This is a genomic window from Nocardia sp. NPDC102475 (assembly GCF_055584605.1).
In genome coordinates this window covers 1-56,191 of record NZ_JBVJLS010000039.1, presented here as the reverse complement: position 1 = coordinate 56,191, position 56,191 = coordinate 1, and the positions used below count along the sequence as shown (strand labels likewise).

Genomic DNA, 56,191 nt, shown 5'->3' with positions numbered 1-56,191 from the left:
GCCCGGTCCACACGGACCGGGCTTTCGTCGTTTCGGTGGATCGTTCGGAACTACACGCAGATGCCGCCGAAGTTTAGTGCGGTGACGGTGGTGTACCCGGCTGCTGGTTGGTAGTCGGGCGGGCCGTCGTAGTAGACGGCGCTGACGATGTGCTGGCCGACGGTGTCCGGAATCCAGAGGATGCTCGCGATGCCGTTGGTGACCGGCACGGTCCCGACGATATTCCCGCCCAGGCCGGGCAGGCGGCTCGTGAATTCGACGACACCGCTTTGCACCGGAGTGCCATCGGGGCGCTGCACGGTTGCCTGCGCAGTCTGCCCACAGCCAACCGCCGCGACACTGTTCGCACCGAGTGCCGGGCCGACCATCGCCACTGACAGTGTCGGGGCGATCATCGCATTCGCTTGGGGTGCCAAGGTTGTCGGTACTGCCAGACACGCAGCCGCCAGCGCCACACCGGCCGCGCCGCGCGAGAGTCCGCCCATTATGCCCGCCTTTCGCTGTGCCGACCGAGCCGCTCATGACCCGGGCGTAGGTCGTCGCACGGTACCTGAGACGCGGATCACGTCGACGCAGGCCGCGCCGAGAACCTTCGGAAAGGTCGGAGCATCGCCCGGGCTGACGGGTTGCCCGGCATTCCCGCCCGAAGCCGTGGCGCACGGAGTTAGTGTTGCTCCGCGCTACATAGCCACGTTCCAGCAAACCTCGGACGGAGCGTTATGGGACACAGGACAGGCATCGCCGCGTGCGTTGCGGCCGGGCTGTTGATCGTCACGGGTTGCGGAACGTCGACGGACACCACCAGAACTTCCATGCAATCGACCGCGTCGGGCGCCGAGCCCGCATACGTCGCCGCTATCCGGCCGGTGATAACCACCCTGATGAAGGACAATGCCATTCCGGGCGCTGTGGTGGTCGTCAAATCGCCTGAGCAAGGCGATTGGGCCGCGGCATTCGGTACCCGAGCAATCGACACGAGCGAGCCGATCAAAGTCGACGACTACTTTCGCGTCGGCAGCAATACCAAGACGATGACGTCGACGGTCATCCTGCAGTTGGCGCAGGATGGCAAGCTCTCGCTCGACGACCCCATCGACAAGTATTGGCCCGGCGTGCCGAACGGTGATCGGATCACGATTGCTCAGCTGAACGAAATGCGAAGCGGGCTATACAGTTACACCCTCGACCCGCAGTTCAACGCCGCGCTCGACAACGAGCCGCAGAAGGTATATACGCCGGAGGAATTGCTGGCCATCGCGTTCGCGCACCCGGTGAACTTCCAACCCGGAGAAAAGTTCGAGTACAGCAATACCAACTTCATCCTGCTCGGCCTGGTCATCGAGAAGCTCACGAAAATGACTGCCGCCGAAAGCTTTCAGAAGCGCATCTTCGAACCGCTGGCCCTCGGGCACACCTCACTGCCTGCGCCCACGGACTCCTCGATTCCGGATCCGCATCCCCAGGGCTATGCCTTCGGCACCAACGTTTCCACCATCGACACGTACGCACTTCCTCCCGCGGAACAGGCCGCGGCCGTCGCGGGCACCCTGAAACCGAGCAACCAAACAAATATCAACGTGTCCTGGGCGTGGACCGCCGGTGGTGCGATCTCGACCGCCGCCGATATGGCGAAGTATGTGAAGGCGCTCGTCGGCGGTGGCCTGCTCGATGGGAAGATGCAGAAGACTCGGTTGGACAGCATTCAGCCTATCGATCCCGCCGATCCGGACCAAGCCGGATACGGCCTCGGCATCGTGCGATTCGGTACCCACCTCATCGGACACGACGGTCAGCTCCCGGGTTTCATGACCTTCATGGGCCATGACCCGGCATCGGACCTGACGATCGTGGTCGCCACGAACCTTGCGACGGTTCCGTCGGGTGAGGGGTCCGCCCTGGTGCTGGTCAAAGGCATGCTGCCGACCTTCTACGGTGCCGATGCCCTGCCGGGGAAGGATGTGGCGACCACCGGCGCGAGTCCGACCGGCACCACCGAGACAACTACGCCCGGTCGATGACATGAAGGTGATGTCGGATGGATGAGACCGACGTGACGCCGTGAGCTTCGATGTTCGGCTGTTCTCGTTGCTCGGCCGACGCCGTAGGCGAAGAACTTTTCTTTGGTGAGTGGGCCCAGACCTGCTGTAGCGGGCGCCGTCATCTCCTTGAATGTTTTGGTGGGCAGCAGCTTTCCGTCGGCGAGAGCGTGCACCCATAGCGCCACGTCGGGAACCGTGCTGTTCATCTTGCCGCTGTGCAGGAATGGGCCGAATGCGGCTGCGCTGAGGTCGAGTTCGGTCATTTTGCCGCGGACGATGTCCACGATTCGCGCGGCTTCGGGGCTGTCTGTTTGCGGCACAGCCGAGTCCTGTGCTCCGTGGTCGTGATCCGGTCCGCACGAGACGGCAGCGACGGCGATCGTGACGGTGGAAACCGCGTGAGCGGAATTTACGCGCGGCCGACCCGCCCGGAAGATAATGCGACGTAGCAGGCACACGAGGAGGAAGCCGTGCGGTACCGGGCCGGGCTGGAGGGCGAGGCGACATTGCGAGTCGCCGTCGAGTTCACCGATACCGCGCGCCGATCGCTCGGCATCACGTGGTCGGCCGCCAACGCATCGGCGGCCCGCAAGAAGTTCGAGTACGCCCGGATCTTCCTGGTGGCGCTCGACGGCGATCCGCAGCGGATGTACCTGGACCTCGTGGACCGACGGCCGTCGGCGTCGGTGCGGCTACCAGCTGATCTGGCCGAGGGCGAGTACGCCATCGAAGTCGACGCCTACGGCAGCGCGAGTTGGGGTGATGGCAGATTGGACGCCCGCGGACGCAGCGTCTCGTTCACGATCGGCCGGGGCGAGTCGGGCTAGAAGGCCGACGGGTTCAGTTTCCACCTCCATCGGCGTAGCCTCGGTGCTGTGCTGCGCCGCCAGCGAATGCACCAGATCGATCAGATTGCCTACGGTTACCAGACTGTGCACCTGATCGTTTCGCAGTGGGACGGCCAGTGAATCGCGGCGGAACTGCGGTAGGACTCGCTCGAGATGGGCCACCCCGCCTCGCTGACCACCACGCTCGGCGAGTTCGTCGTCCGGAATATCACCCGTGACAGCGCGGCGACATCGGCGCCGGAGATCTCCAGACCGGAGGCCCGGTGGATGCGAAACCACATATCCAACAGGTCGATCGACTCAGCGCCGAGTTGGTCGATCAGCGACGGCTCCCGGCTGATCCCGGGTTTCTTTCAGGCCGATCGAGTCCGCGACGGACGTGATGACCACGGCCGTAAGATCTTCGGCTCTCATGCGAAGACTCTGGCCCGTGCACCTGGGCGTGGACCTCGAGCAAACCTCGAGCCGATCCGAACGACCCGGCTGCCGGGCTCAGCAAGTCAGATTGGTTGTGAATCAATGCAATTCGTCAGATCGAACCGTTACCATGGGGAAATGACCGCGATGCGGGTTGGGAATGGGACGTGGTCGATGCTGCGGGTCGCCTGCGCGGGCGCTGGCATCAATGCTGAAGGGGCCCAACTACTTCGAGTGACCGACGAGATCGACTACCGGCTGCCCGGCGGTGTGGTGGCGCGGATCGGGGCACCCGGACAAGAGGGTGCCGCCAAGCGCGCGGTCGATGTCGCTCGATGGCTGGAGTCCGCCGGAATTCCGGTGGCACAGGTGGTTTCCGATCTCCCGCAGCCGGTCGTGGTGGACGGTCGCGCGGTGACCTTCTGGCACGAATTGCCGCAGCACCGCGCCGGCACACCCGGCGAAGTGGCCGCGGCGCTGACGAGATTGCATGGGCTGGCGCCGCCGACCGATATGGAAATCGGACAGGTGGCGCCTTTCGTCGGACTCGATGAACGCATCGAAGCCGCGCACACCATGAGCGCGGACGACAGATCCTGGCTGCGTAGGCATTTGGCGGAACTACGGGGTCGCTGGGCCGCGCTGCCGACCGGACGGCCGTGGTCGGTCATCCACGGCGCCGCGTGGAGCGGCAATGTGGTTGTCGCGGAGGACGACAGCGTGATCCTGCTCGATACCGGACTGGTGTCGATCGGCCCGCCGGAATGGGATCTGGTGCATGCGGCGATCGAATGCGCGTCATTCGGCTGGATCACCGATGCACAGTATGCCGAGTACTGCCAGGCCTACGGCTGTGACGTGATGCGCTGGGACGGCTTCTACCTGCTGCGCGATATCCGGGAGTTCCGGATGGCCACCATGGCCGCACAGGCGGCCGCGGCGAATCCGGAGTACCAGGAGCAGGCGGATCTCCGCCTGGCGTGTGTGCGCGGCGATATCGGCCCACGGGTGTGGGACGGATGGACGGCGCTGTCATAACGCGCTTCTGACGTCGAGCGGGCGGACGTCCGGAAGGACGTCCGCCCGCATCGGGTTCAGCCCTGCTGGGTCGGTACGACGATGAGCTCGGCCACATTGACGTGCGGTGGTGCGGCGACGGCGTAGGCGATCGCATCGGCGATATCGTCCGAACGCAGGATTTCGAGTTCGCTGCGCCACTGGGTGAGCCCGGCCCGCTGCTCTTCATCGCGCATTCCCGCACCGAGTTCGGTTTCGACGAATCCGGGTTCGATGTTCTTCACCCGGACACCGCGTGGGCCGAGTTCCGCGCGCAGATTGCGGGTGAGATGGGCAACCGCGGCCTTCGTCGCGGTGTAGACGCCGTAGTTGGGGAAGACGGTATGCCCGCCGATCGAGCCGACATGCACCAGATCCGCGTGGCGGCCCTCACGTGCCGCGGCGAGCAGGTCATCGATGAAAGCTCTTCCGGTGTAGAGCAATCCGTTGATATTGGTCCCCACCATCTGATCCCATTCGTCGGTGTCCGCGACTTCGAACGGCGCGGCGAGCATGACGCCCGCATTCGCGACCACCAGGTCGACCGGGCCGAATGCCGCGCGCACCGTCGCGGCGGCGTCGTGCATTGATTGCCGATCGGCCACATCGGCGACCACCGCGAGGGTCGGTCCGCCGATCTCGGCGGCGAGTTCTTCGAGCCGATCCTTGCGACGGCCGAGCAGGGCGACGCGGGCGCCGTTGTGTGCGAGCTGTCGGGCGGTCGCGGCGCCGATACCACTGGATGCTCCGGTTACTACCGCGGTGCGGCCTTCGAGGTTGTTTGTCATGAGCACCACGTTCGTATCCGAGATCGCTACCCGCCAGGCTGCGGACTTCCTGGTAGTAGCGGGGCTACCCAGGCCCGGCCCGGTTGTCCTACCCTCGGATACATGGACTCCGAGAACCGATTGGGCGTGTTCCTACGCGCCCGCCGCGAACTGGCGCGTCCGGAGGAGTTCGGTATTCCGGGTGGCGGCCAGCGGCGGGTGGCCGGACTGCGCCGCGAGGAAGTGGCCATGCTCGCGGGGGTGAGCGCGGACTACTACGTACGGCTGGAGCAGGGGCGGGATAAGCATCCGTCCGAGCAGGTCGTCGAGGCATTGGCCCGGGTATTCGCGTTGGACGAGGAAGGGGTCGCGCATCTGCGCGAGTTGGCGCGTCCGGCAGCTCGGCGCAAGCGGGCAACCCGACGGCCCGAGCGGGTCGCGCCCGGGCTGTTGCGCCTGATGGATTCCTGGCCGAATACGCCCGCATTGGTGCTCGGTCGGCATATGGATGTGCTCGCCGCGAATCCACTGGCCACCGCGGTCAACTCCTGTTCGGCCGAGGGCGTCAATATGGTGCGGGCGATCTTTCTGGACCCGCAGGCGCGTGCGTGTTATGTCGACTGGCCGAGCATTGCCGCCGATACCGTCGCCAGCCTGCGTGCCACCGCGGGCACCGACCTCGACGATCCGCGCCTGACCGAACTGGTCGGCGAATTGACACTGAAGAGCGAGGATTTCCGGCGGCTGTGGGCCCGTCATGACGTGCGCGCGAAAACCGCGGGCGTCAAACGTTTTCGCAATCCGTTGGTCGGCGACCTCACCCTGTCCTACGAAACGTTCACCGTCAACGGAGCTCCGGGCCAGATCCTCATCGCCTATCACGCCGAGCAGGATTCGGCCGATGAGCGCGCACTCGCGTTGCTCGGCATGATCGTTGCGGGTGAGGTACCCGAATCAGCTTCCGTACCAGTGGATTCGGATAGCTGACTCGTTCATGTCACCTGTGACAGCAGGAATTCGATTGCGGCAGTGGGTTGCAGGCCCGCTGTGCTCTCATAGGCAGTGCTGAAGGCTTCAGCACCGAGTGCTTCGCGGGCTCGGTCTGCCGGTGCGACGAGATTGTCGTACCCGCGCCGATCCTCGGTGCCGAGCATGGCGGCCGCAGCACCGAGTAAGTGGGCCGCGGCGGTTGCGTTGCCGTCGCGCATTGCCAATGCGGCATACAGGTGCGCGAACATTGCCAAATCGTCCGGTTGTGCCCCGCTCGCAGTCGTCATCGACCCGTTTCGACCGATGATCAGCCCCTTGGTCGCCGTATCGAGCATCCGCCGAGCACGCGCCGGATCGTCATCCAGAATCGCGATGAGCCCTCGAAAACCAGTACTACGAGCCCGAATTCGAGTACCGAAGGCGGTGTTCGCGAGACCCGTTTCGGCCCGCTCGAGCCGCTCGAGTTCACGCAGTGCCGCTTTCCGATCCCCGCGGTGCAGCAAATACTCCGCACGCGCAAGCCGCACATAAGTCGCGGCGCCTGGCTCTCCGGCCGCCTCGACGTGTTGTCCGGCCCGGGCCAGCGCAGCTTCGGCACGGTCGAGTTCGCCGAGTCGAGCCAGTGCGGTGGCCGATTCGGCCCAGACGGCCGCGGCATCACCCGCACTGCCGAGCTCTTCGAAGGCCGCGGCGGCACGGGTGAGCGAAGTGATCGCCTCGGACAGATCACCATGGCGCAGCTGGTCGTCCGCGATCGACTGCAGTGTCGTCGATAGACCGAAACGTTCGCCCACCGACTCGAATTCCTTTTTCGCACTGACCAATTGGTCGATGCTCGTACCACCGAGCAAGAGTGCGATACCCCGCTCCCATCCGACGAGCCCGGGCCATGAAGCCGAAAGGCCCTGCCCCTCGAGGAATGCGGGCGCTACCAGCAACACCGTACGAGCAGGTCCACTGGGCAAACCTGAGCTCCTTGCGATTTCGAGACCGGCCGCCACTGCCCGCCTACCGTCCTCGATCGCCCCGTCCTCATACCGCGACAACCCATCGAGCACACCGCGCAATGCCCGCAGCTCGTCCGCCACCTCGCCCCGAAGCTCCAGCACGGCCCGCATCCAATGCAGCCGTTCGCTGTGGATCCCGCGCAACGTCCAGTACCAGAACATTGCCGCGATCAGCCGAATGCCCAACTCGACAGCACCGGTGCCAACCGCGAAGCGCAATGCGGCGGCGATATTGTCGCGCTCGGCATCGAGCCGAGCAAGCGCATCGAGCTGCGCGGCGGACCGCAGTTCGGCCTCCGCCGATTCGGCGAGCCGCAGCAAGTACTGCGCCTGCCTGCCCCGAACCGCATCCTCCGCGCCGGACTCCGCCAGCCGTTCCAACGCATACGACCGGATCGTCTCGAGCATCCGATACCGCTCGCCGCCGCGTTCGACCAACGACTTGTCCACCAACCCGGTGAGCTGCTCGAGATCGTCGACGGCATCGAGGGTCGCACCGGCCGGAAAGACCGCCAGCCACATGACAAGTTCACGTTCGGACTCCGACAGCGGCGCCCAACTCCACTCGATGACCGCACGCAGTGTCCGATGTCTGGCCTGCGCTGTCCGACTGCCGCGACCGAGCAGCGTGAACCGATCATCGAGCTTCGCCGCGATCTGGCCGACCGAAAGCGCCCGCAGCCGCGCCGCCGCCAATTCGATCGCCAACGGCAAACCGTCCAGCCGTCGGCAGATCTCGACCACGGCGAGGGCGGTACCGGCATCGAGCGTGAAATCCGGACGGACCGCTCGCGCCCGTTCCACGAAAAGCCGCACCGCAGGCGAGCTTTCGGCCGCGGCCGCATCATCGGGCCAGGGCAGCGGGCGAATCTGGTGAATGTGTTCGCCATCGACCGCGAGTGATTCCCGGCTGGTAGCCAGCACCCGCAGCTCCGGACACGCACCGAGCAGCCGGTCGACGAGGTCGGCGACCGCATCGACGAGATGTTCGCAATTGTCCAAGATAAGCAGGACATGTTGTTGCGCAAGGAATTCCGCCAACCGATCGACGGGATCCCCCGCCGACGGCTCCAGCACCCCCACCTCCCGCACACCGATCGTGGTCAGCGCCGCGGACACAACCTGTTCCGGAACGCGCACCGCGGCGAGTTCGACCAGCCAGACGCCACCGGAAACCCGCTCGCCCACTTCGATGGCGAGTCGAGTCTTACCCGCACCACCCGGTCCGACAATGGTGATCAGCCGGGCGGCCGCGAGTCGCGCCGTCAGTTCGGCCACATCGTCTTCGCGCCCAACGAAACTCGTGACCTGCGCGCGCAGGTTGGTGCGTCGGCGTGGCGCCGCGGATTCCTGCCGCAGAATCGACAGGTGCAGTTCGCTCAGTTCGGGGGACGGGTCGATGCCGAGTTCGTCGCCGAGCCGGTCCCTGGTGCGTTCGAAAACGGCCAACGCATCTGCCTGCCGCCCCGCCGCATACAGCGCACGAATCAACAGACCCTGGATGCGCTCGGTCAGCGGATGCGCCTCGGCCAGCGCGCGCACCTCGTCGAGGACATCATTGCCCACGGCGATTTCCAGCCCGAGCCGATGTTCGGCCGCGCCGAGCCGCGATTCGTCCAGCCGCACCGCCGCATCGGCCGCGAACCGCAGCTCCAGCAGTTCGGTCAGCGCCGGACCCCGCCACAGGGACTCGGCCTCGCGCAATGCGGACAGATCATCCGATTCCCGCCCGGCCGCGGCCAGGCGTTCGAACCGCACGACATCTACATCGACCGGATCGATGACCAGCCGATAACCGGGCGCGAGTCCCTCGACCCGCGCCGTGCCGACCGCGCGCCGGACTCGAGACACCAAGGCCTGCAACGCATTCGCGCCGTTATCCGGCGGACGTCCGTCCCAGATCGCATCGGCGAGCGCATCGGCGGGCACGACCCGGCCGGGTTCCATGGCGAGCCGGGCCAGCAATGCGCGCACCTTGACCCCGGCGATCCGAAGCGGTCGGTCCTCGTCATCGCGGACCTCGAAGGGGCCGAGCAGCAGTACACGCACGGCAGTAACCCTGCCGTATCGGGCAGTGAAGTCGACGTTCTGGTAGGGATCGGCTAACGACTGTGCGGGAGGATGCCGAGCGTCACGGCCAGTCCGGCCGCGATGCATCCGGCGGCCGCCGCGCTGGTTGGGAAGGAACGGGTGATGGAGGCGATGCCGGCCACGAAAATCAGGCAGGTTGCCGAGGCCAGCAGCGCGGTTCCGCGATCGACACCGGCCGGGCGGTGAAATCGCTTGTGCGTCACTGTCATGCTCAGTAGGTACCCGATCCTCGAGTTATGAAACTGTTATCGACCGCGACAGGCCGAATCATTCCGTGATAACTGCCGTCTCCGGCGCATCGCGAGTGGTAGGACTGGCAGATGGGCAATGACGAGACGGACCCGGACCTGATCGAACTCGCCGCCAAGATCTTCGATCTCGCTCGGCACGGCGATGCCGAGCGGCTCACGGCGTACCTCGATGCCGGAGTCCCGGTGAACCTCACCAACGACAACGGCGACACGCTGCTCATGCTGGCCGCCTACCACGGTCATCAGGACGCCGTCCAGGTGCTGCTCGCGCGTGATGCCGACCCGAATCGAGCCAATGACAAGGGACAGACCCCGCTGGCCGGTGCGGTCTTCAAGGGCGAGACCGAGATCCTGCGGGCCCTGCTCGCCGCCGGTGCGGATCCGGATGCCGGGACACCGTCCGCGCGGGCCGCGGCCGCCATGTTCGGCAAGAACGATTTACTCGGCTTGTTCGGGGCGTCCTGAGCGTTGACCGATTGCTATGAGCAAGAACGCGGATTCGGATGCGTTCGTGCGGGTCGGTATAGTCGCCGCGGATGAGTAGTGTCACCACCCCAGATAGGTCGAAGCCCGTGAACCGACGATTCGGGCGCGCGGTGTGGCTGGTGCCGGTGCTGCTCGTCGCCTTCGCCACCTGGTGCCTGATGGCGCCGCTGTGGCCCTTCCACCGGATCACCGGTGGGTTCATCGACCTGCAGGTGTACCGGCTCGGCATCGAGGCGCTGCGCGACGGCGCGGATATGTACGGCCAGCTGCCGCAGACCACCATCGGCATCGGCCTGCCGTTCATATATCCGCCGTTCGCCGCATTGGTGCTGAGCCCGTTCGCGCTGCTGCCGTGGGATGCCGCGGCCTTCACCTTCTTCATCTCCTCGACGCTCGCGCTGGCCGTCACGCTGTATCTGGTCGCGCGGCGGCGCTGGCCCGAGCGTGGCGCGTTGCAACTCGCGTTGCTTGCCACCTCCTGCGCGACACCGCTGGCCATGCTGCTGGAGCCGGTCCGCTCCACGCTGGACTTCGGACAGGTGAACCTGCTGCTGATGGTGCTGGTCGCCGCGGACGCGCTCACCGCGAAGCCGAAATGGCGGCGCGGCATGCTGGTCGGCGTAGCCGCCGCGATCAAGCTGACACCGGCCGCATTCGTGCTCTACTTCCTGGTGCGCCGGGATTATCGCGCTGCCGTCACGGCCGCGATCACCGGCGCGGTCGCGACCGCGCTCAGCTTCGCGATCCTGCCCAAGGAATCGGTCAATTACTGGTTCGGCGGACTCGGCAATGTCTCCGGACTCAGCGGCTCCTCCTTCCATACCAACCAGTCGATCCAGGCCGTGCTCGCCCGATTCGGCGTGGAGAAGCCGCTGTTCACCGTGCTGTGGCTGGTGCTGAGTGCGGCGCTGCTCGCGCTGGTGGTCCCGGCCATGCGGCAGGCCGCCGAGGTACCCGCGCTCGCGCTGTCGATCAACGCCGTCTTCACACTGCTGGTATCGCCGATCTCCTGGTCGCATCACTGGGTGATGATCGCGCCCGCGCTGTTCGCGATGGTCTGTTACGCGACCACACTGCCGCGCGGTCGGGCGATCGGCTGGTATGTGGCGATCGTCCTCACCACGGCGGCTTTCGTGTACGGGCCGCAGAACTGGCTGCCGGGCGATAATCGCCGCGAATTGGCTTGGACGCCTTGGCAACACCTGTGGGGGAACACCTACGTGTGGTTGAGCGTGTTGCTGGTCGTTGCGTATCTCGTTGCCGGCAAGCGGGCGAAGTCGCAAGCGGGCGAACGCGATTCCGCGCCGAAGGATATCGATCTCGTCGATCTGGCAGGTCCTCGCCCGGCGGCCTGACCGTTTCTGGGATGCTGGGTTTTTGGACGGAGGGCGCCGCGTGGTCGCGATCGATATCGAACGGAATCCGAAGTCGGCGTGGCCGCTGACGCCCCTGCGCGCGGTGCATGCGCGCGGGCTCGGCGGGGTGCCGCCGACGGCATTGGTGCTGATCGGGATCGTCAGCGTGCAGGTCGGTGCGGCGCTGGCCAAACAGCTGTTCACCGCCACCGGGGCCGCGGGTGCGGTCACGCTGCGCCTGTTCTTCGCCGGGGTGGTGCTGCTGGTCGTCTGGCGGTCCGCGCTGCGGATCGAGCGGCGCGCGCTACCGGTGGTGCTCGGCTACGGCACCGTGCTCGCCTGCATGAATCTGTGCTTCTACCAGGCCATCGACCGGATCCCGCTCGGTATGGCGGTCACCCTCGAATTCTTGGGGCCGCTCAGTGTCGCGCTGGCCGGTTCGCGGCGCTGGACCGATCCGGTGTGGGCCGTACTCGCCGGTGGCGGCGTACTGCTGCTGACCAAGGCGGGCGGCGATGTCGGCTGGTCGGGTGTGCTGTTCGCGCTGGCCGCTGGAGCCCTGTGGGCGAGCTACATTCTGCTGAGTGCCGCACTCGGTGACCGGACCAGCGGCGGTGGCGGATTGGCCATTGCGATGGCCTTCGGCGGTGTGCTCATGATCCCGGTCGGCATCGCCGACGCGGGCGCCACACTGTTCCAGCCCTCTGTCCTCGCTGCCGGTTTCGCAGTCGCGATGCTGTCGTCGGTACTGCCGTATTCCGTGGAACTCGAAGCGCTGCGGCGCATTCCACCGCGCGTCTTCGGCGTGCTGATGAGCCTGGAACCGGCGGCCGCCGCACTCGCCGGACTGGTCGTCCTCGGCCAGATCATGCACGCGGCGCAATGGGTGGGCGTCATCTGCGTGGTGGCGGCCTCGATCGGAGCAACCCGGACAGCGCGGCGGAAATAGTCAGCAGTCCGCACTGCCCGGCGCGAAGATCGGGATTTCGCACCACCACGGCTTGATCACCGGCGGTGTCGCCGGTGCGCCCGCGACGATCCAATCGCCCTGTACCGATACCTCGCGGCGTGACAGCGGTTCATTTGCCGGACCGGTCGCCACGGATCCGTCGAGATTGAATTTGCTGCCGTGACAAGGACAGTTGATGGTGCCGCCCGCGATTTCGTTGAGGGCACAGCCCTGATGTGTGCAGATCACCGAGAAGCCCTGGTAATTACCGGGATTCGGTTGGGTCACCACGGTGTCGCCGAGGATGAGCCCGGAGCCGACCGGTACGTCGGAGGCGCGGGCGAGGGCATTCTCCGGTGCGCCCTCCTCGACCTGCGGTGCCGCTGCGGGTTGCTCTTGGACCTCTTGCCGGGCGGCGGGCAGCGGTGCGAATGCGCCCGCGACGATCCATTCGCCCTGGACCGAGATGGTGCGCGCGGCGAGCGGTTGGGTGGCCGGACCGGTGGCGACGGAGCCGTCGAGATTGAATCTGCTGCCGTGACAAGGGCAATTGATGGTGCCGCCACTGATCCTGTCGACGACACAGCCCGCATGCGTGCAGATCACCGAAAAAGCGTGGTAATTACCCGGACTCGGCTGAGTGACGACAGTATCGCCGAGTAGCACGCCGGAGCCGATCGGCACGTCGGAGGCGCGGGTGAGTGCGGTGCCGGGAGTGGGTTCCGGTCCGGCCGGCACCTCGGTCGGGGGCGGCGGCGGCTCGGCGGCAACGGAATTCGATGTCGTCGTCGGTACTGCGGTGGAGGTGGTGGAGGTGACCTGCGTCGACGAGCTTTCGCTCGTGGAACAGGCCGCGACAACTGCCGCGGCCCCCGCTCCGATGACGATTGTTCGACGGTTGACGTGTTCGACGCTCATCATGACCTCGGCGTTGTCGGCTCGTTGTTGTAGGAGTTACGAGATAGCCGCGGATTAGGTTCGAGGTCGTTTCGGATTCTTGCCGAAGTTGGCGCTGCCTACCGCCCGGGTGAGACTGGGACCGGACGGGGCAGCCACCGGCCATTGAACGGAACGGTTCTGAGACCAAGGGTGGGTGTTCGATGAGACTCTCCTGAGAAAACCTGGCGGCGCTACCCGTAAGCGCGCGGTCCGACCCGTAGGCTGGGACGATGCGGGCGATTGCGTTCTACGAATTCGGCGGTCCGGACGTACTGCAGATCGTCGACATCCCGATCCCGGAACCGGGCCCGGGGCAGGTCCGAGTCGCGGTCCGGACCACCGCGGTGAATCCGGCGGATTGGAAGATCCGTTCCGGCGCACTGTCTTTCGGCGAACCGGTGTTCCCGCAGTATCCGGGTGGTGAGATCGCGGGGGTGGTCGATGCGGTTGGCCCGGATGTCACCGATGTCGCGGTCGGCGACGAGGTACTGGGCTGGGCGGTCGCGGCGTACGCGGAATACACCCTCAGCAATGCCGTCGCGAAGAAACCCGAGGAATTGTCCTGGCCGGATGCCGCATCGCTCCCGGTCGCGGTGTCGGCGGCGGAGAAGTCATTGGCGGCACTGAAAATGCAACCGGGCGAAACGCTGCTGATCAACGGGGCGTCCGGTGCGGTGGGGTCGATGGCGCTGCAGCTGGCCGTGGCCGAGGGCGTCACCGTGATCGGCACCGCATCCGAGGCCAATCAGGACATTGTGCGCGAACTCGGCGCCACCCCGACCACCCACGGCGCCGGTCTGGTCGAGCGCGTCCGCGAACTCGCGCCGAACGGCATCGACGCGGTCTTCGACGCGGCCGGATACGGTGTGCTGCCCGCCGCCATCGCATTGCGCGGCGGCACCGACCGGATCGTGACGATCGCCGATCCGGCGGCCCGCGAACACGGCATAACCTTCCTCGCGGGCAGCGGTCCCGAGCGTCCTACCGAACTGCTCGAGCAGGTCGCCGAACGCGTCGCCAGCGGTGCGTTCCGGCTGCCGGGCGAGGCGCGGACCTTCCTGCTCGAGCGGGCAGCGGCCGCACAGGAGGAGAGCGAAATGGGGCGTGGCCCAGGCAAGGTCGTCCTCAACGTGAGCTGACCCCGGTCCGGAACGCCTTGTTGCGAACGACAACCGGCGTACCATCTTTTCTTGCCGTGTGCCGATAGGAGCCGCGGCAAGGAGGAGGACGGGCGCGATGGTCGGTGGCCCATCGACTGACGGAACGAGCCGCGGTGTGCTCGACGCCGGTTTCCAGATACTGGAGGCCATTTCGGCGGCACCGGAGGGCTGTGGACTGTCCCAACTGGCCCGCACCACCGGATTGGCGAAGGCCACCGCATATCGGTTGGCCGAACAGTTGGTGGCGCTCGGTGCCGTGCAGCGGGTGGAGCAGCGGTATTTCGTCGGCGAGCGGATGGCGGAGTTGGGGCGGCATTGGCAGGCCGCGCCGATCCTGCGCCGGGCCGCGCAACGGCCCGCCCGGGTATTGTCCGCCTTGACGAATTCGACTGTCGCGGTGTGCATTCTCGACGCGGGCGAGGTTCGGATGGTCTCCGGGATCAAAGGTGCCGAGTTCTTCCTCAGCACCACCGCGGATCCGGAGTTGGTTTATCGCACCGCGCTGGCGCAGGTGCTCTTCGCGGGACGGGCCGACAATACCGTCCCGCCGCCGACCTATTCGGCCGCTGAATGGCAGCGTGTCTGCTCGGGAATCGTCGATGCCGGAATGGTTTCCGTCGACCATCACAAGCTGATCGCCGGAATCTGTTGTGCCGCAGCGGCTATCCGTCAACCGGGGATGTGCGATGCGGCCGCGATCGGCTGTATCTCACTGTCCCAACAGTTTCCGCCGAATCTGCCCGGCCTGGTCGCACATACCGCCCGCGAAATCGAGAAGAATCTTCGCTGATCGGTTCGTTCAGTGGACCGGGCCGTTCTGCCTGCTCGGCGCGGGAATCAGGATAGATGGGCTGTCGAACGCTGCGAGTAAGGGCCGATCCACCGATGCAAGACTCAGATCTCTGGGGCCACCGCTACGTCTCCTCATCCGTCACCGAGAATGGCCGACCACGATTCCTGCTCGGCGGCACCCGGATCACCCTGTGGTTCGTCGACGAGACCCGCCGCCTGTCCGCACACGCGGGCGCCAATACCGTGATGTTCGAGGTGGATGCCGACAGCGGCGTTCTGAAAACCCGATCCCCGTTCGCCACCGTGCTGTCCTATCCGCCGGAATTCGCCGACCAGGACTCCTGGCTCACCGAATTCCTGCTCCTCGCGCCGACATGGACCACCACCGGCGACGGCACCCTCATCCTCAGCGACGACCGGATCAGGATCGAGTTGCAGCAGACCGCTGACTGCCCCTGATACCTAGGTCGCCGGGATGAGGAAGCTTTCGACAACTCGGCGGACCTTGGGCACCGCATCGACTTCGCCGAGGCGCAGTGCGGTATTGGCGGCACAGAGGACGGCGTCGATCTGGAAGGCGGCGAGATCGATATCCAGATCGGCGATTTCGCCCGCATCGACGGCATACCGGAGTTCGCGCGCGATGGTCGCCACCCACGCCCGCTGCTCGCGGACCAGCGCATCGCGCACCGGACCGGGACGGCTGTCGAACTCCGCCATATTCGCGACCCGCAAGCAGCCGCCCGCGAACAGCGGTGTCTGCGCGTAGACGATCCAACATTCGATCAGAGCGCGAAGTCGTTGCACCCCATGCGGTTGCGCGCGGGCGGGACGGATGACGGCATCGATGAACATATCGCGGCCGAAATCGAGCGCCGCGAGTTGCAGCGTCTCCTTGGTCTTGAACAGGGTCTGCACACCCGCTTTGCTGAGCCCGGTATCAGTCGCCAACTTGCCGAAGCTCAAACCGTCGAGACCGTCGAGGGATGCGGTGTCGACCGCTTGGCGCAGCACGAGCTGGCGACTCCGTGCACCGCGCAGTAGGCGCTTGTCCTCCGTTGTCATAATTGAAGAGTACGTCCGACCGTATGGTTAGACAATCGGCGGCACCATCGCCTGCAGCAGATCGCGCAGGGTCTGCTGCTGTGCGGCGGTGAGCGAGGTCAGTGGCGACTGCGCCCCGAGCAGGTCGAGCGCCTCGGCGCGCCGCCGCTCCCCGGCGGCTGTCAGCACGATCTGTTTGGCGCGGCGATCGGTCGGATGTGGTTGCCGCCGAACCAGATCCTGGTGTTCGAGGCGGTCCAGCACGAAGGTCGCGTTCGACGGCTCGCACGACATCCTGGTGGCCAATTCGCGCGCGGTAATCGGATCCGACAGTTCGCGCAGGGCGATCACCTGCGACGGCGTCATATCCAATGCCTCGGCGACGCGGCGAACGTGCACGTCGAGGCGGTGGGTGAACTGATGCACCAGCTTGCAGACATCGCGATCGATCCCGGTATCCACGGCGAGATTCGGTGGCGCCTGCTCCTTCATGCCGCCGAGTCTAGTGCCATGCTTCGAACTGTGATAGTTCTAGTTCAAATCATTTGAGTTGTAACTATCTGGAGTGGATGTATGCGCCCTGCTGTCTTTGCGCTCATGCTGGTGGTCTTCAGCCTGACCACCGGTGAATTCGTAATCGCCGGAATCCTGCCCGAGGTGGCGGCTGGGCTCGCGGTGTCGGTGCCCGCGGCGGGTCTGCTGGTGAGCGCCTATGCGCTCGGCATGATCGTCGGCGGGCCGGTGGTGACCGTGGTGACGGCGCGGCTGCCGCGCAAACCGCTCGTGGTCGGTTTGGTCGCGGTGGCGGTCGTCGCGAATCTGGGTTCGGCTCTCGCACCGAACTATTCGACCGTGCTGCTGGCCAGATTCGCCGCAGGACTCGTGGTAGCAACGTTTTTCGCCGTCGCGATCGCGACGGTCGTCTCGACGGCCGAACCCGGCCGCGAGGCATCCGCGGTGGCGCAGGTGGCACTCGGCATGAATCTGGGCATTGTCGGCGGCACTCCGGTCGGCGCGGCCGTCGGCCAAACTTTCGGCTGGCGTGCGACATTCGTGTCGGTCGCGGTGTGCGCGGCCGTCGCGCTGCTGCTCATGCTGCGTTTCCTGCCGACGATGTCCGCGCCGTCGAGCGGATCGGTGCGCGGGGAGCTGCGCGTATTCGCTGATCGCCGTGTGCAATTGGCGATCGGTCTCACCGCGCTCGGCAATGTCGGTGTGGTGATGGTCTTTACGTACTTCACCCCGCTGCTCACCGAGGTGAGCGGCTTCGCGGCAGGTGTGGTGCCCGCGCTACTGCTGGTGTACGGCGTGGGCGCGGTGCTCGGCAACTATCTCGGTGGACGGCTGGCCGATAGGGCGCTGATGCCATCGCTGATGGGTCTGCTCGTAGCCTTGGCGGGCACGCTGGCGCTGCTCGGGGGCATCGCCGAGATTCAATTGAGCACGGTGGCACTGATTTTCGTGCTGGGGGTGCTGGCGTTCGCGATCATTCCCGGTATGCAGACCCGGGTCGTGACCGCGGCGGGCGCGGCACCCACACTGGCGGTCGCGGTCAATGCCTCCGGATTCCAACTCGCCGCCGCATGCGCGGGCCGCATCGGTGGCTGGGCCATCGATGGCGGACCGGGACTGCGTTCGATTTGTCCGATAGCCGCTGTCCTCACGGTATCGGGTTCGGCGATGGCGCTGTACATGCTGCAGCGTGATCGCAGGCCCCTGCCGGAATCCAGCTGACCGGTATGTCGTTGAATCCGGTTGCTGCACAATCTGTCTCGAGTCGAGCCGCTATTATCTGGCTAGGCGCTTACCAGCGTCGCCGATATCAGCAGAGGGGTACGACTGTGAGCATGATTCTCGCCGCGGCACATGACACGTATGGAGCAGTCCTGGCCCAACTCGGCAACCCGACACCTGAGGCGCCGCCCCTCGCGGACAAGATCCTGCAGATGGTGCGCTATTTCACCTGGTTCATCCTGCTGGCAGGCATTACCGCCATCACCTACGCGGGCGGTCGGTTCGCCTGGGAGAAGTGGTCCGGCGGCGGCCTGCAATCGCCGAAGATGGTGGCGGGAGCCATGATCGGCGGTGTCGTCGCGACCAGCGCGGGCACCATCATGAATGCCGTGATCGGCACCTAGGAACGCCATTTGATGGAGCAGCCCATGCTCGGCCGATGCGGCTCGGGCACGGGGGCTCCGGTGCGAACCGCCTCGACCGCGGCGCGTAATTCGTTGCCGGTCACCGGTTTACCGTTGCCCGGGGTGGATTCGTCGAATGCGCCGCGGTAGGCGAGTTCGAGCCGTGCGTCGTAGAGGAAGAAGTCCGGCGTGCACGCGGCCCGGAAGGCTCGACCCACCTGCTGTGTTTCGTCGATCAGGTAGGGGAATTTCCAACCGGCGCGATCGGCTTGGACCCGCAGGTGCTCCGGTGCGTCATCCGGGTAGGCATCAGCGTCATTGGTGCAGATCGCCACCGTGGGGATGGTCAACGTGCCGAGCACCTCGCCGAGCTTCGACTCGAGGTGCCGCACATACGGGCAGTGGTTGCAGGCGAAGATGACCAGTAGCCCGGACCCGTCCGCATAGTCGGCGCGGGTATGCAGCTGACCGTCGAGGTCGGGCAGGCTGAAGTCCGGCGCGGGCGTTCCGATCGGGACCATCAGAGATTGAACCGACATGGCGTGCCTCCTCCGAGTCGATATCGAGCGTAGTGCGCCTTACCGCGCCAGATCCGCCGGATCGGTATTGGCCCCGCACAGAACGACGCAGACCCGCTCACCGGGCTCGGGCCGATACGCATTGGTGGTGAGCGCCGCGACCGCCGTTGCGGCGGCGTGTTCCACCGCGAGTCGGCGGTCCTGCCACAGCGCCAAGCGGGCCGCGATGATGTCGGCGTCGGAGACGAGCACCGAGGTCACGTCATAGTTCTGGGCCGCGTGCAGTGCCAATTCGGTGGCGCGGCGGGCGCCGAGGGAATCAGCGGCGACCGAATCGACCGTCGCGTCGACGATCCGTCCGGCCTGGATCGCATCGTGCAGCGCACGGCAGCGTTGCGGCTCCACCGCGATCGTCCGGACGCCGTAGTGATCCGCGGCCGTGGCGACCCCGGCGAACAGACCGCCGCCGCCGACCGCGACGACGATGGTGTCCAGCCGGGGAAGCAGGTGGTGGATCTCCACCATCAGGGTGCCCGCTCCGGCCGCGATATAGGGGTTGTCGTAGGCGTGTGAGGGCAAAGCGCCACTGGTATCGGCGAATTCGCGACAGGCGGCGAGTGCGTCGGCGTATTCGACGCCGACCAGGCGCACATCCGCGCCGTAGCCGCGCAACCGGTCGACCTTCACCAGCGGCGCGGTGGTCGGCAGGAATACCGTCGCCCGTACGTCCTGTTCGCGGGCCGCCCACGCGCACGCGAGTCCGGCGTTTCCGCCGGATGCGATGGTCACGCCCGCATCCGGCAATGTTGCGTCGTCCTGGTGCGCCTGGATGAAGTTTCGGGCACCACGGGCCTTGAACGAGCCGGTGTGCTGCATGAATTCCAATGCCAGCCACAATTCGCCGGTCGTCGCTATCGCGTCGCCGGGTGCGATGGCGACCGGCCGCACGTGTCCGGTGATCCGATCAGCGGCGGCCTTCACATCGCCGTAGCTCAGTTCCATTCGTACTCCTGTCCGCGGACCATCACTGATCATCTTGCCCTTGTCGTCACGGGCTGGGGAACGCCCGGTGCAGGAGGTCGAGCAGATCGGTGAGGTGGCGGTCGTAGGCCACCTGATCGAAGACCGGGGTATCGCGCATGGTGAAACCGTGGCGGGTATTCGGGTAGACCACTGAGGCATAGCGGACGTGCGCCGCGTCGAGGGCCTTTTCCAAACGGCTGATCTGGTCCGGGGGTATCGAATCATCTTGGCTCGCATGGGCGATCAACAATTCGGCGGTAATGCCCGCGGCGGTGTGATGCGGACTGTCGGGTTGTTCGTCGACCGCCAGGCGGCCGCCGTGGAAACTGGCGGCTGCCGCGATGCGATTCCCGAATGCGCCCGCCGCGCGCAAGGCGAGTCGGCCGCCCATGCAGTATCCGGTCACCGCCACCGGTCCCGGTGCCACGAACTCGGCCGCCGCCAGCCAATCGAGATAGGTTCGGGTGTCCTGCAACGCCTTTTCGGGAGTGAGCGCCGCGCGCGCCGGGCCAAGTGCGGCAAAGAATTTCGCATGCCCTGCCGGATCGGCGGAATCGGGCATCGGAAGCACCGGAGCGGGTCCGCTTCGGTGGAAAATATTGGGCGCCAACACGGTATAGCCGTCGGCCGCGATGGCTTCCATCATTTCGCGCAGCCAGGGCCGCAGGCCGTAGGCGTCCACATCGAACAGCACACCGGGATGAGCCACGCCGTCATCGGGTCGGGCCAGGTATGCGTCGGCATTGCCGTCGGCGGTGCGGACATCGAGGGTGCTGAATGCGACGGGCATCGTCATGGCATATGACGCTATCGGAGATTTTCGATATCCGCCGAGTCCTCTTATTTGCGAACAAATTGCCGATTCTCGCGCCATGTAGTCTGCGTCCATCTGGAAGTTGTAGTCATGCTCTGTCGAAGAGAGGTTGACCTGTGAAACTGATCTGGATGACGGCGACGGCGGCACTTGCCGTTGCCGTGGCGGGATGCACCGATGACAAGTCCACGACGGCCGCGTCGAGTTCGCCCGCACCATCGGAAACGAGTTCGGTGGGTGCGACGCCGATCGAAAACGAGGAGCCGGGCGGCGGCGTGCGGATTCCGCTGGGGGAGACCAAGAAAGTACCGATTCCCGCGGATGCCGTGCTGGATATCAAGGTGCCCGTCGACTGGGGCGCGGCGAGCGGGAGCCTACGCTGCACGGTAACCGACAGCACCGGCCGCAACGAAGACCTCCGTTCCACCAATACGAAAAAACAGGAAACAATCGGCGGAAAAGAATGGATGACGCTGTGGACTTTTTCCTCACCCGCCGGCGCCGAGGTCACCGTCGGATGTAAGGATCCGGATTCGAAAATCGCCGCGGGCGACGATCACCTGATCCGGGTCGTCCCGCGCGGCATCACCCCGCACTGAATCGCTGTGACGCGGGCGCCCACCCCGTATCCCGAGCCTGCGGTACGCCACCGCGATTGTCGACCGTGTAGATGATTTCCACCGACCCGCCGGGCAGCGCACGCGAACTGTCGAGGGTGAGGCCGGTATCGATATCCATGGCTTCGGTCAGCCGCATCCCGCCGCCGACGAAGAAGGGCAGCACGACCAATTCGAGCTTGTCCAATGCGCCGAGTGCGCGGAAGGTTTCGATGGTGCGCGGGCCGCCGATCAGGTGGACATCACCACCGCGATCGGCCGCGCGCAGCTGCTCGAGCAAGCGTGCCGGATCGCTGTCGACAGTGACGTGATCGGGCGTGCCCGCGGGACGCTGCGATGCGAGCACGAAGACCCGCAGTGCCGGCCACGGCCAGCGGTCATTGGTCAGCGCGGGCGCGAAGGTGGTGTGCCCCATGAGCGCGGCCGAGCAGGTCGCGACGAATTCCGGAATGCCGTGGCTTTCGCCGGGCACATACGCCGGGTCGACGACCTGTGGCGGCCACCCGTTGGGCGTGGTGATGTAGCCATCGGCGCTCATGCACAAGCGGGAACGAATCTGCATACGAGGTGCCTCCTCGGCGGTGTCGTCCGGTCTGTTCGATACGACGACGCGGCCGCCGGGAATTCATCGGTGACCGAGCACCAAACCCAGTAGGCGCATGGCGAGTTCGGTATCCAACTCACGGCTGCTGACCTTCCTCGACCGAGGCGCGAGGCAGCGCGAGTAGCCTCGGACCCGTGGCAGAGGTAGTGCCGGGATATCGAGAGCGGCCGTCGCGGCTCCCGGGCGCCGTGGTGTGGACGAATACCAATGTCACCGGGGCCGCGGGCTTACCGGTGTTGCCGGACGGATGTATGGATCTGCTGTGGAGCAAGGGCAGGTTGCTGGTGGCCGGACCGGACACCCGGGCGTATATGGCCGATGGTGCGACGGGCACTCGATGGGTCGGGATTCGATTCGCACCGGGCAGCGCGCCCGCACTGCTCGGGGTACCCGCGCACGAATTGCGCGATAAACGGGTGGAGTTGGCGGATCTGTGGCCCGCGGCGGCGGCTCGGCGACTCGCGGAACAGGTCGGGGCGGCAGTGGATCAGACCGCCGCATTGGAGGCGATCGCAATGCGGCGGGCCTACGACACCGAACCGCCCGACCCGGTATTGCGGCGGATCGTCGATGCGCTGGACGCCGGATGGTCGGTCGCGGCGACGGCCGACGCCGCGGGGCTCGGTGCGCGGGTGTTGCATCGACGCTCGCTCGCGGCCTTCGGCTACGGGCCCAAGACACTGGCGCGAATCCTGCGGCTGCAGCGGGCGCTCGCGGTGGCCCGCAGCGGAGTACCGCTTGCGGACACCGCATTTCGTACCGGTTTCGCCGATCAAGCCCATCTCGCGCGCGATGTGCGCGAACTGGCCGGCATGCCGTTGAGCGAGTTGCTCACCCGCTCCTAGCGGCGGCTCAATCCGACAGCGGGGCGTACAGATCGATGCTGTTGCCGTCCGGGTCCAGGATCGTTGCGTAGCGCTGGCCCCAGAAGGCGTCCCATGGCTTCAGTTCGCCGCGGTATCCGGCATCGATGAGTTCGCTGTAGACCGCATCGACCTCGGCGGGGTGCGCGCACTGGAAGGCCAGGCCGAGTCGCCCCGCGGACGTCGGCGGCTGCCAGCCGGAGTGGAACGACTTGATCACGGCCTCGGTATCCAGCGTCAGACGCATACCGCCGGGCAACGGTGCCTCCATATGCCCGTCATCCGTCTCCGGGAACTCGAGACCCAGGCGTCGGTAGAAGGCGAGCGAGGCAGCCATATCGCTGACGACAATGCCGATGACATTGAATTGTGGAGTCATATCCGCAGCGTATGCGGCACTTCGTCAGGCGTCTTGAACAAATCGGACTCAGCAGGCTGTGGCCGGGATCAGTTCCGCGATCAGGTTTTCCACCAGGATGCGGATCCGGTCGCGGATCGAGCGCACGATGACGATGTCCTCGCCGGTCGCATCGGACAGCATCCAGTCGCGGTAGCTGATACCGGGGAAGAACGGGCACGCATCACCGCAGCCCATGGTGACGACCACATCGGACATTGCCACCGCGTCCACGGTCAGCAGCTTCGGCGCGTGCGTCGAGATATCGATACCGAGTTCGGCCATGACCGCCACGGCGGCCGGATTGATGACGTCGGCGGGCGCGCTCCCGGCGGAGTGCACATCGATGCGCTCGCCGGCGAGCGCATCGAGGAAACCGGCGGCCATTTGCGACCGGCCCGCATTGTGGACACAGACGAACAGCACGCTGGGCTTGTGAGCCATGTGCGGGAGTACCTTTCAGGCTGGTGAATCGGAGCTGTGCCGTGGTTCTGGGCGCAATGTCGGGATTGTCGGGGCTGCACCGGGTCTGCGTCGTAGGGTGCGTGATACGTATACCAGGACGGGTGGAATATGTTTCGCGACGAGGGGGGCGACTTTGTCCGCCAAGGCATCTCGAGGCTTATCGCTCGAGAGTCGTTGCCGCACGCGGGATATCGACCGAGAAGAAACCGGTCGGTCAGGAAGTCGGCATTTTGCCTGGATACGACGCGGCCCGCGGTGCCGGAGCGGCAACCGCGGGCCGTGGCCGCGCGCGAGGCGTCACATGGGACGCAGATTGATGACCTTGCGCAGACGCGCGCGATCGCGCTCGAGCCGCCGCGCCTCGTACGCGATCGGGAAGTAGCGCACCCGCTCCGGCAGCAGCGGCACCGTGCGGGCGATGAACCAGCCCAACGCCTTCAGCTTGCGTTCATCGGACTCCGACCACGTCAGGCCGAGCTTGCGCCGGGCCGCCTCCGGGGTGGTGCCGACGGTGACGAAATACTGCAGCCGACCAACCGGTGCGACCATGCGCTTCCAGGCCGGGCGCATCGCGCGCGGCAATTGCCTGGGCGCCGCGATCGACTGGATCACCCGCAGGTAGTCGTGCGCGGTACCGGTCTCCTGCAGGTGGTTCTCCACAATATCGGTGAAAAACTTCTCGAATTCGGCGTAGTTCGCCGGAATCTCCTTGGGTGCCACCATGAAATTGCGCATGAGCTGCACCGTTTCCTGGTAGTACGCGTCCTTCTCGGCCGGGGTCAGCGGGCGGCGGGCGAAGTATTCGGCGTTCTCGGTGAAGGCGAAGGTGCCGGTGTGCAGCACCCAGGCCCACGGACCGGAGGCCAGCGCCTTGTGCCGGACACCATCGGCGGTGGTGGTGTTGAGCGAGGCGTGCATCTTGCGCAGGCGATCCGCTTCGGCGATCGCCTCGTCGCCGCCGTAGATCCACATCATCACCGAACCGATGCTGCGCACCGCGCGTCCGAGCGGATCGGTGCGGAAGGTGGAGTGTTCGTCGACCACGGCGGCGATGGTCGGTTCCATGGTCTGCAGCAGAAATGCCGAGCCGGCGGTGAGGGAGAAAGTGATCAGGCCGGTTTCGTCCCACATTCGAGTACCCGGTGCGAATGGGCGGCGCTCCGGTGCGGTCCGCGAATCGGCATCGAATGCGGCGGCGGTCATTGCGATCTCCTTTGATCAACCATCCAAGAGCTTGAGAGACTTAGTGTAACAATCTCTCATGACCTTGGCATGTCGATCGCGTGCCCTGGGCACCGATAACGCTGCCCCCTAGGCTGAATCGATGTGACGAGCGACTGGCGCAAACGGGACGGGCGGATCGGCGTGCTCACCGGCGCGGGCATCTCCACCGATTCCGGTATTCCCGACTTCCGCGGCCCCCGTGGCGTATGGACGAAAGACCCCATCGCCGAACTGTTGTCGACCTACGACGCCTACCTCGCCGATCCGGAGCTGCGCAAACGCTCCTGGCTGGCCCGCCGCGACAATCCGGCCTGGCAGGCCCAACCCAATGCCGCGCACGCCGCACTGGCCGACCTGGAGCGCGCCGGACGCACCATCACGATCATCACCCAGAACATCGACCGGCTGCACCAGCGCGCCGGATCCTCACCCGGCCGGGTGATCGAAATCCACGGCAATATGTTCGAAGTCGTCTGTATCGGTTGCGAATACCAGACGAGCATGGCGGCCACCCTGGCACGGGTGGCGGCGGGCGAGGCGGATCCGCCGTGTCCGGCCTGCGGCGGCATCCTGAAATCCGCGACCATCATGTTCGGTCAGCAGATGGATCGCCGCACCATGACCAAGGCCGCGCTGACCGCCGAGGCCAGCGATATCTTCCTCGCCATCGGATCCTCGCTGCAGGTGGAGCCCGCCGCATCGATGTGCGCGATCGCCGTCGACAGCGGCGCGGATCTGGTCATCGTCAATGCCGAACCGACGCCCTACGACAGCATCGCCACCGAGGTCATCCGCGAACCCATCGGCACGGCCTTACCGCGCCTGGTCGCCGAGATACTCGCAAGCTGAACCATGCGACTCGGCCACCACGGAGCGAGTCTTACGAGCGAACACACCGCGCCGCAGGCGCGGCAAATTAGACACAGCCGAGTACCCGCTCGACGTATGCGTTGGCGAAGCGGCCCTTGGGATCGAAGCGGCGGCGCACTTCGGTGAAGTGATCCCAGTCCGGGTAACGCGCCCGCAGTGTTTCGGCGGTCTGGAAGTGTCGCTTGCCCCAGTGCGGGCGGCCGTCGTACTTGTCGAAAACCGATTCGCAGGCGCGGAAATACGGCTCGAAGTCCATGCCGCGATACTGGTGCACGGCGATGTAGCAGGTGTCGCGGCCACCGGCGGGGGAGAGGAACGCGTCATCGGGGGCTACCCAGCGCACCTCGATCGGCATCGGCGTATCGAACCGCGTCGCGAGGTCCTTGATCTCGCGGATGGCGGCGGTGGAATGTTCGCGCGGGATCGCGTATTCCATCTCGGTGAAGCGAATCAGCCGGGGCGAGGCGAAGACTCGGTAGGAGCGGTCGACCTGGCGGCGGTAACTACCCGCATACGCCGCGCCGCGATGGATCCACGGCACCAGCCGCGGCCGGCGCTTGCCGAGTCGGCACAGCGCGTCGAATGCGTAGTTGGACATCAGGATGTCGGCGAACCAGTCGGCGGCCCGGCCGCGTGGCTGTTCCGGCAGGTCGACGGGGTTATTGCGCTTGGTCATCGCCAGCGGGCTGTGGCCGAACATGTAGAACTCGAAATGCTGGTTGCCATCGACATAGGCGTCCAGATCCGCGAGGACCTCCTCGACCGGCACCGGCCGCTCGATTCCCTCGAGCACGAACGACGGCACCAACTGCAGGGTGACCGCACTGACCACGCCGAGCGCCCCGACGCTGACCCGCGCCGCGCGCCAGCCGTCCGGATCGGAATCCTTGTTCAACTCGACTCGGCTGCCATCGGCGAGCACCAGTTCGATGGATTGCAGAGCGGCCGAGAGGTTTTGCAGCGTCGCACCGGTGCCGTGGGTGGCGGTGGCGGTCGCGCCCGCGATGGTTTGCGCGTCGATATCGCCGAGATTGGGGAAGGCCAAGCCGAGCGGATGCAGTGCATTGCTCGCGGCATTGAGGGTGATACCCGCCTCGACTCGAACGCGGCCGGTCTCCCGGTCCACATTGAGGATGCGGTTCAGTTTCGCGAGGTCGAGCAGGATGCCGTCGGTGAGTACGGCATCGGTGAACGAATGACCCGAACCGGCGACGCGTACTGTCTGTCCGGTGGTGGCGGCGCGGCCGATGATCTCGGCCAATTCCTCGGTATTTCGCGGGGCGGCGACGGCGGCTGGCGTGCACTGCTGATCCCCGGCCCAGTTCCCCCACGAGTTGGTCATATGTCCAACTGTAAGGGCTGGCTCAGTTGAGCGCTAGATAAGTTCGGGTTTTGCGCTAGCGCTTGCGGCCTGCGCAGGCGAACGACTTGGCCTGTTCGACTTCCTCGTCCGTCAAGGGGGGTGCCGGTAGTGGCCGGCGCGGCGCGTCATCGCTGCGTACGCCGTTGAGGGCGATGGCCATATAACGCTGCCAGGTGTTCGGATTCACCGGCTTGGAGAACTCGGCGAGCGCGTCGACCATGTGGATCAGTGCGAAGAAGTCCGAGGGCTCGATATCGGGCTGAAGTGCGCCGGCCTCGCGCGCGCGATCGATGACCGCGGCGATGGTCGGCTTGATCCGGTCGCGCAACTGGGCAAAGCGCTCCAGATCCTCCTCGAGTTCGAGCATCACCTCGCTGAAGCCGCGATTGGTAGCCAGATGGGTGCAGGCGTACTCGAAGAACTGGACCAGTCCCAGCCAGGGATCGGGATGCTTGGCCGCGGTCTCGGCGGCGACCGCGAATTCGCCGACGTTCTGTTCGAAGACCTCGGCGATCAATTCCTTCTTGTTGGCGAAGCGTCGGTAGACGGTGCCGACGCCGACCCCGGCGCGTTCGGCCACGTCGTCGAGGGTGATCTCCAGACCGTGATCGGCGAAGAGCTGACGGGCTGCCTCGACGATGCGCTGCTGATTGCGGGCGGCGTCGGCGCGTAGGCGTCGAGGTGGCGGCACGGTAGTGGCGGGATTCACAGGCACATCCTAGCAATAAGCGGGATTAAGTGGAGGAGTTGTCTCCGTTATTGTGTTAGCTTATCTCGGTAAGCGGAGGAACCTCCTCCGGATCAAGGTCCGAGCAAAGGGGACACATGACTACCACGTTGGACCGTGGGGCACCCGCCCCCGAGAAAACTGACTCGGGCCGCCGCGGCTCGCACGCCCTGCGCTGGTGGGTGCTCGCCGTACTCGGCGTGGCTCAGCTCATGGTTGTGCTCGACGCGACCGTCGTGAATATCGCGCTGCCCGCAGCGCAACAGGACCTCGGTTTCAGCGATGGCGATCGGCAGTGGGTCGTCACCGGTTACGCGCTGGCCTTCGGCAGCCTGTTGCTGCTCGGTGGCCGACTCAGTGACCTGTTCGGCCGACGTAACACCTTCATTATCGGCCTGATCGGATTCGCCGTCGCCTCCGCCGTCGGCGGCGCGGCCACCAGCTTCGAAATGCTGATCGCGGCCCGCGTCGGACAGGGCGTCTTCGGTGCGCTGCTCGCGCCCGCCGCACTGTCGTTGCTCACGGTGACCTTCACCGAACCGGGTGAACGCGCCAAGGCCTTCGGCATCTTCGGGGCGGTCGCCGGCGCCGGTGGCGCCATCGGTCTGCTGCTCGGCGGCATGCTCACCGAATGGGCCTCGTGGCGCTGGGTGATGTTCGTGAACCTCGGCTTCGCGGCGGTCGCGCTGGTCGGCGCGGTGCTGTTGCTGGCCAAGCATGTGGTCGCCGAGCGGCCCAAGCTCGACATCCCGGGCACCGTTGTGGTGACCGCCGCACTCTTCGGCATCGTCTACGGGTTCTCGCACGCCGAGTCGACCAGCTGGGGCAACCCGGTCACCCTCGGTTTCCTGATCGGTGGCGCTGCCCTGCTCGCGGTGTTCGTGTGGATCGAGACCCGGGTCGCGAATCCGCTGCTGCCGCTGCGCATCGTGCTGGACCGCACTCGCGGTGGTTCGTTCCTGACCGTGTTCGTCATGGGCATCGGAATGTTCGCGATCTTCTTGTTCCTGACCTACTACATGCAGCTGAGCATGGGCTACTCGCCGATCAAGACCGGTCTGGCGTTCCTGCCGATGGTGGCGGGCATGGTCGTCTCCTCGACCACGGTGCCCTCGCTGCTGCTGCCGAAGGTCGGTCCGAAAATGGTGGTCGCCGGTGGCTTCCTGGTCGCCGCGGTCGGCATGGCTTGGCTGACCCAGATCAGCTTGGACAGCAGCTACGTCACGAATATCCTGCCCGCCCTGATCCTGATGGGTCTCGGTCTCGGTGGTGCGATGTCGACCGCCTTCCAGGGTGCGACGGCCGGGGTGCACCACGAGGACGCCGGTGTCGCCTCGGCGATGATCAACACCAGCCAGCAGGTCGGCGGTTCGATCGGCACGGCGCTGCTGAGCACCATCGCCGCCTCGGCCGCGACGGACTACCTGTCGTCGCATACGCCGGGTCCGCTGGCCGTGGCACAGGCCCAGATCGAGAGCTACACGACCAGCTTCTGGTGGGCCACCGCGATTTTCGTGGCGGGTGCGGTGATCACCGCATTCCTGATGCCGAATACGGTTCCGGCTCCGTCGGAAGGCGAACCGGTAATCGTGCACTGATCTGTTCGGTGTTCGAATTGCAGCGGCTGCGGCGCTGCGTGTTCGCGGCCCCCTGGTGGCTCGCGTCCGACCGATCGAGACTCGCGACTTCGTCGCATGCGCTTCGATCGGCCGGACGCGAGCCGGGCCGCGAACGTTGCTCGTAAGATTCGCTTCGTGGTGGTCTCCTGAGTCGGGGAGCGTTGTTACTGATTGTCAGCAGTTGCTGGGCGCCGGCAGTCCCGCGAACCGGTCGGACAGGTAGTTGAATGCCCGTGGCGCACCGGCGAATATCGCCGAAGTGTGGTCGGTGCCCGGAATCAGGTCGAACAGCACCGGCGTGCCCGCCGCGCAATAGCGGCCCACCACCTCGCGGGCCAGCCACGGATCGACCTGCTGATCGTTGGCGCCATGCCATTCGTAGATCGCAGCGCGTGGTACACCGGGATATGTCTCCAGGCTGTTCTCGTCCATGACCCGGATCGTGGCGTCGTCGGCGTCGAACATCGAGCCGCTGAAGACATCGTCGAAGTCCTTGTTCGCGCCCGCAGCGATGATTTCGGAGGTGCAGGCATTGGCGACCTGGTTGCGCAGTGCCCAACCCTCGGGATTGAGGAACCTCTCTATCGACAGCTGGGCCGGATATTCGCGCTCCAGACCGATCGTCGCCGCGAATCCGAGGCCGAACAGCGGGTTCGGCTGCGAGCCGGCCTCGCGGGCCAGCTTGCCGAGGTTTACCGGAACCCCGCCCTGCGCGACCCCGACGATCGGCAGTTCCGGCGCATACTCCGGTGCCATTGCCGCCGCGAATCCGGTCGCCATGGCGCCGCCCGAGTATCCGGTCATGCCGACCGGACCAGCCGTGAGATCGGCTGGCGCGAAACGCTTTACCGCCCGTATCCCGTCCAGGGTGAGCCGACCGCCCAGGCGGGCCGCGCCATAGGCGCTGGTCGGCCCGAGGTGGTCCGGAACCGTGACCGCCCAGCCGCGAGCCAGCAGCAGATTCAGCACGGGCGCCTCCTGCATGCCGCCGTCGAAGAGGCTGTGCGACGGCGCGCACTGGAGGCCGAGCGAATTGATGAACGGCTGATACGAGACCAGCGGCCGGTTGAGTCCACCGCCCACCGGCAGCAGCAGGGTGGTCACGGCCGCGATGGGGCCGCCCGCCGAATCGGTCGACCGGTACAGCAACTGCCATGCCGTCGCGCCGGGAAAGCCCACCGCGTTCACCGACCGACTGCGGATCACATCGCCGGGCTGGAAGGTGCCCACATCCGGTGGCGCCCAATAGAAACCGTCCGGATCCGGAATCGGATAGATCGGCTGCGCCATGGCGGGCGGTGCGTAGCCGAGTCCGGCCAGCACGACCGCCAACGCCGCGATTGCGAGTCGCCGGATCGAAAACCTTTCGCCACGAATCGATCTGCCGAACAGTTGCTGGGGCCCGTCTCTCGCCGTCTTCCGAGGCGCTTCGGGTATCGCCGACCGTGCCGCCATCATCGCTCCCGACCTGTGTCCGTATGGGTGAGTGGGGAACTTCGGCCAAACCTTCCAGGCATTCGTACGTTCTCGGTGCCGCCGTGTCAACGAACGACGCTGGTCATCGTGCGTGCCGTCGTCCCGGATGTTCGGGCCCGCCGACCCGACCGTTAGCATTGCGCCGGTGACATTCGGCTCGGCAGGAGGTCAGCGCATGGGTCAGCGGGCCCGCACCTCTGCCGTCGAGCCGTCGGTGCTGGTGGTGATCTCGCTCGGCGGTGGACTCGGCGCGCTGGCGCGCTACGGCATCGGCGTGTGGTGGCCTGCGCAACCGCATCAGGTCCCCTGGTCGACGTTCACGATCAATGTCGTGGGATGCTTTGCGATCGGAATTCTGATGGTTCTGATCACCGAAGTATGGGTAGCCCACAGACTGCTCCGCCCATTTCTCGGCATCGGCGTGCTCGGCGGCTTCACCACTTTTTCCACCTACAGCCTCGAGGTTCGTAGACTGCTCGAATCGGGTGCGGCGGTCGAGGCGTTCGGCTATCTCGGGGGGACGGTGGTGGCGGGCCTGGGGGCGGTCGTGCTCGGCATGTTTTCGGCGCGGTGGGCTACTGGTACGGCACGGCGGACGAGTTGAATAGTGGACAGCGCGACGGAAGGGGGTCAGGCGATGAAAGATTCACCGACGGGCACTGGTCCGGCGGCGGGACAGTGGCAGCCGGCGGCGCGGCTGACGGTGCTGCTCGACGAGGACGACAACTGGCGGCACGGGCCCCTGTACCACGAGATCGTGCGGCGCGCCCGCGACACCGGACTGGCCGGCGCCAGTGTGTGGCGCGGCGTGGAGGGTTACGGCTCGTCCTCGCGCATCCACACCAGTCGGATCCTCGATCTGGCCGAACACCTACCCGTGCTGGTGATGATCATCGACGAGGCGGAGCGGTTGCGCGCCTTCGTCGAACAGAATTCCGAGTTGCTCGTCGCGGTGAACGTCGCATTGTCCGAGGTCGAGATCTGGCAGCCGAGCCCAGGGGTCGCCCGATGATGGTGGTGCTTGTTCTGGTCGGCGGCATGCTCGGTGCCCCTGCGCGATATCTCATCGACCGCGCGGTGGCTGCGCGATTCGAATCTCTGCTGCCGCTGGGCACATTGACCGTTAACATTGTCGGTTCGGCGTTGCTCGGTGGACTGATCGGCGCCGGCACGAACCACTGGCTGCTGGCCGCCGCGGGAACAGGTTTCTGCGGTGCGCTGACCACATTCAGCACCTTCGGCTACGAGACGATCAGGCTCGCGGCCGAGGGGGCCTATGCCTATGCGGTGGGCAATGTGGTGCTCAGCGTCGTGACCAGCTTGACCGCGGTGTTCGCCGCCGCGGCCACGACCCAGTGGTTGTGGACATGATTTTGATGACGAGCCGGGCGCAGCCGACACGGAAGGGAGACCCGAGCATGGCCCATGATCGAGCCGGGCGACCCGCGCGCCCCACCGACCTGGAGGACATCGCGCGTCTGGTGACGGCCTACTACAGCCGCATCCCGGATCCGGCCGAGCCTGCGCAGCAGGTGGCGTTCGGCACCTCGGGGCATCGGGGCTCCAGTCTGGACACCGCCTTCAACGAGGCGCACATCCTGGCCATCACCCAGTCGATCGTGGAATACCGTGCCACGCGAGGGATTACCGGTCCGGTGTATCTGGCCCGCGATACCCACGCATTGTCCGAACCCGCGTGGACCACCGCACTCGAGGTGCTCGCCGCCAATGACGTGACCGCGATGATCGACGCGCGCGATCGCTACACCCCGACGCCCGCGCTGAGTCATGCGGTGTTGCGGCACAACCGCGGTGGGGCAAAGCATCAGGCCGATGGCATCGTCGTCACGCCGTCGCACAATCCGCCGCGCGACGGCGGCTTCAAATACAACCCGCCGCACGGCGGTCCGGCCGATACCAAGGCCACCGACGCCATCGCCAACCGCGCCAACGAACTGTTGCGCAACGGCTTGGCCGGGGTGCGGCGGACCACGCTTCGGCATGCGCTGGAAAACTGCGTCGAGCGCTACGACTACCTCGACCACTACATCGCGGATCTGCCGAATGTGTTGAACCTGGACGCCATTCGCGGCGCCGGGATCCGGCTCGGCGCAGATCCGATGGGTGGGGCCAGCGTCGACTACTGGGAGGAGATCGGGCAGCGCTACGACCTCGAACTCGAGGTCGTCAACCCGTTCGTCGATCCGACCTGGCGGTTCATGACACTGGACTCCGACGGCAAGATCCGGATGGATCCGTCCTCGCGCTATGCGATGGCCTCGCTGATCGCCATCAAGGACGACTACGACATCTCCACCGGCAACGACGCCGACGCGGATCGGCACGGCATCGTCACACCCGATGGCGGACTGATGAATCCGAACCACTTCCTCGCGGTCGCCATCGAATATCTGGTCGCGAACCGGATGGGCTGGGATGCGCTCACCAAGATCGGCAAGACGGCGGTGAGTTCGTCGATGATCGACCGGGTGGTCAGCGTGCTCGGGCGCGATGTGTACGAGGTACCGGTCGGCTTCAAATTCTTCGTGCCCGGATTGTTCAGCGGCAGTCTGGCTTTCGGCGGTGAGGAGAGTGCGGGCGCATCGTTCCTGCGGATGGACGGCACCGTGTGGACCACCGATAAGGACGGCATCCTGCTCGCCCTGCTGGCCACCGAGATCGCCGCGGTCACCGGCCAGAGCCCGTCCGCGCGCTATGTCGAACTCGAGAAGCGCTACGGCAGTCCGGCCTATGCCCGCATCGACGCCGCCGCGACCCCGGAACAGAAAGCACTGCTCGGGAAGTTGACACCGGACATGATCACCACAAAGGAGATCGCCGGTGAGCCGATCACCGCGGTCCTCACCCGAGCCCGCGGAAACGGCGCCCCCCTCGGCGGCCTGAAGGTCACCACCGAAAACGCCTGGTTCGCCGCCCGCCCCTCCGGCACCGAAGACAAGTACAAGATCTACGCGGAGTCCTTCCAGGGTCCCGAACACCTGACCCAGGTCCAAGCGGCTGCGGAAGAAGTGGTTGGGCAGGCGCTGTCCGGTGAGTGATAGATCGACTGCGGGGTCGTCGGAGTCGCTAGGTTCGAGAGCTTCAGCGGGGGAGGCGGGCGCGTTAGGCGCGGGAGTGCCAGCGGGGTCGGGTCAGGCGTGGGGGTCGGCCGAGTCAGCGGGATCGGCAAGGACGTCGCGATCGGCTGAGGCTGCGGCGTCCGGTTCGGTGGGGACGGGATCGCTGAGCTCGGCAGCTTCGGCGGGGTCAGAGGGCACGTCGGATTCGGGAACGGCAGCGGGTTTGGTGAAGGCGTCGGGCTCGGCGGGGTCGGTGGCGGCGTCGGGCGGGTCGGGAGCTTCAGTGGGAGCGGCAGGCGCGTCCGGGGCGGGAATGCCTGCGGGGTTGGCGAAGGAGGGGAGATCGGCGGAGACCGCGGTGGCATCGGGTACCGATGGGGCGTCGGGTGTGGTCGAGGGGCAGGGCGGGGTGGCTGTTGGATGGAGTGGGGCGGCGTCCAGGGCTTTGCCGGTTGAGATTTGGGTGTTGGTCGGGGCTTCGTTTGTTATCGCCGTCGGGTTCGGTCTGGTGGCGCCGGTGTTGCCGCAGTTTGCGCGGGGGTTCGGGGTTGGGGTTGCCGCTGCTTCGGCGATTGTCAGTGCGTTTGCGTTGATGCGGCTGTTGTTCGCGCCGGTCAGTGGGCGGTTGGTGCAGCGGCTGGGAGAGCGGTCGGTGTATCTCGGTGGCTTGTTGATCGTCGCGGTGTCGACCGGGGCCAGCGCGTTCGCCCAGAGTTATTGGCAGCTGCTGGTTTTGCGGTCGGCGGGTGGGGTCGGGTCGACCATGTTCACGGTGTCGTCGCTGGCACTGGTGATCCGGATGTCGCCGCCCGCGCAGCGCGGGCGGGTGTCCGGGCTGTGGTCGACGAGTTTTCTGATCGGATCCGTGAGCGGGCCGCTGGTCGGTGGTGCGCTCGCGGGGCTCGGATTGCGGGCGCCGTTCCTGATCTACGCGGCGGCGCTGCTGCTCGCTACCGCGGTGGTCTATGTGAACCTGCGGCATTCGACCCTGGCCGCACCGGAACCGGTGGGCGGGCTGCGGCTGATGTCGTTCCGGGAGGGACTGGCACGGTCGGAGTATCGGGCGGTACTGCTGTCGAATTTCGCCAATGGCGCGGCGGTATTCGGCGTTCGGATGGCGTTGGTGCCGCTGCTCGTTGTCGAAGTGCTGCATCAGCAACCGGGCATGGCCGGTGTCACGCTGACGGTGTTCGCCGCGGGCAATGTGGCAGTGCTTTTCGCATCCGGCAGGCTTTCGGACCGCTTCGGGCGCAAACCCTTCCTGATCGTCGGATCCCTGATCTGTGCGGCCGGAACCGCGGGACTCGGTCTCGCGACGAACCTGCCTTGGCTGCTGGTGACCTCATTCGTGGCCGGGCTGGGCTCGGGCATGTTCACCCCCGCCCAGCAGGCGGCCGTCGCGGACGTCATCGGACCGAAGGCCCGCGGCGGACCGGTCCTCGCGGGCTTTCAAATGGCGGCCGACCTCGGCACCGTCATCGGTCCGGTCGCGGTGGGCGCCGTAGCTCAACAATTCTCCTACGGCCTCGCCCTCGCCCTGACCGGCGCACTACTCGCCGTCGCAGCCGCCATCTGGGCACTCGTCCCGGAACCATTGCACCGACGCGGTGTGGAATCGAAAGTGGAAGCCATCGCGGACAGCCCACCCGCCTACACCTACGGCCCCGAACGCCTCGTCGACGCCCCCGACCCCCAAGACCACAACTACGCCTCCCGCTGATCTGGACGTCCGATCAGTATGTAACCCTGGAGGCGCGCTCTCAATGTTTGCCTGCATCAATGCATGGTGATCAAGCACCCCGTGCATGGGGTGGCGTGTGGTTGGGGCAGAGTGGTCGGGGTGAGCGAATCGGGATCGAAGTACACGCCGCGGCCGATGTCCAGTGCGACCACATATGCCCTGGGTGGCGTGGCGCTCGCGCTCATCGTGTTGATCGTGATCCTCGCGTTCCGGTGGGGGCGCGACGACGCCACGATCCGCAATGACGGCTATGGATCGGTGCACAGCGCGGACGTGCGCGCGGTCCTGGACCAGAACAACGGCACGATTCTGCTCGGTCGCCCGGACGCGGCGAAGACCATCGATGTCTACGAGGATCCGCTGTGCCCGTCCTGCGGCGCGCTGGAGCGGCTCTACGGTCAGGAGATCGCGCAGCAAATGGACGAGGGCAAACTCGCCGTCCGCTACCACCTCGTGACCTTCCTCGACCCGAAGTCGAAGAGCAAGGATTATTCGACCCGCGCGGTCGCCGCGAACGAATGTGTCGCGGATACCGGTTCGGGGCCGGTGTATTCGAAATTCCACACGCTGTTGTTCACCTCGAAGCAACCGGACGAAGGCGGCGCGGATCTCAGCAATGACGATCTCGCTGATGTCGCCAAGGAATCGGGCGCCTCGCTGGCGGCGGTGCAGTGCATCAGCTCCGGCGCGAAACTCGACGCGGCGAAGATCCACGCGCAGATGGCACGTGCCGCGCTGACCGATGCCAATGGCGAGGTCGCCACGCCCGCGGTCTTCGACGGCAAGAACAAGATCGACGTGAACAACCACGAATGGGTCGTCGACCTGACCAAGTGATCGTGCCGGGCGGCGGTACCGCCCGGCACGACGCCGCTAACCGGCGGGTTCGGGCTCCGGCTCTTCCTCCGCGATCGCGGCCAGTTCGCGCTCGACGAGTTCGTCGTGTGCCTTGGCCTCGGCGGCCGCCTTCTTCGGGCTCCAGTGTCCGGCCATCAGGAAGACGAACGGCAGGAATACGACCTGTGCGGCCAGACAGATCCACCACCAGCGTTCCCACTGCTTCGGCGAATCGGCTTGCGCCTGCTGCACTTCCTTGGCGTGTGCGGCCAGATAGGCCTGATCATCGGCCGGAATCGTGCCGACCGACTGCAACTGCGTACTCGCCTGCGCCAGTTTGGGCCCGACGGTCGCCGCCACCGCGAGATCGGCGGCCGGAATCTGCTGCACGGCTTGCAGGCGCGCGATCGCCTGATCCACCGGAATGCCGAACTTCTTCGCGACCTGTCCGACCGCCGCCAGGCCCGCGTTCGCATCGGCCGGATTCGTGGTCAGCGTGGCCAGTGTCGCCGAATCGATCGCCTGCAGCGTCGCCAATTCCTGCGGGTAGCGGGTGTTGAGGCCGACGGTCGTCTGGATATCGGCCGGTGACGCGCCGGTCAGCTTTGTCAGCGCGGTGACCTGTGCGACCTGATCATTGGGGTTCTGCTGCAGTGCCGCAAGGGTTTCCGTGCCGACCGTCTGAATGGTCGCGAGTTGCTGGGCGTATTTGTGCGCGATCTCCGACAGCCGTGGTCCGTAATTGACCAGCGGACCGGCCGCGTTCACCACGATCAGCAATCCGAACAGCACCACGGTGACGACGCTGCGCAGCGTGCCACCCCACACCGCGAGACCCACCGCGGTCGCGGCCGGATTACGGGCCTCGACCGTCTCGGTGAAGCTCGCCATCCAGGTGGAGTAGGCGATGCCGGTGCCGACCGCGATCACCACGAAAACCGTTGCGAACGAGTAGTAATCGGTATCGGGTTGATCGGTGTAGCCGATGAACAGGTACATGCCGACGATGCTGATGAGCGCGCCGACGATCATGAACGGCTTGCGCACCTTGAGTCTGTCCGACACGATGCCGGCCAGCACCAGCGCTATCGCATTGGCGGCCCAGTACCAGTTGCCGAGTGCATTGGCCTTGGCCGGACTGAAGCCGAAGTTCGTCGCCATATACACCGGTAGGAACGACACGATGGTGTAGAAGAAGGCGAGGAACAGGCTGATCGCCAACGCCGAGCCGATGATGTTGGGGCGCAACATCTGTCGCCATACACCCTGCTCGAGTTCCTTGACATCCAGCCCGCGGGCCCGGGCCTCGATCAGCGCACGGTCGCGCAATGTCACCATGATCTGGTCGCGCAGTTGCGGACTCAGCTCACGTAATCCGATCACCGCGACCACCGCGATGACGAGGCTGATCACACCACACAGCCGGTAGTGGTACTGCCAATCCGGATGCGCGTCGAGCGTGTGGGTGGAGATCTGTGTGGTGACCAGGGCGCCGATCACCGGCCCCAGCGTCCAGAAGCCCATCGCCGATGCCCGGTCCAGCTGCGGGGAGAAGTCGCGGATCAGTGCCGGTGTGGCCACCAGCACCGCGCCCTCGACAATGCTCACCAGGCAGTACACGAACAGGTACTGCTCCTTGGTGGTCGTCGCGGGAACCGCGAACAGGGTCAGCAGCGAGCAGATCACCACGCCGTAGGCGACGATGTTCGCCCGGCCCCATCGATCCAGCACGCCCGCGAGCACCGAGGCCACCGCACCGAAGGCGGCGCCGATGATGAAGATCCAGACGAAGTAGGCGAAGGACAGGTCGAAGTAGCCGATGAGTTCATTGCCAACGGCGCCGGTGACGAATAATTGGTAGTAGAGCGCGATCGAGGCGATGACCACGACGGCCAGATACCAGGAGCGGGCGGGTGTATCGGGATAGTGCGGTAACTTGCGTTGCCACAGCCCCGTGAGCAGGGTCGGCGGATCTGCGGTCTGGGTCGAGCTCATGGTCGAGATGCCTTTCTAGCCACGGCATTCGTAAAGACCTGAACCGTGTGTGGATCAGGACGAGTTACCGGGTGGACACAGGGTAGTGAGATGGATCACTCCCCGCAGGTGTTTCGGACCATGAGAACGCTCGATTTGCGGAATTGAAACAGTCGGTACCGATGAGTGGGACTCTCGGTTGACGTCACAGGCATCTCGAGCTGGGGTGGGAGTTATGAATTCTGCCGCCGCGGAGGGGTTTTCGATCCCGAAGTGGAGCGTGCGGTCGGTTGAATTGTACGGCGGTTGCTCACGTGGTTGCTGGAAATAATTCCGGCACCGCCGAATTCGTTTGATGTCTACGACCGTACTGACGACAACGGGGCCCGTGCTCGATGGCACGGACCCCGTCAGGTCTATTCGGGCTTACAGGTAAGCGCCGCACACGGGCCAGGCGCCCGGGCCCTGGGTGGCGAGCACATTCTCCGCGACGCGGATCTGCTCCTCGCGGCTCGCTCCGCTCGGGCTGCCCGAGCCGCCGTTGGCGGCCCAGGTGCTCTGCGTGAACTGCAGGCCGCCGGAGAAGCCGTTGCCGGTATCGGTGTTCCAGTTGCCGCTGCTCTCGCACTGAGCGACGGCGTCCCAGTTGTGGCCGGAGGCCGATGCGGTGGCGGTGGACAGGCCGAACGGAACTGCGGCGATGGCACCGGCGACGGCGGCGAGACCAAGGGCACGGGTGAGCTTGCGGTTCTGAGTCATGTGGATTCCTGGCTGCGCCCGCTCGGCCCGGCGGACTTCCGCCGTGTCCCTGCCCCCAGCGATGTCGGGGACCCTCGAAATCGCGGGGCAGGGTTACCGGCGTTCAGCGATTCGAGTTCGAGCCCGTCGCGTTGATCCGGGCTGCCGACGACGCTAGCGAAGAATTCGCGACAGATCACGTTGGGGTAACGCCCGAATTGCTTCGACCGCAACTTCGGATTATCGGCATTCGCGCAGTTCGAATGCGCAAAAATGTATATATACGATCGTTCGTGATAGTTACGTTATGTGTTCGGGATCACTACGAAATAGTGATCCGGATCGCGTTTGAGCGCTGGAACCTGCGAGGTATGTCCGGTTGTGTCGCCGGTTCGATGCACCTGCCGTGCGGTACGGATGGTGAAATTGTTATCCGCTGGGGTCCTTGTGAATCCCGCTGCACCCCTATTCGAGCTTCAACGAATCGGAGCGATGGACACGCCAGGTATTTCGGTGACGCTCGCGCGGGGGTGTTTCCCGGTGTTGCCGACGTGGGTCTGGGCGCACAGCAGGTCACCAGGCGGGCTTCGGTGGTGTCTCGCATGTCTGAGTGATGCCGACGGCACATAGCTCTCGGCGACGGCACACGTGCAATCGGATACATGCGGTCGTGGACGGCGATATCGGGTCCCGAACGGCACTGTGCGGTCGTAAACGGCGGTATGGATTCGCTGTCGAGCGCGTTTGCCGTCACTTGCGCGCGTCAACCCGCAGCTTCGGGCCGGGGGAGAGCCTGCGAGTCGCCTGGATCGGGTATCCGGCCCGCCTTGCGAGCTGCTCGCGGAGCGGACATCTGGGCAGCCTTGCGAGCTGCTCGCGGAGCGGACATCTGGGCAGCCTTGCGAGCTGCTCGGAGTGGAGCGGCCATCTGTCGGCCCTGCGAGCTGATCGGAGTGGAGCGGTATCCGGATGCCCTTGCGGTCCGCTCGGGGTGGATCGGCACGCGGGCCGCCCTGTGCAACCGTCCGAATGGTTCGGTACTCGACAGCCTTGGTGACCCGTTTGGAGCGGAATTGCCCGGTCAGCTCACGGGAGGCACTTAGTGGATCCAGGGCAGTCGGACAAAGGTGTGAGCCGCTCGGAGTGGATCGGGCATCTGGGCAGCCATGTCCTGCTCGGAGTCGAGCGGTATCTGGGTGGCCTTGCGGCGCGCTCGGGGTGGATCGGCACGCGGGCCGCCCTGTGCAACCGTTCGAAATGGTTCGGCACTCGACAGTCTTGGCGACTCGCTCTGAGCGGATGGCCCGGTCAGCCCCGCGACCGGCACTCGGTGGATCAGGCACTCGGACAAACATGTGAGCCGCTTGGATTGGATCGGGGTGTCTGGTCGGCCCTGCGAACTGCTCAGAGCGGACCGAGTATCCGGTCCGCCTTGCGAGCTGCGCGGAATGGATCGGGCATCTGCCAGCTCATGTGCTGCTCGGAGTCGAGCGGTTTCCGGACGGCGTTGCGACCCGCTCGGGGTGGATCGGCACGCGGGCCGCCCGGCGCGCCGCTCGAAGTGGATTGGCACTCGCCAGCTTTGGTGCTCCGTTCGGAGTGGATGGCCCAGTCAGGGGGCGGGAAACCGGGCTGGCTGGGGGTGGTCGTCTGGGATCTCGTCTTCGGGGCGAATTCGCCGGAGTTGGCCGTGGACGACTACGTAGCCGTCGAGCGGGTAGGCGATGTCTTCGGCGGTTGGTCGGTCGGCGGGATGGATGGGGATTGCGGGAGGAATTTCTGGCGGTTCGGATCTGTAGTGGCCGGTGTAGGGGGCAACGGGGGCATCGGTGTCGGTGCGCGGAAATAGGTATCGCGCGCCCTCGCGGATCGTGGTGTGGATATCGCCGGTCGGCACGGTCCATTGGAGGCGATCCGGATCGGCGCGCCAGATGCGCCAGGGGAGTCTTATGTTGTCCGCCAACGTTTTCAGGCGATGGTGCCTCGTGCAGAGTGTGGCCGGATTGGTGCGAATGGAGCGTCCGCCGCGGTCGGGGCGCTGGTGGTCCAAGGGGTGATTGTGGTCCAGTTCGGATTCGGCGGCGGGCATGACGCATCCGGGAAAGCGGCACATGCCGTCCACCGCCCGCACCTCGCGCTCCAGTCGCGGCGTTGGCCGCCACCGCATCGCCTCGTCGACAACGGCCGCCTCGTCGTCGGCGTTCGAGCGTTCCGGTATGACCTGGAAGCGTGCGTGTTCGGCGAGAATCCGGGCTAGCGCCGCGTCGATCGGCCCGTACCCCGCCAGAAATGCCGGTGCCTCCTGAATCCCGAGCAGCGTGTCCGCCGGAATCCCGATCTGGATCAGGGGCCTGCGCGGCTGCTCGATCGGCACACCGAACTTCGGGCAACGTTCACCGCGTCCGCACTGGCATTTCAGCCGTCCGGAACCATCCGCGAGTGCCACGAGAGCGTCCGCCCGTCGCTGCGGCATACTCCGCGGATCCGATGCGCACACCTGCGTACTCATCTCGCGCAGTCGCATCGCCACTGTCTGCGCCCCCGGCGCGGGCAGTAATCCATCGAATACCGCCATACTGTCTTGCACCGCTCGCAGCCGAACGTCGCGCTCGTCCTGCCGCAGTTCCCGCCGCCGCTGCGTGCCGCCTGGATCCAGCCGCGCCGCCCACCGCCGCGCCGCCTGCCGCAGCCGCACCGGATTGTTTCGTCCCGCCGCCTCGAGCAGTCGCGGCTCCAGCGCGTCCAGCACCTCCCTGGCCACCGCTCGGGTGCTGTCCACGATCACCCGCACCTTGGCCAGATCGATCCGTCCCGCCGCGAAAGCCGCCCGCGTTCGCGGCAACGAATCCTCCAGTGCCAGACCGATATCGATCAACGCCCCGGCTGTCCCCTCGTCGACCTGCAATGCCACCGCGGCCTCGCTGGCGGCGAACTCGCCGGCCCGCACGCCACCCGGCCCCGGCTCCGCACTCTCGGCCCGGTGCCGTCGATACAACTCCCGCACCGCGAACACCTCAGCGGCCTGCGCCACCGCCGCCCGCCCATGCGCCGCCCGCAGGGCCTCGATCAGTCCCTCGTCGGTCATGGCCCCGAAGTTCACGGATGAGAGATCATCGCCATCGAACATGTGTTCGATTCTACGATCGAACAACCCGCTCCGCTACCCCCGAATCAAGGCGATTTGGTTGCCGACACGCCAGTGGTGTAACTTCGTTCAGGCAGTCAGGGAAACCTGACAGCGACCCACTCGGGGCTATGGCGCAGCTGGTAGCGCACCACACTGGCAGTGTGGGGGTCAGGGGTTCGAGTCCCCTTAGCTCCACTGAAATCCCAGGTCAGGACGGGTATTACACCGGTCCTGACCTGTTTCATTTGTCCCAGCCCCACGGAAACACCACGGTTTGGGTTTCATATTTCGTTCGGCCGGGTGCGGGCATCGGCCGACTAGGTTCTGCTGCCTATTCGTGGGACTGGGGTGGGTTGGCGAGGGCGCTCAGGACGCCTTCGTACCATGCGTGTACGGCCAGCCAGATGTACGGGGGCTGTCCTTCCTCGTCTTCCAGTTCCTTTGCTTTGCGGACGAGGTGTTCGAGCATCGGGTTGTCGCGGTCGGGGAACGGGTACGGGAAGGTGTTGTCCGGCTCGGTGATGCTGTCGGCTCTGTAGTCGCGGTATCCGTTGGCGATGATCCGGGTCGACTGCCGGGTGATGTAGTCGGTTGGGATCGTTGCCGGTCCGTCTAGCTCCATTGGATGTGGCCCCGGGGTCAAATGAGTTGTGGTGTCGATTGCTGCGGCTAGTCTGACATGCCGATCGGTTGGGCTGGGTGCAAGGCGAGATGTCGGGGTTGGTGGAGGGCGAGCTGGCGTACCTGTGAAGGTGTATGTGGCGTCGCGCTGATGGCGGCTCGTCGTCGCCCGCACACAATGTCGACGGCATGTGAATGGGCGTGCCGTCGACGCCTCTCGCGGTCCGGTGTCAACTGGCTGCTGACAGTCCAGCCGGTTCCTTGGCGGCGTCGCAGGTTGGTGCCCTCGGCAGGGCACGCAAAACATGGGCAACTGAAAAACGCCTGGTCATCGTGGGTGCGTATCCCGTCTGAGGGATCGTGATGCCCTGCGGAAGTAGGGCAATCGGCCCCAACTTGATGGTGCCGTGGGCTGGGCAACCTATAGACGGGACAGGGACCAGCGGTTCTCGTTGGCCAGTTAGTTGTTCAAACTGATTTCACGTTGTCGGGCGACTGATAGGGCGGGATCGGGCAACACCCGGTCCGCGCAAGGGGTTCATGTCGGGAGGGGGACACATGCGCTAACCACAGAGATCGACCTGCGGAAACGGTGAAATCGGCCGCTGACCCGCGCACGCTTGGTCGAAACAGACCTGAAAAGTTCTCCAGCGAGGCGGCGGGCTTCGGTGTCGTCGACATCGATCCGGAGCAGGTTCTCCAACGTGGCAGTGGCCGAAAGGTTGTGCGCGGTAGCGTCTTCCAGCACTTTGTGTTCGATGTAGAAACTTCATCCTGTCGGCGACCTCGTGATCGATCACCGCGTGCACGGCGACCTCCACCTGATCACGGTGGTTGCCTATTCCCGGCGGCTCATCGGGCTCGCAGCATGCGCCGTGTGGTCGGGAACGCAAGAACGGAACTGGTTGTCGGTATATGGAACTACAGCGGACGCTGATGCTGACCAAAACCCGCCGGTACGTCAACTGATCGCCGAGCGCGCGTGGACTCCGGTTCGCTATCCCGGTGCCGTCCGCGGCCCGATTCCGTGCCCGGGATTCGCGGTCGCCGAGACCTCTCGGGAAAGTGAAGGTAAGTCGGTATTCGCGGAATGTCGAGCGTCAGAATGCCGGCGTGGCGACGTGATTCGTCATTGCGCCACGGTGAGTTGCGCGAAATACCTTGCGCCGCTGAGGGAGTGGCGGGTAGCTCCGTACCGCGGTCACGACTGCTCCGTCAGTTCCCGGGAAAGCGGCGGCACGTTGCTGTAGCGCTCCTTCACCGTGACCAGATGCACCCAGCTATCGACCTCGAGCACCGGGCGTAACGCACGCACCGTGTCGAGCGCGCCGACGACGTCCTCCAGCACGGCCGCGTGCACCGTGCCGACCAGATCGAACCGCCCGATCGTCGCGGCCAGGAAGCGCAGGCCGGGGAGCTCGGTGAGTAGCGGCGCGAGTCCCGCGGTGCGTCCGCTGGCACGCACGCCGAATCCGACCGCGAATTCGGTATCGCCGTGCCCCGGTCCGGACAGTGCGGCGACGTGCACGATGCGCTCATCGATGAGGCGCTTCACCCGCAGCCGAGCGGTGCCCGCGGAGGTACCGGCCGCGGCGGCGAGCGTGGCGTAGGAGGCACGCCCGTCCTCCTGCAGCACCGCCAGCAAACGGGTATCCAGCGCATCGATCGAGGCCGCCGATGCCTTCTCGGGACGGCCGACGTCGATGATCAGGTCCGAATAGAACAGCGTGTTTGTGTCTCGCACACCGTCGATGCTCCGGATCCGGTCGAGCGTGGCCGTGAGCTGCGGCGGGCCCTGAGTGCGGATTTCGACGACCAGCGGGTGCCGACCACTGGTCAGCGACACATACGGAATGTCGTGCAGTGCGGCCACCCGCCCCGCGACCTGCCGAACGGGTTGGTCAACGCTGATCGACACGTGGGCAAGCGCTTCCAGCCCGATCGTCGACGGATGCACGATCCCGACTACCTGGGCACGCCCAGTGCTGAACAGCGTGTTGAGGCGTTTGGAGATCGTCGGACGTGACGCGCCGAGTTTCGCAGCGAGTTCGTTGCGGCCGATCCGCCCGTCGAAGCGCAGTTCCTCGAGGATGCGGGCGTCCAGCATGTGGGTGGCCGATGCTGCGGTCATCGGAACTTAACAATCGACTTCCGAACCGAGCCTTCTTTACCGATCATCAGTATTTTCTTTCTCCAACAAGACTCTCGCACGATTCATCGAGCAATGGTTTGCATAACGTCAAACAGTGGCGCTCGTCGCTGAGCTTCCCGTGTGGACTGAACCTATCGCAGTTTCTATCGTGCATCTCAATCGAACGAGCATCAATCAGAGCAGGAACGTTGACCATAACGCCACTGCACTGGCAGGAGATTGAGCAGATGAAAAAGCTGGGACTGGTAGCCGTGGGAACCGGTGCGGCATTGCTGATCGCCGGCTGCGGGAGCGGATCGGGCGGTAGTGCGGCCAGCGGCGCCGCACCGGCGGGCCTGATCCGCGGCGGCGAGGTTCGGATCTGCACCGATCCCGAATACGCGCCGATGGAGTACTTCGAAAGCGGGAACACCACCGACCCGGTCGGCTTCGACTCCGATGCCGCACGCGCACTCGCCGACCTGTGGCAGGTGCGGCCGAGTTGGCAGGTCACCTCGTTCGACGGGCTCATGCCCGCGCTGCAGGCCCAGCGTTGCGATGTGCTCTGGTCCGCGCTGTACGTCAGCGCGGAGCGCACCGCGGTGGCCGATGCCGCGCCGTTCCTCGCGACCGGACCGGGACTCATCGTCCGCAATGGCGAAACTCGGATCGCGACCGTCGACGACCTGTCCGGCAAGACCGTCGCGGTCCAAGGCGGTGGTGCGAACGAGAAGACTCTGCAACAGCTTTCGGACCGATTCAAGGCTGCCGGCAAATCCACGATCACGATCCAGGCCTACCCCAAGACCGCCGAAACGGTTGCGGCGGTGACCAATGGCAAAGCGGACGCTTTGATCGAGACCGACGTCGCGGTGGTCGATATGGTCGCCAAGTCCGGCGGTGCGCTGACCGCGATTCCTGGCGTCTTCACCGCGGAAACGGTTTTCGGGGTCTTCACCAGGAAGGGCTCGCCGCTGAGCGGCCCCGTCGCCGCGGGCATCCGGACTCTGACCGAGAACGGCACCCTCGCGAAGATCGCCACCAAATACGGGCTCGATCCGGCCCGGATCCGCCCCGGAACAGCACAATGACCTTCGACCGGGATATCTTCCTCGACGCCCTCACCTCGTCCGAATTCCTGCACGGCGCTTGGCTTTCGGTAGCCCTCGCGGCCGTGTCGATGATCTTCGCCACCGTGCTCGGATTCGGGGTGGCCCTCATGCGCATCAGCAAGGTACGGACCCTGCGCGCCGTCGGCGGCGGCTACGTGTGGTTCTTCCGGGCTATCCCCACGCTGCTGGTGCTGTTGATCATCTGGAATGCCGGGCCACAGCTCTTTCCCGGGCTGCGCGAGAACTGGTTCACGCCGTTCATTGCTGCCTTCCTCGGTTTCGCGGTGGTGGAGGCCGCCTATATGGCGGAGATCCTGCGCTCGGCGCTGTTGAGCGTGGACGAAGGGCAGCATCTGGCGGCCCGGGCGATCGGACTGCCACCGCGCCTGGTCTTGCTGAAAGTCGTACTGCCACAGGCGGTGAAGGTCGCGCTACCGCCGACCGGCAACGAGTTCATCGCGATGCTCAAATACACCTCACTGGCGTCGGTGATCTCGCTGCGCGAGTTGCTCACCACCGCGCAGGTGGGGGTATCGGTGACATTCCGGTACGCCGAGTACTACAGCGCGGCGCTCGTCTACTACCTGGTGATCGTCAGCGCCCTGATGGGTGCGCAGAGCCTTATCGAGCGTCGCTACCGATGGGTCTCATCGGGTGCGCCCATCCCACGGAAGGACCCGGTGTCGGTATGACTGATGCGCCCCTGCTACAGACGGTCGCCCTGCGAAAAAGCTATGGCCACAACCTCATCCTCAAAGGGGTCGACTTCGCGGTCGCACCGGGCGAGGTCAAGGCCGTGCTCGGGCCATCCGGGTCCGGCAAATCAACCATCCTGCGGCTGATGGCTTTGCTCGAGTCCGCGGACGGTGGCTCGATCCTGCTGCACGGCAAAGAGATCGGAGTCGAGAGCGGACGGAACGGTCATCCGGTGCCGATGCCCGAGCGGCGGCTGGCGCGACAGCGCACCGATATCGGCATGGTCTTCCAGCGCTTCAACCTGTTCGCCCATCTCGATGTGCTGCGCAATGTGATGCTCGGCCTGACCGCGGTGACCGGGCTGAACAAGGCCGAGGCCGCGCATCGCGCTGAGACCATGCTCGAACGGGTCGGCATGGCCGGTCATCTGCGGCACTATCCCTCGGAGCTGTCGGGTGGACAGCAACAACGCGTCGCCATCGCGCGGGCGCTCGTCCTCGAACCGTCGGTGATGCTCTTCGACGAACCGACATCGGCACTGGACCCCGAACTGGTCAACGAGGTGCTGTCGGTGATGGAAGACCTTGCCGCACAGGGGATGACGATGATCGTGGTGACCCACGAGACCAGATTCGCCCGCCGGTTCGCCGACGAGGTCGCACTGTTCGACTCCGGCGTCATCGTCGAGCAGGCGGCGCCCGAGCAATTCTTCACTCAGCCCGAACAAGAACGAACCCGCGCGTTCCTGTCCCATGTCCACTGACTCGGAACGGATTCCGCTATGTCAGCTCCGATCGCGGTCTACACCGATCTCGACGACCTCGACCCCGCACCGGGCGTAACCCTGTTGGAGACGGCGGGTTTCGAGGTACGGGTGCTGGAGACCCGAGACCCCGACAGTATCGCCGAGGGGGCCGCCGATGCCACCGCACTGCTGGTCGGCTACGCGCCTGTCGACGCGGATCTGCTGGCCCGCCTGCCCAGGGTGCGAATCCTGTCGATGCTCTCGCGCGGCCACTATGCCGTCGACGTCGATGCGGCAACGGCCCGGGGCATCTGGGTCGCGACCATCGGCGATCTCGCCACCGCCGAGGTCGCCACGCACACCTGGGCGCTCGCCCTGGCCGTGGTGCGCCGCCTCGACTTCTTCACCCTGCACGGCCGACGTGGTTGGCTGGACCGGCCCACATCCGGGCCGCGGCGACTGTCCGAGATCACCCTCGGGCTGGTCGGGCTCGGCCGCATAGGCGCCAAGGTCGCCGAGTTCGCCGCCGGGTCCGTGGGATCGATTCTCGGCCACGACCATTCGGGACGTGCCATGCCCACCGGTGTCAGCGCGGCGTCGCTCACGCAGGTGGTCACCCATTCCGATCTCGTTTCCATCCATCTGCCGCTCAACGCTCGCACCGAGCGGTTGTTCGACGCCGATCTCATCGCGCGGATGCGCCCCGGCTCCTGGCTGATCAACGTCTCCCGCGGTGGCATCGTCGATTCCACGGCGCTGGCCGACGCGTTGGACAGCGGCCACCTCGCTGGTGCCGCACTCGATGTGCTCGACACCGAGCCGCCCTCGGCCGGTGACCGGCTCGCCGAACATCCCCATGTCCTGCTGACCCCGCACGTGGCCTATCTTTCGGATGCGACCGCGCGAGACTACGTGCTGACTCAGGCCCGCAATGTGGTGCAGTGGCATCGCACCGGCCGCCCGCTGCATCCGGTCGCCACCCCGGCCTCGGTGCCACTATGAATCCGGCGATGAATGGGCCCCCGCGCCTCGAGATATTCAATTCGCTGTGGGCGATGGAGGATTTGCCGTGGGGTGCGCCACGCCCGTGGACCCTCGCCGAGCAGCTCGACCAGCTCGTGGCGACCGGATTCGACGGTGTCGCGGTCGACCTCGGCGCACGCGGCAGGCCCGAGGCCCACGAACTCGCCGCCCTGCGTGGGCACCGATTGCGTTCGGCCGTCTTCGCTTTCGTCGGTGACGATGTCGATCTCGATGCCGCCTTGCGCTATGCCGAGATCATCGACGCCGACCGAATGGTGGTCTGCGGTCGCGTCTTCGACCATGACCTCACAGCTGTCGCGCACACCGTCCTCCGTTGGCATCGCCGGTGCGCGGCCGCGGGTGTCGCGATGCAATTGGAAACGCACCGCAACACATTGACCGACGACATCCGCACAACCACCAGACTGCTGCATGTACTGGACGCCGAGGTGAATCTGGCAATCGACCTGTCCCACTACGTATGCGGCAGCGAATTCCCGCTGCCGCCGACCGCGGAGCTGGAAGGACAGCTCGATGCGCTGTTCGCGCGCGCCGAATCCGTGCAGGGCCGCATCGCGACTCGCTGCCAGGTACAGATCCCGCTCGGCTTCCCACAGCACCGCGAATGGGAGGCACTGTTCCAGGACTGCTGGGTTCGCGCATTCACCGCCATCCTGGAGCGCCGCCGCCGCGACGGCAGCCTGGAGCCGGTGCTGTTCTGCACCGAATTGGGCACCACCCCATATGCCATCACCGACCGAAACGGGCGCGAACTTTCGGATCGATGGGCCGAGACACTCACCCTGCGCGACAGGGCCGAGACAGCGTACGCCGCTGCCGTGCACGGCACTTCGATCACCACATCCCGAGGAGGAATACGTTGAGCGACATCCAATTTCCCCTATCCGAACGGATGACCTCCACCGGGAACGTGGTCGTCGACGGGCCACTGCCCGAGCTGCCGATCGGCCGCGCACTTGTGCCCGCCCGCGCCTACACCGGCGCCGCGGAGTTCACCCTCGAACAGGACCGCATCTTTTCCAGCGGCTGGGTGTGGGCCGGTTACGCACACTGGGTCGATGAGCCAGGCGCCGTGCACCCGGTCACGATCGGCGGTAAGCCGCTGCTCCTCGTCCGCGGCGACGACGACCGGATCCGGGTCTTCCACAACTCGTGTCGACATCGCGGTATGACACTGACCGAAGAACCGCTGGTGGTCACCCGCCGGATCCAGTGCGCCTACCACTGCTGGTCCTTCGATCTGGATGGAAAGTTGTCCGCCGCACCGTATTACGGCCGTGAGCGGCGCGCGAAGGTGGATCCGGCGGCGGCCGAACGGCTCGGCCTGCTCGCCGTCGCCAGCCACGTGTGGGCGGGCATGGTGTTCGTCGACCTATCCGCCACCGATACCGACCCGCTGCGCTGCGCCGACGAGTTCGCACACCACCTCGAGCCGATCCTGACTCGTTGGGCGCATATCGATTTCGAGCGGATCCACCTCGCTGGGGAACGCCGCTACGACGTCGACGCCAACTGGAAGCTCGTCGTGGAGAACTTCCTCGATTTCTACCATTTGCCGTTCGTCCATCCCCAGGTCGGGCCGGTGACCGCCTCGCTGGACGTCGATGATGTGGCACTGCATCCCGACATCCTGGGCGGCACCTATCCGCACGGGGCGGTCGGCAAGGCGGACAAGACCGATCGTGCCCTACCCTGGCTCGGCGATGTCCCCGCCGACCGGCTCGAACACCAGGACATTTTCTGTGTGTTTCCCAATGCCCTGCTCTTCCTGGAGGCGGACTGGTTCCAGGTGATCGGCTTCAATCCGGCCGCCCCGGACAGGACGATCGAACATATGGCGGTATTCGTCGATTCAGCCGCGGCCGGAACGGAATACGCGCAAGCCCACCACCAGCTGACCGAGGTGCTCTGGGAGGTCAACGAGCAGGACATGCCGATGCTGCACCGCCTGCAGATCGGCCGCAATTCACCCGCAGCGGATGCGACGAACCTTGTCGCACATTGGGATCAGATCACCGCGCTGTTCCAGCATCGGGTCGCGGCGAAGGTAGGCTACCGATGACCGCGGTGCCGGCTGCCCGTGCGACGGAATCGCGACTGCGACGCGAACTCGCCGCCGTATACCGCCTGGTCGCCCACTTCGGAATGACCGACCTGATCTTCACCCACATCTCGTTGCGGTTGCCCGGGCCGATCCCGCAATTCCTGATCAACCCATACGGGCTGCTGTTCGAGGAGATCACGGCGTCGAATCTGGTGATCGTCGATGCGGACGGCCGCGCCATCGGCGATCCCGGGCCGCCGGTGAATCCGGCGGGTTTCGTCATCCACGGCGCGGTGCACGCCGCCCGCCCCGACGCACATTGTGTGCTGCACACCCACACCCGGGCGGGCTGTGCGGTGGCGGCCACCGCCGAGGGGCTGTTGCCGGTCAACCAGATGTCGATGGAGTTTTACGGTCGGATCGGTTACCACGACTACGAGGGCGTCGCCCTCGATCTCGACGAGCGGGCCCGGCTGGTCGCCGATCTCGGCGAGCATCCCGCACTGATCCTGCGCAATCACGGTCTGCTCACCGTCGGAGCCACTGCGGCACAGGCATTTCTGCGCATGTTCTATCTGAATCGGGCGTGTGAGATCCAGGTGTCCGCCGCCGCCACCGGGACGCTCACGTTGCCGTCCCCGCAGGTGTGTGAACGCAGCGCCCGCCAGCTGGCCGGCGACGAAACCGGCGACGATTTCGCCGATGCCGAAGCATACGACCTGGCCTGGGCGGCCCTGCTGCGGCTACTCGACCGCATCGACCCGCATTACGCGGACTGAATCCGCCTGCGTGACTTATCAATCCGAGAGGACACCACGATGACCACTGTCGGCCCCGTCGACGCCACCCGCATCCCCCGCTACGGCGGCCCGGCGACCTTCGCCCGACTGCCGCGCATCGATCAGGTCACCGCCACCGATATCGCCATTATCGGTGTTCCGTTCGATACCGGCGTCAGCTACCGACCGGGCGCCAGACTGGGACCCGGCCACGTGCGCACGTCGTCGAAGCTGTTGCGGCCGTACAACCCCGCGCTCGACGTCTCCCCATTCGACGCATTGCAGATCACCGACGCGGGCGACCTGGCCTGCAATCCGTTCGACATCGAGGCTGCCATCGCCGAGATCGAATACGGCGCGGATGCACTCACCGGTACCGGCGCACGGCTGGTGACGATCGGCGGCGACCACACCATCGCGTTGCCACTGCTGCGCTCGGTCGCGCGGCGGCACGGACCGGTCGCCGTGGTGCACTTCGACGCGCACCTCGATACATGGGATACGTATTTCGGTGCGTCCTATACCCATGGCACGCCGTTCCGCCGCGCATCGGAAGAAGGGTTGATCGACCGCGAGGCGAGCATGCATATCGGTACCCGCGGACCGCTCTACAGCACCAGCGATCTCGCCGACGATCGCATGCTCGGCTTCTCGGCGATCACCGCCCCCGAGATCGAAATCGACGGTATCGCGGCGGCGGTCGAGCGGATGCGGGCCCGGATCGGTGACCGGCCCGTCTACGTCTCGGTCGACATCGATGTTCTCGACCCGGCGCACGCCCCTGGCACCGGTACTCCCGAGGCGGGCGGGTTGACCAGCCGCGAATTGCTCTTTCTGCTGCGCGCATTCAGCGACACCGACATCGTCGGCGCCGACATCGTCGAGGTCTCACCCGCCTACGACCACGCCGAAATCACCGGTATCGCAGCCGCACACGTCGGATACGAGCTGCTGTCAGCGATGGCGATGCGCACCTGAACGAGGCGGTCGGCGGCGGAAACGGTCCACAGTCCCCACCCAACGGCCAATTCCCGAATCTCTTGGCCCGCTTGGACATCGCAGGTCAGTCGGGTCGTGTTCTCGGCCGATTCGGGCTCAACGGCATCGCGCCTGCCGATCCGAAGCAGAAAGAGCGCGAAGTGGCGGCGGTTATCAGCCGAATCGAATCAGCACTTTCACCACATCGTCGAGTTTCTTGTCCGAGACCTCGAACGCCTGCTCCATGTCGTCGAACGCGAATTCGTGTGTCGTCATATGCGTCGGATCGACCCGGCGGGACTCCAGCACGCGAAGAAGACGCTCCATGCGGAGCCTGCCGCCCGGACACAGGCCTGTCGCGATCGTCTTGTCGGCCATGCCGACTCCCCATTCCACCCGGGGGATCCGGACGAATTCTCCGTCACCGAAGTATCCGACGTTGGATATCGTTGCGCCCGGCTTGGTGATCTTTACCGCGGTTTGGAAAGTGGCATCGGCGCCGAGCGCTTCGATCGCGGTATCGACGCCTTCGCCGCCGGTCAGCTCGAGTACCCGCTCGACTACATCTTCGCTCGTGAAATCGACGATCTCGTCGGCACCGTATCGGCGTGCCAGTGCCTGACGTGCCGGTACCGACTCGACGCCGATGAGCAGACCAGCACCGCGCAATCTCGCTCCTGCCGTTGCCATCAAACCCACCGGTCCCTGCGCCAAGACGGCCACGGTGCCGCCGATCGGAATGTTGCCTTTCTCGGCGCCCATGAATCCGGTCGACAGCATGTCGGCGCAGTACACAGCCCATTCATCGGAGATACTGTCCGGGATGACGGCGAGATTGGCATCGGCGTCGTTGACGTGAAAATACTCGGCGAAAACACCGTCTTTGGAGTTGGCGAACTTGAAGCCGCCGAGGGCGTCCCCCCGATTGCGACGGGAACCCGTTCTGCGCGGCCGCATCACCCCAATCTGGGGTTATCGCACCCGATAGGACACGATCGTTCGGGCGGATGCGCCGCACCTGGCTGCCGACAGCGTGCACAACCCCCACAGCCTCATGACCCAAAGTCAGGTTCTCCCGCGGACCGATACCACCCTTGACGGTATGCGAGTCGGACGTGCAAATAAGGGCTGTCGTAGTGCGAACGACGGCGTCGAACGGGCCCGGCTCCGGGACGGGCTTCTCGGTGAACCCAACCGACCCGATCTCCTTCAGGACGAACGCCTTCATCGTCCTGCCTTCCCTAACGCTCGTATGGTCGTAGAACGGCATGTCGACGGCGAATCACGGCCAATTTAGCAGGTTCGCACCCAGGCTTCGAACGATTGTTACCACCACGCGACCGCCGCTGGAGGCCGGGTTGTCAACTGTAGGGGCTCAGGACATCCTTGACCGTTTGTTCTCAAGAGACGCTTGACGTTTCGGCGTTGTTCGTGATCTTGTTCTGCCCGGTGTTGTCGGTGGTGAACGGGCGGGTGTGTGGATCAGCAGGCGGTGGCGGAGTATCGGTATCGGGCGGTGTGTGAGGTGCTGGGTGGTTCCCCGATCGGTGAGGTCGCGGTCCGGTACGGCACGACCCGGCAGTCGCTGGATACGTGGCGGCGAAGGTTCAAGGCCGAGGGCATGGCTGGGTTGGCCGACCGGTCCCGGCGCCCGCACAGCAGTCCTTCCAGGGTGGATGCCGAGGTCGAGGCGTTGATCTGCGAGCTGCGGCGTCAGCATCCTCGGTGGGGTGCGCGGCGGATCAGCTTCGAGTTGTCCTCCCAGGATCTTCAGCGGGCGCCGTCACGGGCGACGGTGCATCGGGTGCTGACTCGGAACGGGATGATTGATCCGCAGGCTCAGCTGCACAAACGCAAGTACAAGCGGTGGCAGCGTCAAGCGCCGATGCATTTGTGGCAGCTCGACATCGTCGGTGGCGTGCCCTTGGCTGACGGGCGTGAGTGCAAGCTGCTGACCGGGATCGACGACCATTCCCGGTTCGTGATGATCGCGACAGTGCTGGCCACTCCATCGGGCCGGGAGGTCGGCGAAGCGTTCACCGCGGCGATGCGTCGCTATGGGGTGCCCTCAGAGGTGCTGAGCGACAACTGAGGTCAGTTCACCGGCCGCTATATCAAGCCGTTGCCGGTGGAGGTGTTGTTCGAGAAGATCTGCCGCGACATCGGGATCAAACAGCGCCTGACCAAGCCGCGGTCACCGACCACAACCGGCAAGATCGAACGCTTCCACAAGACCCTTCGCACCGAATTCCTCGACCACGTCGCACCTTTCGAGTCCATCACCATCGCCCAGGAAGCGATCGACGGCTGGATCGCCGCCTACAACCACCAACGACCCCACCAGGCTTTGGACATGGCGGTCCCGGCCAGCCTGTTCCGCCCCAACGGACCCACCCGCGTCGACCCCCACGACCACGCACCTGCCCGGGAACACGTCGATCAGGTCGCCTCACCGCTGGTCATCGATGTGATCGAGCCGCCGAACTATCCGAGTGGGGAGGGTGCTGGAGTCGAGTTCGAGGCCCGCGTTCCACCGAGCGGGAACCTGTCGATCCGCTCGAACCGCCAAATCGTCTCGCTGCATCAGAGCATGGCCGGGCGCACCGTCACCGTCTGGGTCGACCTGCGCAGCATCCACATCACCTGCGACGGCACCGTCATCCGCACCCTCGCCTCTAAACTCGCGCCAGAAGACCTCACCTACCTGTCCATGCGCGGAGCTCGACCAGCGGGACCCGCACCGGAACGACCAGCACTGCGCCGCGCCAACGGCACAGCGGTCATCCAACCGGGTCAGACCATCGAGATCGACCGCACCGTCAACCGGCACGGCCAGGTCGCACTCGGCGGCACCAGCCATCTCGTTGGCGCCGCCTGGGCCGGACGACGGATCACCCTGCGCATGGACGGGCACCTACTGCACGCCATCGCCGACAACGCACTCATCGGCACCTGGCCCTGCCCGATCAGCATCGACCGGATCGGCAAACTCACCGGCGCCCGAACTCCTTCCACACCACTGCCGCCGCCTCCGCTACCCGCCGGATCCCTTCGCGCACAACGCAAAGTTCATGCCGACGGCCGAATCACGATCGCCGGGCAGAAGATCAGGCTCGGGCTCCGTCACAGCGGGAAGATCGTCACCGTCGTTGTCGAAGATACCCACCTGCGCATCCTTTACGGCGAAGAAGAGATCGCCGCCCGACCCCGCCGCAGCACCAAACCCATCACCCGGTTCTACGTCACCGGGGCTGGCGTCAAACCCGAGAAGGAGTCAAGCATCTCCTGACGACAAACCGTCAAGCATCTCCTGAGACCACACACCGACACGGGTCCCGGCCATCGTGCGGTCCAGGTGATCGGTGCGATGCTCGCCACAATCGAGACCTACAAGGACATCGCCACCTGGGCATGCGCGGACCTACCCAAAGGACCTGCACAACGCCCTGTCCGCACCCAACGACGGGCTGATCTTCGTCGAAGCGATCATGGATCGCCTCGATTTTCCCTGTCTCGAGTCAAGATCATGGCAGGCTTCAGGACTGGTCGGCCTCAAATTGTGGTGACGAAGCCGCCGTCGATCCTCAGATCGGATCCGGTGATGTTGGCGGACCGGTCGCTGGCCAGGAACACGA

The 56,191-nt window shown here is 65.7% G+C and carries 53 protein-coding genes, 1 tRNA gene and 2 pseudogenes; 32 read left to right on the top strand and 24 right to left on the bottom strand.

What is annotated here, in order from left to right; translation table 11 throughout:
- Positions 1-50 precede the first annotated feature (50 nt).
- Positions 51-485 (bottom strand): hypothetical protein, encoded by a 435-nt coding sequence (locus ACZ60G_RS41325; RefSeq protein WP_465817474.1) that lies wholly within the window; start codon positions 483-485, stop codon positions 51-53.
- Between the two features lie 234 nt (positions 486-719).
- On the opposite strand from ACZ60G_RS41325, the gene ACZ60G_RS41320 reads away from it, so the two are divergent.
- The 3 genes from ACZ60G_RS41320 to ACZ60G_RS41310 all read left to right on the top strand — a co-directional run bounded on the left by ACZ60G_RS41320 (position 720) and on the right by ACZ60G_RS41310 (position 4,342).
- Positions 720-2,018 (top strand): serine hydrolase domain-containing protein, encoded by a 1,299-nt coding sequence (locus ACZ60G_RS41320; protein WP_465817472.1) that lies wholly within the window; start codon positions 720-722, stop codon positions 2,016-2,018.
- Between the two features lie 491 nt (positions 2,019-2,509).
- The gene (locus ACZ60G_RS41315) at positions 2,510-2,866 is read left to right on the top strand and encodes a hypothetical protein (RefSeq protein WP_465817470.1); all 357 of its coding nucleotides are present in this window, start codon (positions 2,510-2,512) and stop codon (positions 2,864-2,866) included.
- A 576-nt stretch (positions 2,867-3,442) separates the two neighbouring features.
- On the top strand, positions 3,443-4,342 hold the full coding sequence (locus ACZ60G_RS41310; protein ID WP_465817468.1) for a phosphotransferase family protein: 900 nt from the start codon (positions 3,443-3,445) through the stop codon (positions 4,340-4,342).
- 56 nt (positions 4,343-4,398) lie between these two features.
- On the opposite strand, the gene ACZ60G_RS41305 is transcribed toward ACZ60G_RS41310, so the two are convergent.
- The gene (locus ACZ60G_RS41305) at positions 4,399-5,148 is read right to left on the bottom strand and encodes an SDR family oxidoreductase (protein WP_465817467.1); all 750 of its coding nucleotides are present in this window, start codon (positions 5,146-5,148) and stop codon (positions 4,399-4,401) included.
- A gap of 102 nt (positions 5,149-5,250) precedes the next feature.
- On the opposite strand from ACZ60G_RS41305, the gene ACZ60G_RS41300 reads away from it, so the two are divergent.
- A complete protein-coding gene (locus ACZ60G_RS41300) occupies positions 5,251-6,114 on the top strand; it encodes a helix-turn-helix transcriptional regulator (protein ID WP_465817465.1) in 864 nt (287 codons plus the stop codon).
- Between the two features lie 5 nt (positions 6,115-6,119).
- Here ACZ60G_RS41300 and ACZ60G_RS41295 read toward each other — a convergent pair whose 3' ends face one another.
- Both ACZ60G_RS41295 and ACZ60G_RS41290 read right to left on the bottom strand, forming a co-directional pair.
- Positions 6,120-9,173, bottom strand: a complete 3,054-nt coding sequence (locus ACZ60G_RS41295) for a BTAD domain-containing putative transcriptional regulator (protein ID WP_465817463.1) — start codon at positions 9,171-9,173, stop codon at positions 6,120-6,122.
- A 53-nt stretch (positions 9,174-9,226) separates the two neighbouring features.
- Positions 9,227-9,424, bottom strand: coding sequence for a hypothetical protein (locus tag ACZ60G_RS41290; protein ID WP_465817461.1), 198 nt, complete (start codon positions 9,422-9,424; stop codon positions 9,227-9,229).
- Between the two features lie 111 nt (positions 9,425-9,535).
- Between ACZ60G_RS41290 and ACZ60G_RS41285 the strand changes: the two genes are divergently transcribed.
- From ACZ60G_RS41285 to ACZ60G_RS41275, 3 genes are all read left to right on the top strand, one after another.
- Positions 9,536-9,931 (top strand): ankyrin repeat domain-containing protein, encoded by a 396-nt coding sequence (locus ACZ60G_RS41285; RefSeq protein WP_465817459.1) that lies wholly within the window; start codon positions 9,536-9,538, stop codon positions 9,929-9,931.
- Positions 9,932-10,002: 71 nt separating this feature from the next.
- Positions 10,003-11,307, top strand: coding sequence for a glycosyltransferase 87 family protein (locus ACZ60G_RS41280; RefSeq protein ID WP_465817457.1), 1,305 nt, complete (start codon positions 10,003-10,005; stop codon positions 11,305-11,307).
- Positions 11,308-11,347: 40 nt separating this feature from the next.
- Entirely contained in the window at positions 11,348-12,256 is a 909-nt protein-coding gene (locus tag ACZ60G_RS41275; RefSeq protein ID WP_465817455.1) for an EamA family transporter, read from the top strand.
- Here ACZ60G_RS41275 and ACZ60G_RS41270 read toward each other — a convergent pair whose 3' ends face one another.
- Positions 12,257-13,177 (bottom strand): QcrA and Rieske domain-containing protein, encoded by a 921-nt coding sequence (locus ACZ60G_RS41270; protein ID WP_465817453.1) that lies wholly within the window; start codon positions 13,175-13,177, stop codon positions 12,257-12,259.
- 248 nt (positions 13,178-13,425) lie between these two features.
- Here ACZ60G_RS41270 and ACZ60G_RS41265 point away from each other — a divergent pair, with 248 nt between their 5' ends.
- The 3 genes from ACZ60G_RS41265 (at position 13,426) to ACZ60G_RS41255 (ending at position 15,606) form a co-directional block, all read left to right on the top strand.
- Positions 13,426-14,334, top strand: a complete 909-nt coding sequence (locus tag ACZ60G_RS41265; protein ID WP_465817451.1) for an NADP-dependent oxidoreductase — start codon at positions 13,426-13,428, stop codon at positions 14,332-14,334.
- Positions 14,335-14,470: 136 nt separating this feature from the next.
- Entirely contained in the window at positions 14,471-15,145 is a 675-nt protein-coding gene (locus ACZ60G_RS41260) for a helix-turn-helix domain-containing protein (RefSeq protein ID WP_465817449.1), read from the top strand.
- A 95-nt stretch (positions 15,146-15,240) separates the two neighbouring features.
- Positions 15,241-15,606 carry an META domain-containing protein gene (locus ACZ60G_RS41255; RefSeq protein WP_465817447.1) on the top strand — a complete coding sequence of 122 codons (366 nt, stop codon included), beginning with the start codon at positions 15,241-15,243 and terminating at the stop codon, positions 15,604-15,606.
- Between the two features lie 3 nt (positions 15,607-15,609).
- On the opposite strand, the gene ACZ60G_RS41250 is transcribed toward ACZ60G_RS41255, so the two are convergent.
- The gene (locus ACZ60G_RS41250) at positions 15,610-16,212 is read right to left on the bottom strand and encodes a TetR/AcrR family transcriptional regulator (RefSeq protein WP_465817445.1); all 603 of its coding nucleotides are present in this window, start codon (positions 16,210-16,212) and stop codon (positions 15,610-15,612) included.
- 27 nt (positions 16,213-16,239) lie between these two features.
- On the bottom strand, positions 16,240-16,683 hold the full coding sequence (locus ACZ60G_RS41245; protein WP_465817443.1) for a MarR family winged helix-turn-helix transcriptional regulator: 444 nt from the start codon (positions 16,681-16,683) through the stop codon (positions 16,240-16,242).
- Positions 16,684-16,764: 81 nt separating this feature from the next.
- Here ACZ60G_RS41245 and ACZ60G_RS41240 point away from each other — a divergent pair, with 81 nt between their 5' ends.
- Together ACZ60G_RS41240 and ACZ60G_RS41235 are read left to right on the top strand one after the other, a co-directional pair.
- Positions 16,765-17,925 (top strand): MFS transporter, encoded by a 1,161-nt coding sequence (locus ACZ60G_RS41240; RefSeq protein ID WP_465817441.1) that lies wholly within the window; start codon positions 16,765-16,767, stop codon positions 17,923-17,925.
- A 113-nt stretch (positions 17,926-18,038) separates the two neighbouring features.
- The gene (locus ACZ60G_RS41235; protein ID WP_174415132.1) at positions 18,039-18,329 is read left to right on the top strand and encodes a hypothetical protein; all 291 of its coding nucleotides are present in this window, start codon (positions 18,039-18,041) and stop codon (positions 18,327-18,329) included.
- Here ACZ60G_RS41235 and ACZ60G_RS41230 read toward each other — a convergent pair.
- Genes ACZ60G_RS41230 through ACZ60G_RS41220 form a run of 3 tightly spaced genes read right to left on the bottom strand, consistent with a single transcriptional unit; the run spans position 18,326 to position 20,666 of the window.
- Positions 18,326-18,868 (bottom strand): thioredoxin family protein, encoded by a 543-nt coding sequence (locus ACZ60G_RS41230; protein WP_465817439.1) that lies wholly within the window; start codon positions 18,866-18,868, stop codon positions 18,326-18,328. The genes ACZ60G_RS41235 and ACZ60G_RS41230 overlap by 4 nt on opposite strands.
- Before the next feature lie 39 nt (positions 18,869-18,907).
- On the bottom strand, positions 18,908-19,849 hold the full coding sequence (locus ACZ60G_RS41225) for a threonine/serine dehydratase (protein WP_465817437.1): 942 nt from the start codon (positions 19,847-19,849) through the stop codon (positions 18,908-18,910).
- A gap of 46 nt (positions 19,850-19,895) precedes the next feature.
- Positions 19,896-20,666: a dienelactone hydrolase family protein gene (locus ACZ60G_RS41220; RefSeq protein WP_465817435.1), complete on the bottom strand. Its 771-nt coding sequence runs from the start codon at positions 20,664-20,666 to the stop codon at positions 19,896-19,898.
- A 134-nt stretch (positions 20,667-20,800) separates the two neighbouring features.
- On the opposite strand from ACZ60G_RS41220, the gene ACZ60G_RS41215 reads away from it, so the two are divergent.
- Complete coding sequence (locus ACZ60G_RS41215) at positions 20,801-21,283, top strand: hypothetical protein (protein ID WP_465817433.1); 483 nt, start codon at positions 20,801-20,803, stop codon at positions 21,281-21,283.
- Here ACZ60G_RS41215 and ACZ60G_RS41210 read toward each other — a convergent pair.
- A complete protein-coding gene (locus ACZ60G_RS41210; protein WP_465817431.1) occupies positions 21,270-21,863 on the bottom strand; it encodes a dihydrofolate reductase family protein in 594 nt (197 codons plus the stop codon). The genes ACZ60G_RS41215 and ACZ60G_RS41210 overlap by 14 nt on opposite strands.
- A 176-nt stretch (positions 21,864-22,039) precedes the next feature.
- Here ACZ60G_RS41210 and ACZ60G_RS41205 point away from each other — a divergent pair, with 176 nt between their 5' ends.
- Positions 22,040-22,750, top strand: coding sequence for a helix-turn-helix domain-containing protein (locus ACZ60G_RS41205; protein WP_465817429.1), 711 nt, complete (start codon positions 22,040-22,042; stop codon positions 22,748-22,750).
- Positions 22,751-22,757: 7 nt separating this feature from the next.
- Here ACZ60G_RS41205 and ACZ60G_RS41200 read toward each other — a convergent pair whose 3' ends face one another.
- From ACZ60G_RS41200 to ACZ60G_RS41190, 3 genes are all read right to left on the bottom strand, one after another.
- Positions 22,758-23,147, bottom strand: a complete 390-nt coding sequence (locus ACZ60G_RS41200; protein ID WP_465817427.1) for a VOC family protein — start codon at positions 23,145-23,147, stop codon at positions 22,758-22,760.
- A 48-nt stretch (positions 23,148-23,195) separates the two neighbouring features.
- Positions 23,196-23,609: an arsenate reductase ArsC gene (locus tag ACZ60G_RS41195; protein ID WP_465817426.1), complete on the bottom strand. Its 414-nt coding sequence runs from the start codon at positions 23,607-23,609 to the stop codon at positions 23,196-23,198.
- 318 nt (positions 23,610-23,927) lie between these two features.
- Positions 23,928-24,833 (bottom strand): oxygenase MpaB family protein, encoded by a 906-nt coding sequence (locus tag ACZ60G_RS41190; RefSeq protein WP_465817424.1) that lies wholly within the window; start codon positions 24,831-24,833, stop codon positions 23,928-23,930.
- Between the two features lie 123 nt (positions 24,834-24,956).
- Here ACZ60G_RS41190 and ACZ60G_RS41185 point away from each other — a divergent pair, with 123 nt between their 5' ends.
- Positions 24,957-25,703, top strand: coding sequence for an SIR2 family NAD-dependent protein deacylase (locus ACZ60G_RS41185; RefSeq protein ID WP_465817422.1), 747 nt, complete (start codon positions 24,957-24,959; stop codon positions 25,701-25,703).
- A gap of 67 nt (positions 25,704-25,770) precedes the next feature.
- Here ACZ60G_RS41185 and ACZ60G_RS41180 read toward each other — a convergent pair whose 3' ends face one another.
- Together ACZ60G_RS41180 and ACZ60G_RS41175 are read right to left on the bottom strand one after the other, a co-directional pair.
- On the bottom strand, positions 25,771-27,066 hold the full coding sequence (locus tag ACZ60G_RS41180; RefSeq protein ID WP_465817420.1) for a D-arabinono-1,4-lactone oxidase: 1,296 nt from the start codon (positions 27,064-27,066) through the stop codon (positions 25,771-25,773).
- A gap of 55 nt (positions 27,067-27,121) precedes the next feature.
- Positions 27,122-27,796, bottom strand: coding sequence for a TetR/AcrR family transcriptional regulator (locus tag ACZ60G_RS41175; RefSeq protein WP_433525362.1), 675 nt, complete (start codon positions 27,794-27,796; stop codon positions 27,122-27,124).
- Positions 27,797-27,912: 116 nt separating this feature from the next.
- On the opposite strand from ACZ60G_RS41175, the gene ACZ60G_RS41170 reads away from it, so the two are divergent.
- Positions 27,913-29,412 carry an MFS transporter gene (locus tag ACZ60G_RS41170; protein WP_465817418.1) on the top strand — a complete coding sequence of 500 codons (1,500 nt, stop codon included), beginning with the start codon at positions 27,913-27,915 and terminating at the stop codon, positions 29,410-29,412.
- Between the two features lie 195 nt (positions 29,413-29,607).
- Here the strand turns inward: ACZ60G_RS41170 and ACZ60G_RS41165 are convergent, their stop codons facing one another.
- The gene (locus ACZ60G_RS41165; protein WP_465817493.1) at positions 29,608-30,723 is read right to left on the bottom strand and encodes a lipase family protein; all 1,116 of its coding nucleotides are present in this window, start codon (positions 30,721-30,723) and stop codon (positions 29,608-29,610) included.
- Between the two features lie 331 nt (positions 30,724-31,054).
- Between ACZ60G_RS41165 and crcB the strand changes: the two genes are divergently transcribed.
- The 6 genes from crcB to ACZ60G_RS41135 all read left to right on the top strand — a co-directional run bounded on the left by crcB (position 31,055) and on the right by ACZ60G_RS41135 (position 36,567).
- Complete coding sequence (gene crcB, locus ACZ60G_RS41160; RefSeq protein ID WP_465817416.1) at positions 31,055-31,513, top strand: fluoride efflux transporter CrcB; 459 nt, start codon at positions 31,055-31,057, stop codon at positions 31,511-31,513.
- A 33-nt stretch (positions 31,514-31,546) separates the two neighbouring features.
- Positions 31,547-31,921 (top strand): DUF190 domain-containing protein, encoded by a 375-nt coding sequence (locus ACZ60G_RS41155; protein WP_465817414.1) that lies wholly within the window; start codon positions 31,547-31,549, stop codon positions 31,919-31,921.
- Positions 31,918-32,280 (top strand): fluoride efflux transporter FluC, encoded by a 363-nt coding sequence (locus ACZ60G_RS41150; protein ID WP_465817412.1) that lies wholly within the window; start codon positions 31,918-31,920, stop codon positions 32,278-32,280. The genes ACZ60G_RS41155 and ACZ60G_RS41150 overlap by 4 nt, the downstream gene beginning before the upstream one ends.
- Positions 32,281-32,327: 47 nt before the next feature.
- Positions 32,328-33,968 (top strand): phosphoglucomutase (alpha-D-glucose-1,6-bisphosphate-dependent), encoded by a 1,641-nt coding sequence (pgm, locus tag ACZ60G_RS41145; protein WP_063046921.1) that lies wholly within the window; start codon positions 32,328-32,330, stop codon positions 33,966-33,968.
- A 334-nt stretch (positions 33,969-34,302) separates the two neighbouring features.
- Entirely contained in the window at positions 34,303-35,709 is a 1,407-nt protein-coding gene (locus tag ACZ60G_RS41140; protein ID WP_465817492.1) for an MFS transporter, read from the top strand.
- 120 nt (positions 35,710-35,829) lie between these two features.
- Positions 35,830-36,567, top strand: a complete 738-nt coding sequence (locus ACZ60G_RS41135; protein ID WP_465817409.1) for a DsbA family protein — start codon at positions 35,830-35,832, stop codon at positions 36,565-36,567.
- Between the two features lie 36 nt (positions 36,568-36,603).
- Here ACZ60G_RS41135 and ACZ60G_RS41130 read toward each other — a convergent pair whose 3' ends face one another.
- From ACZ60G_RS41130 to ACZ60G_RS41120, 3 genes are all read right to left on the bottom strand, one after another.
- On the bottom strand, positions 36,604-38,562 hold the full coding sequence (locus tag ACZ60G_RS41130; protein WP_433525370.1) for an MFS transporter: 1,959 nt from the start codon (positions 38,560-38,562) through the stop codon (positions 36,604-36,606).
- 405 nt (positions 38,563-38,967) lie between these two features.
- The gene (locus ACZ60G_RS41125; RefSeq protein WP_063046924.1) at positions 38,968-39,300 is read right to left on the bottom strand and encodes a transglycosylase family protein; all 333 of its coding nucleotides are present in this window, start codon (positions 39,298-39,300) and stop codon (positions 38,968-38,970) included.
- A gap of 1,591 nt (positions 39,301-40,891) precedes the next feature.
- Entirely contained in the window at positions 40,892-42,406 is a 1,515-nt protein-coding gene (locus ACZ60G_RS41120) for an HNH endonuclease signature motif containing protein (protein ID WP_465817406.1), read from the bottom strand.
- A 122-nt stretch (positions 42,407-42,528) separates the two neighbouring features.
- Here ACZ60G_RS41120 and ACZ60G_RS41115 point away from each other — a divergent pair.
- A tRNA-Ala gene (locus tag ACZ60G_RS41115) sits at positions 42,529-42,601 on the top strand.
- A 136-nt stretch (positions 42,602-42,737) separates the two neighbouring features.
- On the opposite strand, the gene ACZ60G_RS41110 is transcribed toward ACZ60G_RS41115, so the two are convergent.
- Positions 42,738-43,028 (bottom strand): hypothetical protein, encoded by a 291-nt coding sequence (locus tag ACZ60G_RS41110; RefSeq protein WP_465817404.1) that lies wholly within the window; start codon positions 43,026-43,028, stop codon positions 42,738-42,740.
- 1,200 nt (positions 43,029-44,228) lie between these two features.
- Positions 44,229-45,158 (bottom strand): Lrp/AsnC family transcriptional regulator, encoded by a 930-nt coding sequence (locus tag ACZ60G_RS41105; protein WP_465817403.1) that lies wholly within the window; start codon positions 45,156-45,158, stop codon positions 44,229-44,231.
- Between the two features lie 248 nt (positions 45,159-45,406).
- On the opposite strand from ACZ60G_RS41105, the gene ACZ60G_RS41100 reads away from it, so the two are divergent.
- From ACZ60G_RS41100 to speB, 8 genes are read left to right on the top strand one after another with little or no spacing between them, the layout of a single operon-like run.
- Entirely contained in the window at positions 45,407-46,249 is an 843-nt protein-coding gene (locus tag ACZ60G_RS41100; protein WP_465817401.1) for a transporter substrate-binding domain-containing protein, read from the top strand.
- Positions 46,246-46,962 (top strand): amino acid ABC transporter permease, encoded by a 717-nt coding sequence (locus tag ACZ60G_RS41095; RefSeq protein ID WP_465817399.1) that lies wholly within the window; start codon positions 46,246-46,248, stop codon positions 46,960-46,962. The genes ACZ60G_RS41100 and ACZ60G_RS41095 overlap by 4 nt, the downstream gene beginning before the upstream one ends.
- Entirely contained in the window at positions 46,959-47,729 is a 771-nt protein-coding gene (locus tag ACZ60G_RS41090; protein ID WP_465817397.1) for an amino acid ABC transporter ATP-binding protein, read from the top strand. Before ACZ60G_RS41095 ends, ACZ60G_RS41090 begins: the two co-directional genes overlap by 4 nt.
- 18 nt (positions 47,730-47,747) lie before the next feature.
- Positions 47,748-48,713, top strand: coding sequence for a C-terminal binding protein (locus ACZ60G_RS41085; protein ID WP_465817395.1), 966 nt, complete (start codon positions 47,748-47,750; stop codon positions 48,711-48,713).
- Positions 48,714-48,721: 8 nt separating this feature from the next.
- Positions 48,722-49,618 (top strand): hypothetical protein, encoded by an 897-nt coding sequence (locus ACZ60G_RS41080; RefSeq protein WP_465817393.1) that lies wholly within the window; start codon positions 48,722-48,724, stop codon positions 49,616-49,618.
- Positions 49,615-50,817 carry an aromatic ring-hydroxylating oxygenase subunit alpha gene (locus ACZ60G_RS41075; RefSeq protein WP_465817392.1) on the top strand — a complete coding sequence of 401 codons (1,203 nt, stop codon included), beginning with the start codon at positions 49,615-49,617 and terminating at the stop codon, positions 50,815-50,817. The genes ACZ60G_RS41080 and ACZ60G_RS41075 overlap by 4 nt, the downstream gene beginning before the upstream one ends.
- Positions 50,814-51,578, top strand: coding sequence for a class II aldolase/adducin family protein (locus ACZ60G_RS41070; protein WP_465817390.1), 765 nt, complete (start codon positions 50,814-50,816; stop codon positions 51,576-51,578). The genes ACZ60G_RS41075 and ACZ60G_RS41070 overlap by 4 nt, the downstream gene beginning before the upstream one ends.
- Positions 51,579-51,617: 39 nt before the next feature.
- Complete coding sequence (speB, locus tag ACZ60G_RS41065; protein WP_465817388.1) at positions 51,618-52,556, top strand: agmatinase; 939 nt, start codon at positions 51,618-51,620, stop codon at positions 52,554-52,556.
- Positions 52,557-52,730: 174 nt separating this feature from the next.
- On the opposite strand, the gene ACZ60G_RS41060 is transcribed toward speB, so the two are convergent.
- The gene (locus tag ACZ60G_RS41060) at positions 52,731-53,513 is read right to left on the bottom strand and encodes a zinc-binding dehydrogenase (protein WP_465817386.1); all 783 of its coding nucleotides are present in this window, start codon (positions 53,511-53,513) and stop codon (positions 52,731-52,733) included.
- Positions 53,514-53,589: 76 nt separating this feature from the next.
- Positions 53,590-53,784, bottom strand: a pseudogene (locus ACZ60G_RS41055) (alcohol dehydrogenase catalytic domain-containing protein); the annotation flags it as partial.
- A 249-nt stretch (positions 53,785-54,033) separates the two neighbouring features.
- Between ACZ60G_RS41055 and ACZ60G_RS41050 the strand changes: the two are divergent.
- Positions 54,034-55,845, top strand: a pseudogene (locus tag ACZ60G_RS41050) (IS481 family transposase).
- The last annotated feature ends 346 nt before the right edge of the window (positions 55,846-56,191 follow it).

Excerpts from the sequence above, each read along its gene's own strand:
- ACZ60G_RS41325 (WP_465817474.1), bottom strand. The coding sequence starts at position 485 with ATGGGCGGACTCTCGCGCGGCGCGGCCGGTGTGGCGCTGGCGGCTGCG.
- ACZ60G_RS41320 (WP_465817472.1), top strand. The coding sequence starts at position 720 with ATGGGACACAGGACAGGCATCGCCGCGTGCGTTGCGGCCGGGCTGTTG.
- ACZ60G_RS41310 (WP_465817468.1), top strand. The coding sequence starts at position 3,443 with ATGACCGCGATGCGGGTTGGGAATGGGACGTGGTCGATGCTGCGGGTC.
- ACZ60G_RS41305 (WP_465817467.1), bottom strand. The coding sequence starts at position 5,148 with ATGACAAACAACCTCGAAGGCCGCACCGCGGTAGTAACCGGAGCATCC.
- ACZ60G_RS41300 (WP_465817465.1), top strand. The coding sequence starts at position 5,251 with ATGGACTCCGAGAACCGATTGGGCGTGTTCCTACGCGCCCGCCGCGAA.
- ACZ60G_RS41290 (WP_465817461.1), bottom strand. The coding sequence starts at position 9,424 with ATGACAGTGACGCACAAGCGATTTCACCGCCCGGCCGGTGTCGATCGC.
- ACZ60G_RS41285 (WP_465817459.1), top strand. The coding sequence starts at position 9,536 with ATGGGCAATGACGAGACGGACCCGGACCTGATCGAACTCGCCGCCAAG.
- ACZ60G_RS41280 (WP_465817457.1), top strand. The coding sequence starts at position 10,003 with ATGAGTAGTGTCACCACCCCAGATAGGTCGAAGCCCGTGAACCGACGA.
- ACZ60G_RS41270 (WP_465817453.1), bottom strand. The coding sequence starts at position 13,177 with ATGATGAGCGTCGAACACGTCAACCGTCGAACAATCGTCATCGGAGCG.
- ACZ60G_RS41265 (WP_465817451.1), top strand. The coding sequence starts at position 13,426 with ATGCGGGCGATTGCGTTCTACGAATTCGGCGGTCCGGACGTACTGCAG.
- ACZ60G_RS41255 (WP_465817447.1), top strand. The coding sequence starts at position 15,241 with ATGCAAGACTCAGATCTCTGGGGCCACCGCTACGTCTCCTCATCCGTC.
- ACZ60G_RS41250 (WP_465817445.1), bottom strand. The coding sequence starts at position 16,212 with ATGACAACGGAGGACAAGCGCCTACTGCGCGGTGCACGGAGTCGCCAG.
- ACZ60G_RS41245 (WP_465817443.1), bottom strand. The coding sequence starts at position 16,683 with ATGAAGGAGCAGGCGCCACCGAATCTCGCCGTGGATACCGGGATCGAT.
- ACZ60G_RS41240 (WP_465817441.1), top strand. The coding sequence starts at position 16,765 with ATGCGCCCTGCTGTCTTTGCGCTCATGCTGGTGGTCTTCAGCCTGACC.
- ACZ60G_RS41235 (WP_174415132.1), top strand. The coding sequence starts at position 18,039 with ATGATTCTCGCCGCGGCACATGACACGTATGGAGCAGTCCTGGCCCAA.
- ACZ60G_RS41230 (WP_465817439.1), bottom strand. The coding sequence starts at position 18,868 with ATGTCGGTTCAATCTCTGATGGTCCCGATCGGAACGCCCGCGCCGGAC.
- ACZ60G_RS41225 (WP_465817437.1), bottom strand. The coding sequence starts at position 19,849 with ATGGAACTGAGCTACGGCGATGTGAAGGCCGCCGCTGATCGGATCACC.
- ACZ60G_RS41220 (WP_465817435.1), bottom strand. The coding sequence starts at position 20,666 with ATGACGATGCCCGTCGCATTCAGCACCCTCGATGTCCGCACCGCCGAC.
- ACZ60G_RS41210 (WP_465817431.1), bottom strand. The coding sequence starts at position 21,863 with ATGCAGATTCGTTCCCGCTTGTGCATGAGCGCCGATGGCTACATCACC.
- ACZ60G_RS41200 (WP_465817427.1), bottom strand. The coding sequence starts at position 23,147 with ATGACTCCACAATTCAATGTCATCGGCATTGTCGTCAGCGATATGGCT.
- ACZ60G_RS41195 (WP_465817426.1), bottom strand. The coding sequence starts at position 23,609 with ATGGCTCACAAGCCCAGCGTGCTGTTCGTCTGTGTCCACAATGCGGGC.
- ACZ60G_RS41190 (WP_465817424.1), bottom strand. The coding sequence starts at position 24,833 with ATGACCGCCGCCGCATTCGATGCCGATTCGCGGACCGCACCGGAGCGC.
- ACZ60G_RS41180 (WP_465817420.1), bottom strand. The coding sequence starts at position 27,066 with ATGACCAACTCGTGGGGGAACTGGGCCGGGGATCAGCAGTGCACGCCA.
- ACZ60G_RS41170 (WP_465817418.1), top strand. The coding sequence starts at position 27,913 with ATGACTACCACGTTGGACCGTGGGGCACCCGCCCCCGAGAAAACTGAC.
- ACZ60G_RS41165 (WP_465817493.1), bottom strand. The coding sequence starts at position 30,723 with ATGGCGCAGCCGATCTATCCGATTCCGGATCCGGACGGTTTCTATTGG.
- ACZ60G_RS41155 (WP_465817414.1), top strand. The coding sequence starts at position 31,547 with ATGAAAGATTCACCGACGGGCACTGGTCCGGCGGCGGGACAGTGGCAG.
- ACZ60G_RS41150 (WP_465817412.1), top strand. The coding sequence starts at position 31,918 with ATGATGGTGGTGCTTGTTCTGGTCGGCGGCATGCTCGGTGCCCCTGCG.
- pgm (WP_063046921.1), top strand. The coding sequence starts at position 32,328 with ATGGCCCATGATCGAGCCGGGCGACCCGCGCGCCCCACCGACCTGGAG.
- ACZ60G_RS41140 (WP_465817492.1), top strand. The coding sequence starts at position 34,303 with ATGCCTGCGGGGTTGGCGAAGGAGGGGAGATCGGCGGAGACCGCGGTG.
- ACZ60G_RS41130 (WP_433525370.1), bottom strand. The coding sequence starts at position 38,562 with ATGAGCTCGACCCAGACCGCAGATCCGCCGACCCTGCTCACGGGGCTG.
- ACZ60G_RS41125 (WP_063046924.1), bottom strand. The coding sequence starts at position 39,300 with ATGACTCAGAACCGCAAGCTCACCCGTGCCCTTGGTCTCGCCGCCGTC.
- ACZ60G_RS41120 (WP_465817406.1), bottom strand. The coding sequence starts at position 42,406 with ATGTTCGATGGCGATGATCTCTCATCCGTGAACTTCGGGGCCATGACC.
- ACZ60G_RS41110 (WP_465817404.1), bottom strand. The coding sequence starts at position 43,028 with ATGGAGCTAGACGGACCGGCAACGATCCCAACCGACTACATCACCCGG.
- ACZ60G_RS41105 (WP_465817403.1), bottom strand. The coding sequence starts at position 45,158 with ATGACCGCAGCATCGGCCACCCACATGCTGGACGCCCGCATCCTCGAG.
- ACZ60G_RS41100 (WP_465817401.1), top strand. The coding sequence starts at position 45,407 with ATGAAAAAGCTGGGACTGGTAGCCGTGGGAACCGGTGCGGCATTGCTG.
- ACZ60G_RS41095 (WP_465817399.1), top strand. The coding sequence starts at position 46,246 with ATGACCTTCGACCGGGATATCTTCCTCGACGCCCTCACCTCGTCCGAA.
- ACZ60G_RS41090 (WP_465817397.1), top strand. The coding sequence starts at position 46,959 with ATGACTGATGCGCCCCTGCTACAGACGGTCGCCCTGCGAAAAAGCTAT.
- ACZ60G_RS41085 (WP_465817395.1), top strand. The coding sequence starts at position 47,748 with ATGTCAGCTCCGATCGCGGTCTACACCGATCTCGACGACCTCGACCCC.
- ACZ60G_RS41080 (WP_465817393.1), top strand. The coding sequence starts at position 48,722 with ATGAATGGGCCCCCGCGCCTCGAGATATTCAATTCGCTGTGGGCGATG.
- ACZ60G_RS41070 (WP_465817390.1), top strand. The coding sequence starts at position 50,814 with ATGACCGCGGTGCCGGCTGCCCGTGCGACGGAATCGCGACTGCGACGC.
- speB (WP_465817388.1), top strand. The coding sequence starts at position 51,618 with ATGACCACTGTCGGCCCCGTCGACGCCACCCGCATCCCCCGCTACGGC.
- ACZ60G_RS41060 (WP_465817386.1), bottom strand. The coding sequence starts at position 53,513 with ATGCGGCCGCGCAGAACGGGTTCCCGTCGCAATCGGGGGGACGCCCTC.